The organism is Rhizobium sp. P2_G2, from assembly GCF_056403555.1.
This window is the reverse complement of the sequence record NZ_JBFUFF010000047.1, coordinates 1-47,445: the sequence shown is the minus strand read 5'-3', so window position 1 is coordinate 47,445 and position 47,445 is coordinate 1. Positions and strand designations below refer to the sequence as shown.

Here is a 47,445-nt window from a genome sequence, read left to right as displayed (position 1 = left end):
GGCGACGGCAGCGGCAAACCGGTTCATTTGCGTTTCAATTCAACCAGGGCCGAGCGTCTCGTGCTCTGGGATCCGGAATTCTATCTCGGCTACTGCTATGCCGAGGGCATKGTCGATATCATCCAGGGTGACGTCTATTCCCTGCTCGAAACGATTTTTGCCGGCAACCCGGGCGGCACCTACGAGAAAAAGTCGTGGATGAAGGCGATCGAAACGATTCGCTACAAGCTTCGGCATTTCACCGAGAACAATATCGCTTCCCGCTCGCGCAAGAACGTGCAGCACCATTATGATCTGACCGGCGCGCTCTATGATCTCTTCCTCGATGCCGACCGTCAGTATTCCTGCGCCTATTTCGAAACGCCGGACACGGATCTCGAACAGGCTCAGCTCGCCAAGAAGCGTCACATTGCGGCGAAGATGGTGATGAGCAGGCCAGGCCTTTCCGTGCTCGACATCGGCTGTGGCTGGGGCGGCATGGCGCTTTATCTCGCCCGTTTCCTCGGCGCCAAGGTCAAGGGCGTGACGCTTTCCGACGAGCAGCTCGGTATCGCCAAGCAACGCGCCGCCGATAGCGGCATGGCCGACCGGCTGCGCTTCGAACTGCAGGACTATCGGCATATCGAGGAAAAGTTCGACCGTATTGTCTCCGTCGGCATGTTTGAACATGTCGGCCGGCCGTTCTACGACGAATATTTCCGCAAGTCGGCGCAACTGCTCAAGAAGGACGGCGTGATGCTGCTGCACACGATCGGCCGTACGGATGTGCCTTCGACGACGAACGCCTTCATTGAGAAGTATATCTTCCCTGGCGGCTATATCCCGGCAATGTCGGAAGTGATGCCGTCCATCCAGCGCTCGGGCCTCAAGATCACCGATGTCGAAGTGCTGCGCTTGCACTATGCCGAGACGCTACGCGCCTGGCGCGAGCGCTTCATGGCCCGCCGCGAGGAAGCCAAGAAGCTTTATGACGAAAAATTCTGTCGCATCTGGGAATTCTACCTCGCCGGCTCAGAAAGCTCCTTCCGCTGGCAGAACATGGTGGTCTTCCAGTTCCAGCTTGCGCATGATCAGGAAGCCGTTCCGCTGACCCGCGACTATATCGGGACCGCAGAGGCCTGCCTGCGCAATCTCGAGCAGAAGCAGGGCGTGGGTGCGGCAACATTCCCGCAACAAGCAGCCGAATAGGCTATTTTACATCCAGTCTGGCCGTGGCCTGCACCTTTCGGTGCGGGCCTTTTTGTTCTATATATGTTCCCTATTCGAGTCGGTGTCACAGTCAATGATTTGATGCAGGATTCATTTTCTTGTCCACCGAATCCGAACTCCTGTGGACATCGGACACAAGTTAACGGATTGGCAAGATTCATCTGCATCTAGAGGCGCTCCGGTCTATAGGATCGACGCTTACGACAAAATGATGACGGGCAGGAACATGAAGGACGCAGCGCGCAGATTGGCCGCGATCAGCAATACCGAGGCCGCGCCGCACTATCGCGAGGCGCCGAACAATATCGAGGCGGAACAGGCGCTTCTGGGCGCAATCCTGGTCAACAATGACGCCTTCTACCGGGTGTCGGATTTTTTGAAGCCGGTCCACTGGCATGAGCCGCTGCACCGCCGCATCTTCGAGGTGGCGGGCGATATCATCCGCATGGGCAAGACGGCCAATCCGGTGACCATCAAAACCTTCCTGCCGGCCGACGACAAGGTGGGCGACCTGACCGTGGCACAGTATCTGGCGCGGCTTGCGGCCGACGCCGTGTCTATCATCAATGCCGAGGATTATGGCCGGGCGATCTATGATCTGGCGCTGCGCCGCTCGCTGATCACCATCGGCGAAGACATGGTCAACATCGCCTATGACGCGCCGCTCGACATGCCGCCGCAGACGCAGATCGAGGATACCGAACGGCGGCTGTTCGAACTCGCAGAGACCGGCCGCTATGACGGCGGCTTCCAATCCTTTGCCGATGCCGTGGCGCAGGCGATCGACATGGCGGGGGCGGCCTTCGAACGTGATGGCAATCTTTCCGGCATTTCCACCGGCATCATGGCGCTCGACGCCAGAATGGGCGGGCTGCAGAAGTCCGACTTGATCGTCCTGGCCGGTCGCCCCGGTATGGGCAAGACTTCGCTCGCCACCAACATCGCCTACAACATCGCTGCGGCCTATGAGCCTGAGGTGATGCCCGACGGTTCGTTCAAGGCGAAGAATGGCGGTGTGGTCGGCTTCTATTCGTTGGAAATGTCGTCCGAACAGCTCGCCACCCGCATCATCTCGGAGCAGACGGAAGTGTCGTCGTCAAAAATCCGCCGCGGCGACATCACCGAGGCCGATTTCGAAAAGCTCGTCGCCTGCTCGCAAATGATGCAGAAGATCCCGCTGTTCATCGACCAGACCGGCGGCATCTCGATCGCCCAGCTCGCCGCCCGCGCCCGCCGCCTCAAGCGCCAGCGCGGCCTTGACGTGCTGGTCATCGACTACATCCAGCTGATGACCGGCTCGAAAAAGTCGGGCGAAAACCGCGTGCAGGAAATCACCGAGATCACCACTGGCCTGAAAGCGCTCGGCAAGGAGCTCGGCGTGCCGATCATCGCCTTGTCGCAGCTCTCTCGCCAGGTGGAAAGCCGTGACGACAAGCGGCCTCAGCTCTCGGACTTGCGCGAATCCGGCTCGATCGAGCAGGACGCCGACGTCGTACTGTTCGTGTTCCGCGAGGAATATTACGTCAAGAACTCCGAGCCGCGCGATCCAGACGATCCGAAATATGCCGAGTGGGAGCAGCAGATGGACAAGGTCAAGGGCACGGCCGACGTCATCATCGCCAAGCAGCGCCACGGACCGACGGGGACGGTGAAGCTCGCGTTCCAGTCAGAGTTTACGCGGTTTACGGATCTGGCGGACCAGAGCTTTACGCAGTACGAGCATTGATCGAATATGGTTGAATGGTTGCCGGGGCGACTTAAATCGCCCCTGCTCAATTGCTAACGATAGACCTCTCTCCGATTTCCGATTTTGACAACGAGAATGATAAACCTATCGTCTTCGATCCGAGAGATGACGCGATAATCGCCAACCCGGTATTTCCAGAATTCTCCCAACTTGGAGCCCTTCAAGGCCTCGCCGATACTGCGCGGATCATCGAGTCTGGAAACACGATCGTAAAGAAAGCGCAGGATGCGTTTGGTATCGACGGAGCCGAGTTTATCAAGCTCCTTGGCAGCAGCCGGATCGAATTCAATCGTCCAAGCCATGTCGCTTCAACAGCTCTTCGAGGGGAATCGTCTTCGTCTTACCGCTTTGAATGTCGATCAGACGTTGCTCCGCCAAAAAGAGATCCTCAAGATCGCCAAGATGTTCGCGGATAGCCTCCGTGACATAAAAGGTTTTGCTGCGACCCGTGCGGTTGGCGAGATCGTCAAGCCGGGCCTCAATATCTGCCGGCAGGCGTATGGAAAGCGGCATTTGCCTCTCCTGCGATACAAGTATCGCACCTATATATCATCGGCGCGAGACTCGCAATACCGGTCTATAGCCCAGCCGCCCTCAGCGCCACCACGCTTGCCACCCCGATCACCACGCAGACCAGCAGCGGCAGGCGCATGGCCGCCAGTGCCGTGATCGCGCAGGCGATTGTTTCCGCCCAACCGGTTGCCAGCGCCGTCGGCGCAATCACCGCCATGAGGACGGCTGGCGGGATGGCATCGAGCACTTCGCGGGTCTGCTCGCCGATCGACAGATAACGCAGCAGAAAGACGCCGGAGACACGGGTCAATATCGTCGCTGCAGCCATGGCGAGAATGGCGAGGAACGTGTTGAGGTCAAGGCTCATTGCGCCACCGCCAATCTTCTGAACCGGCCGTCCATGAGCGCTGCCATCAGGCCGGCCGCGGCACCCGCGGCGATGTACCAGGCGCCGGGCACGAAATGATGAACCGCGATCGCAGCGACGGCGCTGGCGATCAGAACCAGGCCCGTCGCCGATCCCTTCCAGAAGCCGATCACCAGGACGATGAACACGGCCGGAAAGGCAAAATCGAGCCCGATGGCTGTGGGATCGCCGAGAAAGGCGCCAAGCAAGGCTCCGATCAGACTGCAGACCACCCAATTGAGATAAAAAGGCACCGCCAGGCCGGCATAATAAGCTGGGGTGAGTGTCGTCTTGCGCGCCCGCGCTTCCGACATTGCCCAATTCTCATCGGCCATGACTAGGACGCCGACATATTTCTGCAGGGGCGAAAAAGCCTGCAGTTTGCGGCCAAGCGACGCGCCCATCAGCACATGGCGGATATTGACCAGCAAGGCTGCGAAACCGAGCGCCGTCCAGGACGCCGGATGTGTCCAGATATTCATTGCCACGAATTGCGAGCCGCCGGCGAACACCATTGCGCTCATCAGCATCGCCTCCAGCGGCGAGAGCCCTTTGGACGCGGCCACGGCACCAAATACCAATCCGATCGGCACGGCCGCGACGATGATCGGGGCAATCGTGCGCATGCCGGCCAGAAACTCGCTTTTCCAGGTCATGATATCTCCTTAGATGGAGTGCCTGGATAGCGGCCGCGGCCGGACATGTCTTGAATGAAAGTGCGCGAGCGCAGCGTGTTTCAGCCGTTGCGGAACACCGCCGGCGTCACGCCGGTGCGCGCCTTGAAATGACGGGTAAAATGCGCCTGGTCGGCAAAACCGCATTCCACGGCGACATCCGAAAGAGCGCCGCCCGATCTCAGCAGCCGGCGCGCATGGCGGATGCGCATATCGGTTTGGAAGGCATGCGGTGTGATGTAATACTGCTTGCGGAAGGCGCGGATGAGATGCGCGCGGCTGAGGCCTGAAATGCGGACCAGATCTTCCAGCGCAATATCCGTGGCAAAATTCTCGGCAATGAAATCGCGGGCACGGCGCAGACCCGTACGGTCGTCGCCTTTCGGCGGCGCGATGATAATGCTGCCGTAGCGCGCGAACATTTCCGCCAATACGCCGAACATGCCCTCCTCGGCGGCAAGTTGATCCTTGCCTTCTTCCGTCAGCCGATGGGCGCGTTGGAAGGCAGCGGCAAGTTCCGGATCGGTCAGCAATTGCCGTGCAAAGCTCGGCGTGCCGTGAAAGGCGCGGCCGGTCACATCTTCGAGGATATCGGTCAGCAACCCGATCTCCGGATAGATCATCCGGTAGCGGTAGCCCTCGCGAATGCCCGGGGCGCCATCATGGATCTCGCCGGGATTGAGCAGATAGATGGCGCCGGGGCCGGTGAATTCGCGCTCGCCACGGATCTTGGCGATCTGGCAGCCGGCCTCGATCGCGCCGATCGAAAACGTGTCATGCGCATGCGGGGCGAATTCATGGGTGATGAAGGTCGCAGCCATGCACTCCATGTTCCGGAAGCGCCTGTCCCTCCAGAACCTGGTATTCTCCGATGCGGTGACCGGCATGGCTTCCGTCGCCTGCCGCTGCGAAACATTGTTCATCCCTGCGTGATAGCCGAAATTCCGCCATCGGTCTTGAACAAAAGTGCCCGGTGCCGGCAGCCTTGTTCGGTGACCGGTTTGCCGATAAGAGCGCATCATGAACGAAATGAAATCCTTCCTCCCCGCCGACGCCGCTTTCGACCATGCCAGCGCACGACTGACGGTCGATCTCGGTGCCATCGTCGCGAACTGGAAGGACCTTTGCCGGCTCTCGGGCAAGGCGCGCACGGCGGCGGTGATGAAGGCGGATGCCTATGGGCTGGGCGCGGCCGAAGTCGGGCTGGCGCTGGCTGCGGCAGGATGCCGGGATTTCTTTGTGGCAACGCCGGATGAAGGCAGCCGCCTGCGGCGCATGGCGCCCGAGGCCCGGATATTCGTGCTGAACGGCGTCTGGCGCGGCGTCGAGACACCGGTGCTGGCGGACGGTCTCATCCCGGTCGTGGGCTCGATGGAGCAATATGCTTTCCTGCGGACGGCCGCGCCGGATCACCCTTACGCACTCTATGTCGACACCGGCATGAACCGGCTGGGGCTCACTGTCGCGGCGGCTGCATCGCTGGCCGCGGATCCGGCGTTGAAGCCAGGTCTCGTGCTCAGCCATCTCGCCTGCTCGGATGAGCCACATCACCCGATGAACCAGCGGCAATGCGAGTCTTTCCGCGAGGTTACACGGCTTTTCAAAGGTATCGAATCCAGTCTTTGCAATTCAGGCGGCATCCTCCTCGGGCCAGATTACCATTTCGACCTGACCCGGCCGGGCATTTCGCTCTATGGCGGCGAGGCCGTGACGGGCATGCAAAATCCGATGCGGCCGGTCGTCACGGCGGAAGCGCGCATCCTGCAAATCCGCGACGTGCGGGCGGGCGAGGCCGCAAGCTACGGCGCCACGCATCGGTTCGAACGAGACAGCCGCATCGCGATCGTCGGCGCCGGCTATGCGGACGGCTGGCACCGGGCACTGTCCGGCGCGGGCACTGTTCTGCGCAAGCACGGTTCACCGGGCGCTTTCGGTTTCGTCGCAGGAGTGCGGGTGCCAATGGTTGGCCGAATCACCATGGACCTGGCGACATTCGACATCGGCGACATTGCGGAAGATCGTGTCCAGACAGGCGATTATGTGGAATTGTTCGGACCCAATATCAGCGTCGATGATGCCGCTCGCGCCGCAGGGACCATCGGCTATGAATTGCTGACGAGCCTGGGGCTGAGATACGCGCGACGATTTTTCTGAACGATCGTCACAAACTTAAATTTGCCCGGATTCGCTGTAGAACTGACCACAACAACCCGAGCATCGAATGCATGCAAATGCATGTCTGTCAGCCCAGTCATCGCACTGGGCGGGACTGGGATTTTGCGTGCACTTCTCTCAGATTGTTCTCAACTTTCTTTTTCAATCAACAACATATGAAAAACGGAGAATGCTCATGAGACTCTTATTGATGGCGCTGACCGCCACCTTGCTCGCCAGCTCCGCCCAAGCCGCCTACCTGGTTTCACCTGACGGCACCTATCTCGGCGAGTTGAATGATAACCAGTTCGATCCGAATTCCATTTCAAATCCGTATGGGAAATATGGCAGCCGCTACAGCGAGGATTCCGTCAACAACCCTTACGGCAAATATGGAAGCCCCTACTCGAACGAGTCACTCAAGAACCCCTACGCGACCAAGGCTCCGATTGTCATAAAACAGTAATGCGCTCTGCGACGGATCGACGGATGACATCCCTCAGCATCAGGCCTCGCAGCATAAACTGAGGCATAGCGCGAAGCGTTGATGTCTCAATTGTTGCCGGCATGCCGGGCAGAGCCTGACGTTGTGCCCTTCTGATCAGCCCTCGCTGCGGCGCAGGTCGCGGCCATCAATCTCGAACACGGTTGATGGCCGCGCCATTTCGCGCTAGGCCGTTTGGCGAAACAGGGAACCATCCGGACCATGAGCCTGGTTGACAGCATAAAGAACACGTTCGTCCCCATCCATCACGAGGGACATAAATTCATCGTCGCCTTCTTCGCGGTCTCCGTCATCCTTGGCTTCCTATGGCTGCCACTGTTTTGGCTGGGCCTCATCCTGACGGCCTGGTGTGTCTATTTCTTCCGAGACCCCGAGCGGCAGGTGCCACAGGACGAAGATTGGGCGCTCAGCCCTGCTGACGGGCAGGTTTCACTGATCACCATGGCGCCGCCGCCGCCCGAGCTTGGCCTGTCCGACGCACCGATGCTGAAGGTCTCGATCTTCATGAATGTCTTCAACTGCCATGTGAACCGCGCGCCGATGCGCGGCCGCGTCGAGCATATCGCCTATCGCGAGGGCAAGTTCCTGAGCGCCGATCTCGACAAAGCGAGTGACGACAACGAACGCAACGGCCTGATCCTCCACACCGTGCACGGCCAGATTGGCGTGGTGCAGGTTGCGGGCCTCGTGGCGCGGCGGATCGTCTGTTGGACGACGCCGAATTCGCCACTCGACGCCGGCGAGCGTTTCGGTCTCATCCGTTTCGGTTCGCGGCTTGATGTCTACCTGCCGGACGGGTTTACGCCGCGCGTTACCGTCGGGCAGAACGCCATTGCCGGCGAGACGGTGCTGGCGGAATTCGGCTCCGAAAAGGGGCCGGTGCTGGCGCGGAGGCTTTAGATGGACACCCCGATCGGCCATTCCGAAACCCACGAGACGAAAACGGATAATCCGCGCGGACCCCGTCTGCGCGAAATTCCGCTCAGGATGATGGTGCCGAACCTCATCACCGTGCTGGCGATCTGCGCCGGCCTGACCGGCATCCGGCTTGCCTTCGAGGGCCGCTTCGAACTCGCTGTCTCCATGGTGCTGCTTGCCGCCTTCCTTGACGGCATCGACGGACGCATCGCCCGGATGATGCATGCAACGTCGAATTTCGGCGTGCAGATGGATTCGCTTGCCGACATCGTCAATTTCGGCGTCGCGCCGGCGCTGGTCCTTTATGTCTATGTACTCGACCAGGCGAAGTCGCTCGGCTGGATCGCGGCGCTCATCTACGCCATCTCGGCCGGCCTCAGGCTGGCGCGCTTCAACGTCATGGCGGAGCGGCCGAACAAGCCGCAGTGGCTGTCGGAATATTTTGTCGGCGTACCGGCGCCCGCGGGCGCGTTCCTGGTATTGCTGCCGGTCTATCTGGGTTTCCTGGGCATCGAAGCGACAAAATACACGGCCTGGGCCGCAGCCGCCTATACGGTGGCGATCGGCTACCTCCTCGTCTCCCGCGTGCCCGTCTGGTCGGGCAAGTCGCAGCGCGTCATCCGCCGGGAGAATGCACTGCCCTTCATCCTGATCGTCGTGCTCTATGTCGCACTGTTGATGACCTATACCTGGGAAGTGCTGGCGGCGACGTCCATCCTTTATCTCTGCACCCTGCCTTTTGGGGCGAAGCAATGGCACAAGCATTATGGCTCACTGCCGGAACATGAAACGGCGATCGAGGAAGGTGTCGTCCCGGATGACAAGCCGCATCCGGAAACGAATGACACCCCGCACGAATGATGTGACTAGAGCGCTTTGTGTTCTGATGGAATCAAAACCGCGCTCTAAACTTTTGTTTTTTAGCATGTCTTTATCCTGAAGCCGGTTCCCACCTTCAGGCGACATGCTAGGTCTTGATCCGCGAAAGCGCCAACGCCTGGGTGCTCGGATAGTCGGTCTTGCCGCTACCGAGCAAGGGAATCGCCTCTATCGGGATGATGTCGTCAGGAAGCATGAGTTCCGGCGCACCGCTGCGTCTGGCATGGGTAATGAGATCATGCCTGTCGGCCGGATGCTGGGTGGTGACCAGCACGATGCGCTCGCCGCGCCGCGGATCTGGAATTGCCACGGCGGCGTGCTGGGCATCCGGCCAGAGTTGCTGCGCCAGCGCCTCCACGGCGCTGAGAGACACCATTTCGCCGGCAATCTTGGCAAAGCGCTTGGCGCGGCCCCTGATGGTGATGAAGCCGCGCATATCGATCGAAACGATGTCGCCGGTGTCGTACCACTTGCCGGGCAGCGGCTGCAGCACGCCCGGCTTGTCGGCAAGCAGATAGCCGAGCATCAGGTTCGGGCCCATGATCTGCAGCCGCCCCCCCTCTTCGATACCCTCGACCGGTTCCAGACGCATCTCCATGCCGGAGAGCAACCTGCCGACCGAGCCTTCCTTTAAGAAGTTCGCAGAATTGACGGCGACGACGGGCGAGGCCTCGGTCAGACCATAGCCCTCGACGATCAGTGCGCCAAAACGCTCGGCATAAACCTTGCGCGTGTCCGGCTTGACCGCTTCGGCGCCGGCGACGATCATACGCACGCTGTCGAAATCGCCATCCCGTGCCGCACGCGCGTAGCCGTGCAAGAAAGTGTCTGTGCCGAACATGACGGTTGGAGCAGTCTTTCGTGCCGTGGCCGGGATCATCTTGTAATGCAGCGGTGACGGATAGAGATAGAGCCGGATGCCGTAGAGCAGCGGCAGCACCATGCCCCCCAGAAGACCGAAGGAATGGAAGAGCGGCAGCACGTTGAACAGGCTATCGGCCGGTGAAATATCGACCCGGCAATCGGCCTGGGCGGCGTTGGCGACGAGATTGCGCGACGACAACGCCACCCCTTTCGGCACGCCCTCGGACCCTGAAGTGAAGAGAATGACAGCGACGTCCTCCGCGCGGGTCTTGCTCACGGCACGCCGGCAAGAGAGAAAGGCTTTGAATTTTTCCAGCGAGCCGATCTCCTTGCGGAGATCTTCGAGATAGACCACTGCCGTTCCGTTGGCGCGCATATGCGCCACGAGGTCCTGCAGATCGGCCTTTTCGATGAAAGCCCGCGACGACAGGACGGTACGGATCGCCGCGGTGTTGATTGCTGATGTGACTGCGGTCGGACCAGCCGTATAGTTCAGCACAGCGGCCGGGCGGCCGGCGGAAAAAAGCCCAGAAATCGCCAGCACCGCTCCGCTGGCATTGGGCAGCAGCACGCCGACTGGTTCGCGCGGACGTGTCATGGCCGCGAAACGGACGGCCAAGACCCGTGCGCCGATCAGCAATTGCCGATAAGTGAGACGCGCGCCGAGTGAATCTTCAAGGATCTTGCGGCCCAGTCCATTGACCCGGGCGGCCGTCGACAGGGACTGAAACAGCGTCTGCGACAGATTCACCGATCGGAATTTTGCCAGCATCAGGCCGTCCAGCAGATGGTCCGCCAAGATGGTGGTATCCGCCTCATTGGCGATCAATGGTGGAGCAGCGGTGACGACGATCTGCGGCAGAATGCTGCGCGGAGCCTGCTCCTCGGGCCAGAGCGACAGCAGCGAAAGCCGCGTGCCGCGAATGAAGATCGGCAGGATGCGCGCACCCGTTTCCCTTGCAAGGGCGCCGACCTGGTCGAGGCGGGCCATCGTCTCCGGACTGGCCTCGACTTCCTTCGGAACATGGAGGCAGATATGGCCCCGGCCGACCACAACCGAGCGCATCAATATCAAGAGCTGCTCGGCATCGCCAGAAAGATCCAAATGAAAGGTGCCTAGCGGAAGGCAGGCTTTCAACAGCGGACGGTCAAGTTTCGATTGCCGTGAAACGAGGTAAATGGTCGATCCCGTCAGGATCGTCCCCTGGTCGAAGCCCTCGAAGCGCATGCCGAAGGCGAATTTGAACAGCGTGCGCCAGAAGGATTGGCCATAAGTCAGACCCGTCCGCGCCTTCTCCCGCCAGGCCGAAATGGCCCAGGCGAGAATAGCGGCTCCGACAACAGCAATGACCGCGTGTAACACCAGATCCCCCAAGACTCCGTCTTACCAGTCTGGCAAAAAATTAGAGGAAATTGAAGGTCGTAGCGACGGGCTTTTAGGATATTCCCGGAAAGCATCTGGATGATAAACAGGCGCCTGCAGCAAATATGCCAGCACTACGGGTGGCGGCAGCCATCCAGATCAGACGCGACAAGACTTCACGATGGCGCAGCGACGTTCGTCGAAAAGAATATCACACCTGACCAGGCGCCGGCAGCAGAGCCGATTCGGCGCCGGTCGACGCGGTCGGCGCCGCGACGGTAAACGACCTGCGCTTCACTCAGGGAGCTTGTAGTCGGCGAAGCGTTTCTCGCGGACGATGTAGAGCTTGCCGGTCTCGGTCATGTCGGGGCCGGTCAAGCCGGCAATTTCGCGGGCAACTTCGCGCGGATGCGGCAATGTTTCCGGATCTTCGCCGGGATAGGCTTGCGCCCGCATGGCCGTCCGCGTGCCGCCCGGGTCAACGCTGATCACCCTCAGCGGCAGGCGTTCGCTCTCATAGGCCCAGGTGCGCGTCAGCGCCTCGACCGCAGCCTTCGAGGCCGAATAGGCGCCCCAGAAGGGTTTGCACTTGTGCGCCAGGCTGGAGGTCAGGATGAGCGCCCTGCCCTGGTCGGATTTCTGCATCAGCGGATCGACGGAACGGATCAACCGCCACGTCGCCGTGACATTCACCGTCATTACCTTCTCGAAGGTCTTGGCCTCGAAATGGCCGATCGGCGAAATGCCGCCGAGCACACCGGCATTGGCGACGAGGATATCGAGCTTGCCCCAGCGTTCGAAAATCGCGCCGCCGAGTGCGTCGATGGCCGCCATGTCGGCGAGGTCGAACGGTACCAGGGTGGCGCTGCCACCTTCGGCGCGGATGGCGTCATCGAGCTCTTCAAGACCGCCGACCGTGCGGGCGCAGGCGACGACATGCGCGCCCTTTTTCGCCAGTTCGAGCGCCGTAAAATAGCCGATGCCACGCGAGGCACCGGTGACCACCGCGATGCGGCCGGAAAGATCAGACATTCTTGTTATCCGTTATACGCCAGAAGATCGAGCGTGCGGATATTGTTCACGCCTTCCTGGTCGGTCAACTGGGTCGGATACTGGCTGGTGAAACAGGCGTCACAGAACTGGGGACAGCTGTTGTTGCGCGAAGGCTCCTTGACCGCACGGTAAAGGCCGTCGATCGACAGGAAGGAGAGCGAATCGACCTTGATATAGGCAGCCATTTCCTCGATCGACATGCGCGACGCAAGCAGCTTGGATTTTTCCGGCGTGTCGACGCCATAGAAGCAGGACGACATGGTCGGCGGCGAGGCGATGCGCATATGCACTTCCTTGGCGCCGCAATCGCGGACAAGCTGGACGATCTTCTGCGAGGTTGTTCCGCGGACGATCGAATCATCGACAAGGACGACGCGCTTACCCTCGATGGTGCGGCGGTTGGGATTGTGCTTGAGCTTGACGCCCATGTGGCGGATCGACGCCGTCGGCTGGATGAAGGTGCGACCAACATAATGGTTGCGAATGATGCCGAGCTCGAACGGAATGCCCGATTCCTGCGAGAAGCCGATCGCCGCCGGCACGCCGGAATCCGGTACCGGGATGACGATATCCGCATCTACCCCGGCCTCGCGGGCGAGTTCGATACCGATCTGCTTGCGCGCTTCATAGACATTGCGACCGTCGACGATCGAATCGGGACGGGCGAAATAGACATATTCGAAAATGCAGAAGCGCGGGCTTTGCTTGTCGAACGGAAACAGGCTTTCAATGCCTTTCTCGGTGACAATGACCACTTCGCCCGGCTTGATGTCGCGAACGTAGCGGGCACCGATAATGTCGAGCGCACAGGTCTCGGACGCCAGGATATAGGCGCCGTCGAGGTCACCCAGCACCAGCGGCCGGATGCCGAGCGGATCGCGCGCGCCGATCATCTTTTTCTGCGACAGGCCGACCAGCGAATAAGCACCTTCGAGCTGCGACAACGCATCAATGAAGCGCGCGACGAGATGATCCTGCTTGCTCATCGCGATCAGGTGCAGGATGGTCTCGGTGTCCGAGGTCGACTGGAAGATTGCCCCCTGCCGCTGCAGGTTTTTTTGCAGTGTCAGCGCATTGGTGATGTTGCCGTTATGGGCCACGGCGAAGCCGCCGCCGGCCAGTTCGGCGAAAAAGGGTTGGACGTTGCGCAAGCCCGCGCCGCCCGTCGTCGCATAGCGCACATGGCCGATGGAGCGAGAACCGGGCAAACGCTCCAGCACCGCCGAATTGGTGAAAGTGTCACCGACGAGGCCGACATGGCGCTCGATGCGGAACTGCTTGCCGTCGAAGGAAACAATACCTGCCGCTTCCTGGCCCCGGTGCTGCAGCGCATGCAGGCCGAGCGTCACGACGGCTGCCGCCTCGGGCTTGCCAAAAATGCCGAATACGCCGCATTCGTCATGAAATGCGTCGGCCTCGTTCTCGTCGATCAGAGAAACGTCTTCGTTCATCGATGTGCAGCCTTCGGCTCGTTGGGAGACAGGAGGGCAAAGCCCGTTCATTCATCCATTCGGCGAGATAGATCTCAACCTTGACAGAAGCCGGGAACATAAGAAAAAGCAAGGCAATTTCAAGTCGTCCCGGCCGATTGCGCGCCAGATTCTCGTGCTTTGCACCGCATGCTTAACGGCATGCCGTCACAATGTCGTTACTGCTGCGTCGTCGCCGGCTTGTTGGCATTGTCGTCGGCCGGCGCAGTGTCCGTGGCATTGTTGTCGTCCGCCGGCGCCGTGTCCGAATCCGCCGGTGCATTTGCATTGGCGGGCGTCTTGTCGCTGTTCATCTTCTCTTCGATCTTCTTGCGCAGCAGGGCCGCGATATCTTCCGGCAGCGCCGCCTTCAGCTTCTCGCCGAGATTATCGAGAAAGGGCTTGGACTTGGCATTGGCCACCCAGGCAGGATGCTTTTCCTTCGGCACCCATTCATTGAAGAACTGCACGGCGACAACAATGATCAGGATACCACGCGCGGCGCCAAAGATGAAGCCCAGCGTGCGGTCGAGCGCACCGATGCGGCTGTCGATGATCATATCGGCAATGCGCATGGTAATGAAGGAGATGACGATCAGCGCAACCAGGAAAATAATGGCGGCCGAGGCGATGATGGCGAACTTGTCCTCATGGATAAAGTTCTTCGCGTAAGGCACGCCGTAGGGATAGAGCTTATAGGCGGCGTAGGCCGAGCCGACCCAGCTCACCACAGAAAGCACTTCGCGCGAAAAGCCGCGCACCATGGCGAGCACGGCAGAAAACAGCGCCACACCGAGGACAATACCGTCAAAAGCTGTAATGGGCATAAAGTCTTCTCCAATACGGCGCGTATGTCCATTCAACGCCACTCGTCCCTCAAGGCACCTATAGCATCGGCGCGCGGAAACGAAAGCCTCAATCCTCTGCCGGGTCCTCCGGACCCACATGTTTCGATCCGGCGATCTTCACCACGAGGTCCATAAGACCTTCGATCGCGCTCCAGCCGCCGGCCGGCGATTTTGACAGCTCAGCCGAACCATCGGCAAGCACCGCCTTTTGAAAGCCGAGCTTTTCGGCTTCCTTAAGGCGCAACCCCGTGTGGCTCACCGGCCTGACCGCCCCCGAGAGGCTGATTTCGCCGAAATAGACGCAATCCTGCGGAAGAGCAAGACCGGCCAGCGACGAAACCAGGGCCGCGGCCACGGCGATGTCGGCGGCCGGTTCGGAAATGCGATAGCCGCCCGCAACATTGAGGTAGACGTCGTAATTGCCAAGCCGCACACGGCAATGCGCCTCGAGCACGGCGAGAATCATCGCCAGCCGGCTCTGGTCCCAGCCAACCACCGCACGGCGCGGTGTGCCCAGCGAGGTTGGCGCCACCAGCGCCTGCACTTCGACCAGCACCGGCCGCGTGCCTTCGATGCCCGCGAAGACCGCAGCCCCAGGCGCCTTGGCATTGCGTTCGCCGAGGAAAAGTTCCGACGGGTTGGAGACTTCGCGCAGGCCCTTGTCGGACATTTCGAAAACGCCGATCTCGTCGGTCGGCCCGAAGCGGTTCTTGACCGTACGCATAATGCGGTAGTGGTGACCTCGATCTCCCTCGAAATAAAGCACGGCGTCGACCATATGTTCAACGACACGCGGACCTGCGATCTGGCCGTCTTTCGTGACGTGGCCGACCAGCACGATTGCCGCTCCCGTCTGTTTGGCGAAACGGATCATCGCCTGGACGCCAACGCGTACCTGGGTCACCGTGCCGGGCGCAGCGTCGGCGACATCGCTCCACAGCGTCTGGATCGAATCAATGATGACGAGGTCGGGACGCGGGCCATCGGCGAGCGTGGCGAGAATATCCTCGACATTGGTTTCAGCGGCGAGCAGCACACCGGTGTCGGCGGCATCGAGCCGCTGGGCGCGTAGCCGGACCTGTGCCACCGCCTCTTCGCCCGAGACATAGATGACGCGGTTGCCGCGGCGGGCCAGAGCGGCGGCCGCCTGCATAAGCAGTGTCGACTTGCCGATACCGGGATCGCCGCCGATCAGCACCGCCGAGCCGCGCACGAAACCGCCACCGGTCACTCGGTCAAGTTCGGAAATGCCGCTTTCGATGCGAGGCGCATACTCGACTTCGCCCGAGAGCGTGGTCAGCGTCACCGCCCTACCCTTCTTCGGCGTCCTGGCTGGTCCGCCGCCGATACCGCCGGTCGGGTCTTCTTCGATGATCGTGTTCCAGGCGCCGCAACCGTCGCACTTACCCACCCAGCGGGAATGCACGGTGCCGCAATTCTGGCAGATGAACTGGGTTTTGGATTTGGCCATCAATCTTCAGCACCCGGAGCGAAAAGCTCTGAGTTCACTTCCTGTCTTCCGTGGAGAATTCTGATTATCTGCATGTCGCCGGCATCGACACGGAAGTAAATGCACCTATCTTTGAACGGGAACGCACGCAATCCCGGAGAAAGCCACTCGCGCGACACTCCGGTATTTCCGGACGAAGCGAGCGAAACAATCTTATTTTCGATGGCAGCTACCATATGCGTCGCGGCCGCTGGGTCCTTCTCTAAAAGATAGCAGTAGATACCAGCGAGATCGCGGAGTGCACGCTTCGAATAATGAAACTGCAGCTTCCGGATCACTTGAGCGCTTTGGCGTTTTCTACGATATAGCGCGTCAGGTCGCCGGGTTTATCGAAGGTCATATAGTCCCCACGTGCTATATCCGCATCCCCTTCGGCAATCAGCCTGCGAAGCTCTCGCAGCTTCGTTTCCCGCTCAAGTGCCTCGAGGCCGGCGCGAACGACCGCGTTCTCATCGGAAAAATTACCGGCGGCAATTTGCTCGGCAATGAACTCCTCTCGCTCGCTTGGAATTGAAACGCTGATTGTCCTATCGTCCATCGGCCACCTGCCATTGCTTCGGTTCCAACAAGCTAGCAAAACAAGAACAAAATAGCAACTTACTTACTGACAATTGTGCTGCAGGACATTCAATCATCCCGATCGTCGGTCGCGGCAGGACCGCCGAGGATCAGATCCTCGGCCTGCTCCCGGGTCATCGACAGGACTCGACGGCCGGTGTCGTAGCTGAACCCCGTGCGAGCGAGGGAGGCCATCTCCTTGACGAAGCGATCATTATCCGCGTCCTGCGGTCGGAACGGGCCTAGTCCGCGCTTGCGTGCATAGATGGCGGCTGAATAGAGATCGTCGGCATTCGCCACAGCCTGACGTGCGATATCTGAGCTTATGCCCTTGACCGATAATTTCTGCGCGATCGCTCGGCGCGACTTGCCGCCGCGCGACCCCGAACGCGTGCTGACCTCGGCAAATGTTTTGTCGTCGAGCGCCTGCAGCTCATAACCAAAGCGAACGGCCGCCTCGACGAGCGCGGCGACCTGCGATGCAGTAATGTCCTCGAACTTCTGTGCCGCCTTGCGGCGAATCGCATCGCGAAGCTGCTTTTCGCTCATCATCGCTTTCGAAAGCCGGTAGGCTGCCGAGTTGCGAGCCCATTTGAGCATCCGCGCCGTAGGCCCAGCCTCTGCCGGGTCTTCGTGATCAGATTCCAGGTTTTGCGACACCACGCGCTGCTATCACTCCGCCGCTGGTACGCGCCGCTCGACCACGCCGAGGTCATCTTCCTCGCGCACCTTCTTCAGGTGCTCCTCGGCTTCGGTGGCTTCAAGCTGGCGGTTCCACATCGAAGCGTAGAGACCGCCATGAGCCAGGAGTTCAGAATGCTTGCCGCGTTCGGCGATGCCGCCGTCCTTGAGCACGATGATCTCGTCGGCCTTGACCACTGTGGAAAGGCGGTGAGCGATCACCAGCGTCGTGCGATTCCTGGACACTTCATCCAATGCCGTCTGGATTTCTTGTTCAGTGCGCGTGTCGAGCGCCGAGGTCGCCTCGTCGAGAATGAGGATCGGTGGCGATTTGAGAACAGTGCGGGCGATCGCTACGCGCTGCTTTTCGCCGCCCGAGAGTTTCAGACCGCGCTCGCCGACCATGGACCTATAGCCTTCCGGCAGCGCCTTGATGAAGGTGCCGACCTGGGCGATGTCGGCGGCGCGCTCGATTTCCTCCTGCGTCGCCGAGGGACGGCCATAGCGGATGTTATAGGCAATGGTGTCGTTGAATAGCACCGTGTCCTGCGGCACCATGCCGATGGCCGCGCGCAGGCTTTTTTGCGTCAGGCCGCGCACGTCCTGGCCGTCGATCGTGATCGAGCCTTGCTGGACGTCGTAGAAGCGGTAGAGCAACCTGGAAATGGTCGACTTGCCGGCACCGGAAGGGCCGACGACAGCCACGGTGTTGCCGGCAGGAACGTCGAACGAGATACCCTTCAGGATCGGCCGGTTCGAATCATAGGCGAAGTGCACATTCTTGAAGGAGATCGCACCAGATTCGATCTCCAACTGCCTGGCGTCCGGCGCATCGACGATTTCGGGGCCGACACCGAGGAGATCGAACATCTGCTCGATGTCGGTCAAGCCCTGACGGATTTCACGATAGACGAAGCCGATGAAATTGAGTGGCACGGAAAGCTGCATCAGCATGACATTGATGAAGACGAAGTCGCCGATCGTCTGTTCGCCACGCTGCACGGCCAGCGCCGACATGACCATCATCGCCATGGTTCCAATGCCGAAGATCACGCCCTGGCCAAAATTCAGCCAGCCGAGCGAGGTCCAGACCTGCGTCGCCGTCTTTTCGTAGCGCGCCATCGAGACGTCGAAGCGCTTTGCTTCCATCTCCTCGTTGCCGAAATATTTCACAGTTTCGAAATTGAGCAGCGAGTCGATCGCCTTGGTATTGGCGTCGGTGTCGCTGTCGTTCATTTCCTTGCGGATGTTGATCCGCCAGTCGCTGGCGCGAATGGTGAACCAGATATAGATCCACACCGTCAGTGCCGTGACGAACAGATAGGAGAAGCCGTAGCCCCACCAGAAGATCACCGCCGTCAGGATGAATTCAATGATCGTCGGCACGGTATTGAGGATGGTGAAGCGGACAATCGTCTCGATGCCCTTGGTGCCGCGCTCGATAATGCGCGAGAGCCCGCCGGTGCGGCGTTCGAGATGGAAACGCAATGACAGCTGGTGCAGATGGACGAACGTCTTGTAAGCGAGCTGACGCACGGCATGTTGGCCAACGCTGGCGAACATCGCGTCACGCAACTGGTTGAGGCCCCATTGCACCAGGCGCGCAACGTTATAGGCGATCACCAGCATGATGGCGCCAAGCATGAAGGTCGGCATCCAGCCAAGGCCGGTGAATTTGCCATTCAGTGCATTGGTCGACCATTTGAAGAAATACGGGACGAGCAGCAGGACGGCCTTGGACACCAGGAGAATGACGGTTGCCCACACGACGCGGGCCTTCAGGTCCGGCCGTCCCGAGGGCCACATATAAGGCCACAGATTGACGATGGTCTGAAGCGTCTTGCCGGAATCGCCGGAGACCTTCTTGTCGTTGCCCGCCATGCCCACACCATGATCGATTACGATGACAGACAGCGGCGCCCCTTGCGGGACGCCGCGCCTGCAGGTCAAATAGGATCATGTGCGGTATTTGACAACCGCCCGGCGCGGGAATTTGGAAGTCGCCATCCAGATTTCTGGACAGCAGCGTCTCGCCAGACGTTGTTCAGCGTTTCCGCTGCTCCATGCGCTCGCGATGCAGTTCCTCGGAATTCGGCAGATATTTTTCCGGAACGCCGAAAATCTGGCCGGGCATGATCCGGTCAGGGTTGGCGATCTGATCCTGGTTGGCGAGATAGATCGTCGTATAGCGCACGCCGAGGCCATAGGCACGCCGCGAAATCTGCCAGAGCGTGTCGCCGCGGCGGATGATAACCGACGCCGAAGCGCTTGGCTTGAGAGGCGCCTGTTCGATGACCTTGGGCTGGTTCTGGTCGACCGCGGCGACTTCGGCGCTCTGCTTCGCCGGTTGCTGATTGGCGGGCTTCGTTTCGGTCGAAGCGCTTTGCTTGTCGACCGCCTTCGCCTCGGGCGTAGCCTTGTCTACCGCTTCCATGCTCTCGCTCGGCTTGGCAGCTTCGGCCTGTTCGTCCGTTACAGTCTTCGACGGCGCGGTCGCCCGGTCGGAGTTCTCCTTTGCCGCGACAGTCTTCTTGGATGCGGCAACTTCCATCACCGGCGCCACTGCCGAGGTCACAGCCGCGTCAATCGAATTGAGAGCCGTTTTCACGGCATTGGGATCCTGCGGCAGCGATTTCAGCAGCGCCAGCGCCTGGGCAGCCTTGCCGGCCGTCTTGTCGGCCATTTCCTTGGCCATCGGATCTTCGTCGGCGCCGATCTTGATCTGCGACAACGTCTTCAGCGCGATCTCGGTCGCCGAGCGCGCCGCAGCCAGTTCATCAAGCGTCGGCGTACGGCCGGAGACATAGAGCCCCTTGAGCAGCGCGATTGCCTTGCCGGCCTCTTCGCGCGCCTTGTCATATTCGCCGTCGGCGAGCGGCTGCATCTTGGCCTCGGCCGGCGCAGTGTCGCCGTTGACGGCGGCCAGTTGCTCGCCTTCGGGGCGGAAGAACGGCACCGAAGCGCGGAATTCGACGCGTTTGCCGTCCTTGCTCAGCACATCAGCACGGATCGTATGGGCGCCAACCGAAAGCGGCAGGCGATTGTCGGCGACGAAACGGCCATTGGCGTCGGTTGCGACTTCCGCCACCAGCTTGTCGTCGGCATAGACCCGCACGACCGATTTCGGACGTGCCGAACCCGCGACGAAGATCTTGTCGCCTTCGATTTCCACGGCGTTCACCAACACTTCCGGCGCATGCATCGTCTTTGCCGATGTGGATGCTTCGGTGGAAACGACCTTCACATCGTTGGTTGCCGGCTTGGTCTTGTCCGTATTCAGATCCGCAGTCTCGGTTTGGTTCACCGCAGCTTCCGGCGCCTTGGAGGCGTCTTTTGTCTCGGCGGAGTCAGCCGGCTTGGCCGTGTCTGCGGCAGATGCCGTATCAGTTGGTTTGGTTTGTGTCTCCGCCTTGGCAGTTTCGGTGGACTTCGCCTTGTCAGCCGGCTTTGCCTCTTCCGCCTTTGCCGTTTCGACGGGCTTCGCGGTCTCCTGGGCCTTGGCGTTTTCGGCAGACTTGGTCGCGTCGGCTGATTTTGCAGTCTCCGCCTTTGCTGTGTCCACCGGCTTCACCGTCGACGCCTGTTCGGTCTTGCTCTCGGCGCCAGTTGTCGTCTTCGCAGACTGGTCAGTTGTCTTCGTCTCTGCAGCGGGTTTGTTTTCCGTGTTCTGCGCGACAACGGTCTCCTGCTTGGCTGCCGGCTTGGCATCAGGCATTTCCATGATGCGCGACGGCTCACCCGGCTTGGTCACCATGGCGAGAAGTTGGCCCGACTTGTCGGCCGGAATGGAAACAGTGGCGACTTCTGCGGAGGCGACCTGCTTGCCATCCTTGCCGGTGAGCCGGATCACCAGTTGGTGATCACCCGCCTTGAGCGGATTGTCGAGCACGGCGACGAAATCACCCGTATTTCCCGCATCGGTGGACGCGATGACCGTGTTGCCGTCCAGGACGTCGACCTTCGAATTTGGTTTAGCCTTGCCGGCAATAAGCGTCGAGCCGTCCTTCTCGACACGCAGCACGTCGAAGGTGGGCAGCGACGTGTCCGCCGTCTGCTGCATTTGATCAGCCTTTGCCTGATCGGCAGGCTTGGCGTTGTTGTCAGCCTTGGCGACGTCTGATGTCGCGGCATCGCGGGCTGGCGCAGGCTTGCCTTCCAACGCCGCCATCATCGCCGTCTTCATATGGACGAAGCCTTTGCTGGCACTGTCGGGGTCGGTAGGCATTGCATCCAGCGTGTCGAGCGCGGTCTTCGCGCCGTTGGAGACATTGGCCACAATGGCTGCCGTCTGGGCATCCATGCCGTTGGCCGCCGTCATTTCGCTGGCATTCTTCAGCGCCGCGGCAAGTTTGGCGCGCGCGGCGGCAAGCTGTTCGGCAGTCGGCCGTTTGCCGTCGGCAAACAGAGCCTCGAATTCGGCGGCAGCCGTTTCGCCGTCGGTCTTGACGCGCGCCATCTTCTGCAACAGCACGGTCTTCGGGTCGTCCGCCTTCTGCGCGACCTCGGTCTTGGCCTTTTCCGTCGTTTGCTGTGCTTGTCCGGCAACCTGGTCGATGGTCTTCTGCACCGTGTCCGAAGCCTTATCCATCGTCTCGCCGGCCTGCTTGGCGAGTTGGTCGATAGCCTTCTTGCCACCGGATTGCGGCAGCACCACGAAATACATCACCGCGGCGGCGACAGCTACGACAACCAGAGCGACCCAGACGGCGCCGTTTCTCTTCATCTCTATCTCCGGGCGGCCAAATTCCGCCATCTTCCTGATGAAACTGCTAGCGTTTTCATATTCTATTCTCAAGCATTTCCGGGTCTTACGCACGGAGTATAGCAGCTTTTCCGTCATTTTTCTTGACTGCACCGGCCGCTCATAGTCATTTCGGCGATATGAACGCGAAAAATGTGCCGATTCGATCCGTCTGCGTCTATTGTGGCTCACAGCCCGGCCGCAATCCACTCTATATCGAGGCAGGCCGCGCGCTCGGCAGGTCGATTGCCGAACATGGTCTTCGTCTCGTCTATGGCGGCGGCACCCGCGGCATCATGGGCGCGGTAGCCTCGGGTGTCATGTCGAATGGCGGCCAGGTGCTCGGCATCATCCCCGAATTCCTGATGGACAAGGAAGCATCGAAGCATTCGCTGGGCGCGCTCACCGAGGTCGTCGTGACCGAGAACATGCATCAGCGCAAGCATCRCATGTTCGAGGAGGCCGATGCCTTCGTCACGCTGCCGGGCGGCATCGGCACGCTCGAGGAAATCGTCGAGATCATGACCTGGGGCCAGCTCGGCCGCCATCGCAAGCCGATGGTTTTCGCCAATATCAACAAGTTCTGGGAGCCGATGCTGCAGCTCGTGGACCATATGGCCAGCGAAGGCTTCATCCATACCGCTCATCTCGTCAAGCCGATGATAATCGACAATGTTGATGACATCGTGCCGGCGATCCTTGCCGCCGGCGGCTCCGAGGTCGGCAGGTCCGACGTTTTGGCGCGGATGTAAGCGGCGCTAGCTGCGCTGGCGTGCCCTGAACATCGAATAGGTGTAGACGATCAGCGCCGCCCAGATAAAGACGAAGGCGATCAGCTTGCCGGTGTCGAACGGCTCGTGGAACAGGAAGATGGCCATCAGGAAGACGATCGTCGGCGCGATATATTGCATGATCGCGATGGTCGAGAGTTTCAGGAGTTTGGCGCCATTGGCGTAGATCATCAGCGGCACCGCGGTGATCACGCCGGCCAGCATCAGGAGCGCGGTGTGGCGAGAACTGCCGCCGCTGAGGAAGTGACCGCTTCCGATCGCTTCAAGATAGGTGATGTAGGCTAAGGCAGGTCCGACGAGCAGCAGAACTTCGAGGAAGAAGCCCTGATTGGGGCCAAGCGGCAGGCGCCGCTTGAAGAAGGCATAGAAGCCCCAGGTCAGCGCCAATACCAGTGATATCCATGGAAGGCCGCCGGCGTCATAAGCCAGGATGGCAACGGCGATCGCCGCAAGGCCCACTGCGACGAGCTTCAGGCCGGACAGCCTCTCGCCCAGCAAGACTGCGGCAATAATGATCGAGACCAGCGGATTGATGTAATAACCCAGCGCCGCCTCAAGTGTATGGCCCGAACCGATAGCATAGACATAGGTCAGCCAGTTGACGCTGACGAAAGCCGCCGGGATCATTGCCATGCCGATCATCCGCGGCTGTCGCAGCAGGGCTCCGACATCGCCGATACGGCCGCGGAAAGCGAGTATGGCACCGGCGATCGGCAGCGACCAGAGGACGCGATGCGCGACCACTTCGAGTGGCGGGATGGCCTCGACCGCCTTGATATAGATTGGCAGCACGCCCCAGAGGAGATAGGCCGTCAGCGCATAAAGGAAGCCCGGCAGCGTGTCCTCGCCTGCGGCCGCTGAAGTCGAATCCGTGCTTGCCATCGCTTGTCCTCTTTCAGCCGGATTTAGGAGACGACAACGGCAAGCACCAATTCATTCGGTTGATGATCGGATCAATTCTTCGAAAGTGACGGCTAACGAAGACAACCAGGGGCGTTTGTTATCCACCCTTCGCGAACGCTACGCCGATATCGAATTGCTCCCTATTCCGCCGCGATCTGGCCGGCCTGGTCGCGATTCTTCATCAGCTTGTAGATGATCGAGTCCATCAGCGCCTGGAAGGAGGCGTCGATGACGTTGTCGGAAACACCCACAGTCCACCAGCGGGCATCGGTCGCGTCGGTGGATTCGATCAGCACGCGGGTAATGGCTTCCGTGCCGCCGTTGAGGATACGGACCTTGAAGTCGGCGAGCACGAGATCGGCGATCTCGTCCTGGAACTTGCCGAGATCCTTGCGCAGCGCGAGGTCGAGTGCGTTGACGGGGCCGTGAATGCTTTCGGCCACCGACATGCGGCTCTCGCCGTCGACAGTGATTTTCACCACCGCTTCCGACACGGTCTTCAAATTTCCGTTGGCGTCGAAGCGGCGCTCGACCATGACCCGGAAACCCTCGACCTTGAAGAAATCCGGCACCGAGCCGAGGATGCGGCGGGCGAGCATTTCGAAGCTCGCGTCGGCTCCCTCATAGGCATAGCCGGAGGCTTCGCGTTCCTTGACCACACCGATCAGCTGGTCGAGGCGCGGATCATCCTTGCCGACAATGATGCCGCGACGCTTGAGCGCATTAATGAAATTGGACTTTCCGCCCTGGTCGGAGACCATGACCTTGCGCAGGTTACCGACCGTTTCGGGCGGCACATGCTCATAGGTGCGTGGGTCTTTGAGCAAAGCCGAAGCATGGATGCCGGCCTTGGTGGCAAAAGCCGAGGCGCCGACATAGGGCGACTGATGATCCGGCGAGCGGTTCAGCATTTCGTCGAAGGCGTGGCTGAGGCCGGTCAGCCCCTGCAGCTTTTCCGCATCGATGCCGGTCTCAAAGCGTTCGTTGTAGACAGGTTTGAGCACCAAAGTCGGGATCAAGGTCACCAGATTGGTGTTGCCGCAACGTTCGCCGATGCCGTTAAGCGTGCCCTGCACCTGCCGCACGCCGGCTTCGACGGCGGCGAGCGCATTGGCGACGGCCTGGCCGGTGTCGTTGTGCGGGTGGATGCCGAGATGGTCGCCGGGCACGCCCGACGCGATGACATCGGCAACGATATCGCGGATTTCCTGCGGCTGCGTGCCGCCATTGGTGTCGCAGAGCACCACCCAGCGGGCGCCAGCGCCGAAAGCGGTCTTTGCACAGGCCAACGCATAGTCGCGATTGGCCTTGTAGCCGTCGAAGAAATGCTCGCAATCGATCATCGCTTCCTTGCCGGCGGCGACCGCAGCCTTCACCGACTGCTCGATCGATTCCAGGTTTTCTTCGTTCGTACAGCCGAGTGCCACCTTGACGTGATAGTCCCAACTCTTGGCAACGAAACAGATGGCATCCGATTTGGCCTGCAGCAGCACTGCCATGCCCGGATCGTTGGAGACCGAGATGCCGGCGCGCTTGGTCATGCCGAAGGCGACGAAGGAGGCGCCCGTCGTGCGCTTCTTCTCGAAGAATTTCGTGTCGGTCGGATTGGCGCCGGGATAGCCGCCCTCGACATAATCGAGGCCGAAATTGTCGAGCATGGTCGCAATGGCGATCTTGTCCTCGACCGAGAAATCGATGCCCGGCGTCTGCTGGCCGTCCCGCAAAGTGGTGTCGAAGAGATAGATGCGTTCCTTGGACATGTCGCTATTCCTGAGATCAATAAACGTCCGGACCGTCAGAATCCGGAAAACCCGTTACTCCGGCCGATGGCAGACGGCTTCGATATTGTTGCCATCGGGATCGCGCACGAAGGCGCCATAATAATTCGCATGGTAGTGCGGGCGCAGGCCGGGGCCGCCGTTGTCGATGCCGCCGGCCGCCATCGCCGCCATATAGAAGGCGTCCACTTCCGCGCGCGAATTGGCGGAGAAAGCCATATGCACCGACGGCACCTGCTTTTCGCCTTCATGCAGCCAGAAGGTCGGACGCTCGCGGCCATAGCCGGCGACATGCACGCCATTGGTATATTCCATCGGCGCCTTCATCAGCATCGAAGCGCCGAGCGGTGCCAGCGCTGCGTCATAGAATGCCTTGGCGGTGTCGAAATTCGAAACACTCAATCCGGTATGGTCTATCATGTCATCGCTCCCATCATGCACCGAAAGAGATCAGCCCTGTTTTCCGGCATATTTGTCGGTCGCCCGGATCAACTGGTCGAGAATGCCGGGCTCGGAATAGGCGTGTCCCGCCCCCTCGATCAGGTGAAAATCGGCTTGCGGCCAGGCCTTGTGCAGCGCCCAGGCGTATTTTGCCGGGCACGGCATGTCGTAGCGGCCGTGGATGATCGTGCCGGGAATGTCGGCGAGCCGATGCGCATCGCGCAGCAATTGCCCTTCTTCCAGCCAGCAGGCATTGACGAAATAATGGTTCTCCAAACGGGCGAAAGCCAGGGCATAGTCCGCATCCAGGAAGGTATCGGCCGTCGACGGCTCCGGCAGCAAGGTAATCACCTCGCCCTCGAAAATGCTCCAGGCCTTGGCCGCTTCGATCTGCTTGGTGCGGTCACTGCCCATCAGCAGGCGATTGTAAGCGGCCATCATATCGTGGCGTTCGTCTTCCGGGATCGGCGCAACGAAACGCTCCCACTTGTCGGGAAACATTTCCGAGACGCCGAATTGGTAGAACCATTCGAGCTCGGGTCGCGTGCACATATAAATGCCGCGGACGACAAGCTCGGTCACCCGTTCCGGATATTTTTCCGCATAGGCGAGCGCCAAAGTCGAGCCCCAGGAGCCGCCGAAGACCAGCCACTTGTCGACGCCGGTTTTTTGGCGCAGCCGCTCGATGTCGGCCACCAGATGCCAGGTCGTGTTGTTGTCGATCGAGGCATGCGGGGTGGACCTGCCGCAGCCGCGCTGGTCGAACAGCATCACGTCGTAAAGTCTTGGGTCGAACAGCCGGCGGTGATGGGCGGAAATGCCGCCGCCAGGTCCGCCATGCAGGAACACGGCCGGCTTGGCGCCCCTGGTGCCAGAGCGCTCGTAGTAAACCCGGTGGCCGTCGCCAGCATCGAGATAGCCGGTCTCATAGGCCTCGATCTCGGGATAGAGCGTGCGCAATGTCATCGGCTGTTCCTTTGCGGCCATGTCTCGGTGTCATGGTCGGGATGCTGGCGATTGGTGTTGGCTATGGCCGCGTAACGCTCCGTCTCATCCGCTGGCGTCTCATCGCCGGCGCTTTCGGGGAGCCTATCGAGGCCGGCAAACCAGCACGGCTTGGCATAGATGTCGGATTGCCATTCCGGCGGCACGGCAGTGGGATGATCAAGCGTGCCGAGCAGCAAGGCGATATGGCTGCCGCCCACCTCCTGATAGAAGAGCGGCGTGCCACACTGGCTGCAGAAGCCGCGGCGGACGAGATCGGACGAATTGAACCAGGATGGTTCGCCGCGCGTCAGCACCAGATCTTCATTGGAAACGCCGCCAAGTGCGGCAAAATAATTGCCTACGGCCTTCTGGCACATGCGGCAGAAGCACAGATGCGGGCTTGCCGGCCGCGCCATCGCCCGATAGCGCACCGCTCCGCATTGGCATCCGCCGCTGAACGTGCCGGTCATACGCCCTCCTCGCGCGGCCGCCAATGATCGACATTGTCGGCTGTGCGTGCTCTCCAATCAGTCGTGTCGCGATCGGGGTGCTGATAGTTGACGATGTCGGCGAGATAGGGCGCGTTGGCGAGATCGGCTTGCGTCTCCTCCTCGGGCAATTCATGCAGATGGTCGACATAGCCAATCTTGGCTTCGACGCCGAATTGCACGACGGGCTTTACCCGGCCCGGCTCGTCGAAGGCGCCGATCGCCAGGCCAACGCCGTCGGGCGCTTCGAAGCAAAGCGGCGTGCCGCAGTTCTCACAGAAACCGCGCTTCACATGGTTCGAGGATTGGAAATATTTTGGCTTTCCGCGGGTCCAGGTCAGTACTGCTCTGCCGGTGCCGACCAGAGGCGCATAATAATTGCCGAACGCCTTCTGGCACATACGACAATGGCAGATCGACGCCTCGCCGAGCTTGCCACCGACATTGAAACGCACTGCGCCGCACTGGCAGCCACCGCTATAATCCTCGTCCGTCATTTGTCCTCCTCGGGCCAGTGGTCCGTATCGTGATCGGGATGCTGCCAACTTTCGATCGCGGCATGCATGGCCTCGACCTCGGGATTGTCGAGAACTGGCTGCTGGAACAGATGGTCGATCCAGGGAAGCCGCTTCTTGTGATTGACCTGAATCTGCGGCTCCAGCAATTCAGGATGGTCGAAGGCGCCGATGGCGATCTCGATGCCTTCCTTCAGATGATAGGTCAGCGGCGTGCCGCATTTGTTGCAGAAGCCGCGCCGGACTTTTGCGGAAGAGCGAAACAGGGTCGGCGCGCCGCGTGTCCACTCGAGATGCGCGTGGTCGGCCGTCACCAGCGGGCCGAAGAAGCTGCCAAACGCCTTCTGGCACATGCGGCAATGACAGATCGAAGGACGGCCGAGCTTGCCGGCGCGGAAACGGACCGCGCCGCATTGGCAGCCGCCGGACATTGGTTGATCGCTCACCGCTTCACCTCCCAGGTCGTCACACGTTCGCCGGTCGCCGCATCCTTGCCGTCCTTGAGCTGGATGCCCTTGGCGAGAAGGTCGTTGCGGATCTTGTCGGCTTCAGCGAAGTTCTTGGCCTTCAACATCTCCAGACGGAGTTGAATGATCGATTCAACGCTCTCCGCCAAGGCCGTTGAAATCTCCGGCTTTTTCAGCGCAATGCCCAGCAGTGCCGCGCTCGCGGCAAATTCCGGAGCGTCCGTGAGTGCATGCAAGGCTTGAACGGCAGCAACCGTGTTCAAGTCGTCGGCAAGGGCGGCCAGGACGCTTTCATGCGGCGCAGCGCTCGCATCGCCATCGACAGGCCATTTGGCCAGGAGGCGTTCGGCCTCCTCCAGCCGCTTGACGCTGAAATCGATCGGCTCGCGATAGTGCGTCATCAGCATGGCCAGCCTGAGCACCTCGCCCGGCCATTTCCGATCGCCGAACTTCTCCATCTCCAGCAATTCGTGGATCGTGACGAAATTGCCTTCCGACTTCGACATCTTGCGGCCTTCCACCTGCACAAAGCCATTGTGCATCCAGACATTGGCCATGACCGCCGTGCCATGGGCGCAGCGCGACTGGGCGATCTCGTTTTCATGATGCGGGAAGATCAGATCGAGGCCGCCACCATGAATGTCGAAAACCTCGCCCAGGAAGGCTTCCGACATGGCCGAGCATTCGATATGCCAGCCGGGGCGGCCGAAAATCGTCGCCTTTTCGCCGGCAGCCGCAAACTCACCGTTCCAGCCGGGCTGATCGGCGGCGGATTCCTTCCAGAGGACGAAATCGGCCGGGTTCTTCTTGTGTGCCTCGACGGCGACGCGGGCGCCGGCCTGCTGGTCCTCGAGCTTGCGCTTCGACAGCTGGCCATAGTCCGGCATGGAGCCGGTCGAAAACAGCACCTCCCTGCCCTCGGCGCCGGTGGCGATATAGGCATGGCCGCGGTCGAGAAGCTGCTGAATGATTTTCACCATGCCGGCGATGTGCTCGGTGGCGCGTGGTTCCCGGGTTGGCTGCAGGCAGCCCAGCGCCGTCACATCCTTCTCGTACTGGTTCTTGGTCTTTTCCGTCACCTGGCGGATCGCGGCATTGAGGTCCATGCCGGGAAAGTCGCGTAGCGCCCGGGCATTGATCTTGTCATCGACGTCGGTGATGTTGCGCACATATTTGACGTTGCTCTCGCCATAGACATGCCGGAGCAGCCGGAAGAGCACGTCGAAGACGATGGCCGGGCGGGCATTGCCGATATGGGCGAAATCATAGACCGTCGGGCCGCAGACATACATGCGCACATTGGCCGGATCGATCGGCTGGAAGGGCGCCTTTTCCCGCGTCAGCGTGTTGTAGAGCTTCAATGTCGGCTGCTCGGCCATTCCTGTCTCCCGTTCGAGCATATGCACCATAGCCGGCTGGCTGGGGCGTTTTGAGCTCTTGGGGTGTCAGGAGACGAAAACGGCCGGGCCAGCGTTCAGGCTAGCGAATAATAATCCGGCAAATGCAGAGGCGCGTTTTCATGGCGTCCTTATCGCGCGTTCAACGACTTCGGTCAAGGGCGTTGTTGGCGGGGGAGAAAGGCAAAATGTGTTACTTTAGTAACAGCTTACCATAGTAAGGCCGCTATGATGCGCTATGTCCATTTCTGTTCGCTCAACCGCCATGCTTTTGTCCAAATCGACAGGGCATAGAAGGATCAGCAAACATCAGAAAACACATGAGGCTTATCATGCAAAAGACTGAAAATAGTAAACAATCTCTTAACGAACTTCTGAGCAACTACGGCCCGGTCGGTCCCCGCCATCTGCTTGCCGCCGCGATGCTGATGCGTCCGCGCGCCGAGGAGAAGAAAGGCGACAAGCAACCGGAGAAGAAGTCCGACAAGGCCGCAGCCTGAGGCTTAACGGAAGAGACTGAAAACGAGGCTTATGGCGAGGGTCGCCATCACGATGCCGATAATGACATCGAGTACCCGCCAAGCGGCGGGTCTGGCGAAGATTGGTTGCAGCAGCCGGGCGCCATAGCCCAGCCCGAAGAACCAGATGAAGGATGCGAGCGCCGCACCAATGCCGTATCCAAGTCGCGCATAGCCCGAAAATTGCGCCGACAGGCTGCCCAGCAGCACCACTGTATCCAGATAGACATGCGGGTTGAGAAAGGTGAAGGCCAGGCACGCCGCCACCGCCGCGCCAAGGTTCGCCGCATCGCCCTCGGCTGCCTTCATCACTTCAGTATGCAGCGCCCGCCGGAAGGCAATCACCGAATAGGCCGCCAGGAACAAAGCACCGAAAATCGTCACCGCCTTGATCAGCACCGGCGCCTGCGCCACCAGCGTGCCGAGCCCGCCGACACCGAGCGCGATCAGCACCGCATCTGCCAGCGCGCAGATCAGGCAGAGGATGAACATGTGCTGCCGCAGCAGCCCCTGCCGGAGGATGAAGGCGTTCTGGGCGCCGATGGCGATAATGAGGGAGGCTCCGAGCAGGAAGCCGGAGAGTGCGGCATGGAGGATGGGCATGAAGGCTAGCTATTCTCGTGTTTCAACCAATCTTCCGGCCTTCTCCTTTGATGGGCGACGGCAGCGACGGAGAGGCCGTATTCGGAAGGTTCGTAGATGATCACATACCTGCGTTCCACTAGAATTCTGGCGTTCGGACCAAGATTTGGACGCCAAGCACCGTGTCGCCGGCGACAACGGCCAGGTGGGCACGGACGATAAGCGTCCCGATCATGACAATTTCCCCCGCTGATCCCTTATGCTTTCGTCATAGACCTTCCGTCGATTTCATAACGTTTGCAACGTGCCCCAAACGCTGCTCACCGTGGCATGAAATGATGGGTTCAGCTAAAAGTGAAAATCGTCAGCTTCAATACTTTTCTGTGCAACGTCATCCAGCAGAATAGTATCGTTCTTATTCAAAATCGCATAATGGCTGGTGGAATCGATGACGGCTGTTCCAATTGGATCGGAATAGTCGAGCCCATAGATTACTGCAATCGTGCGCCATCTGCTACAGGCGACAATGGACAATACACTACATCGTTAGCGTCTGTGGCGCATCTCCAGCGCCGTTTTGTGCTGAAACAATTGAAACAACTTGGTCAGCTTGTGAAATCATCCCGAAACAGACGGGGCAGAAAACCTCTCCACCAACAAGGAGAAGTCCAATGATCATCAAAGAAATACCCACACAGACGACCGAGTTCGACATCAACAATTCCGACGAAAAGTGGATCCTGAAATCAGGCTCCACGCTCGAAAGCCAGACCCGCGGCATCGACGAGAACCAAGTCTGGCACGACAACATCATCGCCGTGAACGGCCACATCACCGCCAGCGAGCTCGGATACGCTGGTATCTTCTCCGAAGGCACCAACACATCGGTGACAATCGGGAAATCTGGTGGCGTCGATGGCTACTATGGCGTTGACGGCTATGGCGAGAGCTTCAATCTGGTCAATCGCGGTACGATCCACGGCCAGGCCACCGCCGCTGCTATCACGGGAGACGGCAGCAGAATCGTCAATTTCGGTGGCATCAGTGGCACGAAACTCGAAATGTACGGCGACAACGAATATCTTATCAATCATGGAGCAATCCAGACGCAGATCACTGCAATTGACGCCGACAAGCTCAGCATCGTTCTGGATAAGGGCAGCGACCTGGTCCATTCGGGGGCGACCATGGATATTTCCAGCCTCGCCGGCGAGACGGCCCATATCGTCAACAAGGGCATCATCGACGCGACCACCTGGGCTTTGCATAGCACCGACGGCGATGAAACCGTGATCAACCGGGGCACGATGAAGGGCAAGATTGCGCTGGGCGACGGCAATGACGTGTTTGATAATCGCGGTGGCAAGATCGACCATGCGATTCACGGCGAGGCCGGCAGCGATACATTCATCATCGACAGCAAGACCAGGATCATCGAAGATGTCGGCGGCGGCGGCAGTGACAGCATCAAGTCGACCATCTCCGTCTCGCTGTCGTCGGGACTCTATGGTGGCCAGGAAATCGAAAACGTTTTCCTTCTCGGATCCAAGAACCTGCATGCCACCGGCAACGGCCTGCACAACTATCTTGAGGGCAATGCAGGCGACAATGTTCTGTCCGGCATGGCCGGGCAGGATGTCCTTTGGGGCGGCCACGGTAACGATCGGCTGACCGGCGGCGCCGACGACGACTTCTTCTATTTCAAGCCGCATAGCGACCGGGAGGTCATCACCGACTTTGAGGATGGCCACGACAAGCTCCTGTTTGTGGCGGGCACGGACATCACCAGCGTCAAGGATCTGCTCCAGCATCACACGCATCAAGTCGGTGGGGATCTGGTGATTTCTGGCGATGGCACTGAAATGGTGCTTCAGGGCATCCACAGGGCCGATTTCGATAGTGCCGATTTCCTGTGAGGTGGCATTGATTCTTGAATAGCGGCCGGCATGGCAGACCCATTCCGGCCGCGGGTATGAAGGGGCGAGCCAATATGCCGGCGACCACGATGGCGGTGCGAACGCTCCCGGCAATGACAAGCTGGATGGCAAGGGCGGCAATGACATCCTGATCGGCGGCTTCCAATCCTTCAGCACGGCGCCGCGAACGATTGCCGGGTTCAAAGCGACGCTATGGCTGAGGAAGGGTTCGGATTCACTGGTGATTGGGCCGTCAACGACCAGAACAATCTGCTCGCATGCCTCTGCCGCTCCATCTGGTCGGCGGGAAGGGTGATGACGAGTGAGTTGGGGTCGGCGTGTTTCATGGATCCAATCCAACATTCGATTTCCAGCGTTTCGACGCTCGACCGCGTCCGCTCTTCCCAGGGTCTCGCTTTGCGCAGACGTCCACGCGGTTCGAATATCTGTGGCTGGAGCCATGCCTTGGGTCTAATCTCTCGATCTACTAAGTTAGCAATATGGGAATATCATATTCTACCGGCATAATATTGCGCACGACCTCGCGTCCTCAAGTATACATATAGGATATACACAAATATACTATCAAACAACACACAAGAAATTCGTATCTTCCTCCGGTCTTGCCTAGCTAAATCTTGGCTTTAACGCTGATATGCTTGCTACTTTTGGTATGCGCTCCAATGTTTGTGGCTCAATAAATTCACCGTTTACATGCAGTTAACGCAGTCATGTTAATTCTAACTATGAGTGCAGCAGCCTAGATTTCCCACACCAACCTAAAACCAGCTCSGACTTGCCAGAATGACGCGTTTCCTGATTTCAGCTTCCGTCTGCGCGCTGCTGGCTGCCCAGCCCAGCGCCGCTGCCGATCTTTCCGCCTATAAACGCCCGCTGACCATCCCTTTCCAGGGCGTGACGACCTATTCGCCGCAGTTGGCGACGCTCGGCAAGATGCTGTTCTTCGATCCGCGGCTGTCCGGCAACAAGAACATGACCTGCGCAACCTGTCATAATCCGTCCTTTGGCTTCGAGACGCCGGTGACAACACCGATCGGCGCGGCCAATGTGGCGCTGGCGCGCCAGGCGCCGACCGTTCTCAATGTCGCCTGGGTCAATCCCTTCTTCTGGGATGGCCGCGCACCGAGCCTAGAGGCGCAGGCGGCAGGGCCAATCGGTGCGGCAAAAGAAATGAACGGCAATGTCGACGACGCCGTTGTCGAGTTGCGGAAAATCCCGGACTACAAGAAATGGTTCGACGAGGTTTTCCCTGACAAAGGCATCACCAAGGACACATTGCTGACTGCGATCGCCACCTATGAGCGGACGGTGGTCTCCAACTGGTCGCCCTTCGACCGCTGGGTGGATGGGGATCAATCTGCCGTCTCCGACAGCGCCAAGCATGGTTTCGAACTGTTTACCGGCAAGGCGGGCTGTTCCTCCTGCCATACGGGCTGGAATTTTTCCGACAACAAGTTCCACGATATCGGCCTGCCCGGCGATGACATCGGACGCTACAAGATCGATGCGAGCAGTCCTGCCAACAAATATGCCTTCAAGACGCCGGGCTTGCGCAACACGCTTTATCGCGGCCCCTATATGCATGACGGCAGCCTGAAGAGCATGGGCGAGGTGATCGACCATTACGAGAGCGGCGGCGTTGCCCGTCCGTCGCTCGATCCGGCGATGACGCCGTTTTTCCTGAGCGAGGACGAACGGAAGGACCTGATCGCCTTCCTGGGGTCCCTGACCGCCGAGAAGCAGGATATTCCCCTGCCGACGCTGCCGAACTGAGGAGCGCGAGATGAAACTCTCCATACGCATGCAAATTCTCGTGCCCATGGTCGCCACCGTCGTCGTCGGCTTCGGCAGCGCATTGCTCGTCGGCTATCAAGCGATCGTCGGCCAGGACCGGGTGGAAACGGTCGTTCAGCAAGCCGTTAGCGCCAAAATGCTGTCGGCGCATATCGAGCGGCAGTTCAAGGATGCGACCGGGGTCGTCGACCGCGTGCTTTCGATGACGAACTTCGTCTCCGCCGCCGAGGTGAAAGCCGCGTTCGACAAGAGCAACGACGCGCTGATGCAATCGCTCGACAAGCTCAGTCATGTCGATCTCGCCGATTCCTTGACGAAGAGCGTGCAATCGCTGCGGCAAGCGCACGATGCCTGGGAAAAGGACGTGAAGGTCAGCCTCGGCCTTGAGCAGTCCACCGAGGTCCCGACGACTGAAAAACTTGCCCGGTCTCAGCAGGCGATCCTGGCCGATATCCACGACGTCAACGAGATCGTCGACAAGGTCGCGACGGAGAGCGTGGCGACCGCCGGCAGCGCGCTCGCCTCGAAGATCGAGACGGAACTGGCGCTGGCGGTGATTGCCGCCGTCGTCGGCCTCGGCATCCTCATCGCCATCGCCCGGCATGTCTCCCGCCCAATCCAGCGCATCACGCAGTCCATGCAGACGCTTGCCGCGGGCGAGACGGACAAGTCGATCCCCTATGCCGGCCGCAGCGACGAGATCGGCCTGATGGCCGGCTCGGTCGAGGTCTTCAGGCAGAATGCCATCGCCCGGGCCAAGTTGGAAGCCGAGGCCGAGGGGAACCGGAGCCAGGCGGAGGCCAATCGGCTGGCGGATCAGGAACAGGCGGAGAGAAGTGCTGCCCAGCGGCTGACGATCGCAACGTCGGGGCTTGCCGCCGGGCTGAAGCGGCTTGCGGGTGGCGATTTGGCCTTCAACCTGACGGACCAGTTCGCGCCGGAATTCGAACCGCTGAGGCATGATTTCAACGCCTCGGTGGAACAGCTCGCCGATACCCTGCTCTCCGTCTCGGAAAGCGTGTCGATCATCAGCTCCGGCACCCGCGAGATCAGCCATGGCTCCAACGAGCTTTCCGGCCGCACCGAACGCCAGGCAGCAACGCTCGAAGAGACTGCTGCGGCATTGAGCGCCGTGACCGCCAAAGTCGTCGAATCCTCGAAGATCGCCGAAGAGGCCCGCGGCGTCGCCGACAGCGCCAACCGCAGTGCCGTGACCTCCGGCAAGGTGGTGGCGCAAACGGTCGACGCCATGGGGCAGATCGAGGAATCCTCCAAGCAGATCAACAATATCATCAGCGTCATCGACCAGATCGCCTTCCAGACCAACCTGCTGGCGCTCAATGCTGGCGTCGAGGCTGCCCGCGCCGGCGAAGCCGGCAAGGGCTTTGCCGTCGTCGCCCAGGAAGTGCGCGAACTGGCGCAGCGCTCGGCGCAGGCCGCCAAGGAGATCAAAGAGCTGATCGGCCGCTCGTCCGCCAAGGTCACCAGCGGTGTCGAACTGGTTAACCAGACTGGCGCTGCGCTCAACGACATCGGCCGCTACATCGTCGACATCAACAGGTTCATGGAAGCGCTGGCCGCCTCGGCGCGCGAGCAGACGACCAATCTTTCGGAGGTCAACTCTGCCATGCACCAGCTCGACCAGGTGACACAGCAGAACGCGGCGATGGTGGAGGAAACCACCGCCGCCAGTGTCACGCTCGCAAGCGAGGCGGAGCGGCTGCGCGAACTGGTGACGCAGTTCGAATTGGAAACGGCAGCCACGGGTGCACGGGCCTATCGCGACGCGGCTTGACCGGCAGGCTTATCGATCCCTTCATGTCGCCGGCAACCTGTAGGTCGAGAAGCGCTCAGAACAGGCTCATCTGGCCACTGTCCGGTGGCGGGGTTTTCTTCGGCGGCAGTTTCGCCTGCCGGACGATATCGACGCGCGCCTGGATTTCCGGGCCGACATTGGCGACCTTGTTGACGAGATTCGAGACGGGTATCGCCTCGAACGTGTCTTCCTCGGGCGTGCGCATCAGGTCGATCACGTCACGCGGCTCCTGCGTTTTGCAGTCGAGCCAGCGTTCAAAGTCCTCGGGCGCGATCACGATCGGCATGCGGTCATGAATTGGGGCAAAGGACGGATTGGCCGCGGCCGTCAGGATTGCGCCGGTGTCGACCTCCGAACCGTCGGCCGACGACCAGGTTTCCATCAACCCGGCAAAGGCGACGATGCCGCCCCGCTTCGGCCGCACCCAATAGGCCTGCGGTCTCTCGCCGCTTTCCTTGGGCGGCCGATGCCATTCGTAGAAACCGGAGGCCGGGATCAGCACGCGCCGATGTCGCATCGCCGCCTTGAAGGAGGCTTTCTCGATCGCCGTCTCGGAACGGGCATTGATCAGCAGGGTGAAATTGGCGGGGTCCTTGACCCAGGAAGGCCATAGGCCCCAGCGCACCAGCACAGCCTGCCGGCTTGGCCGGTTGGAGCCGCGCGGCCCTTTCTCTCCTTCGACCACCACCATGATCGGCTGGGTCGGAGCAATATTATAGCGCGCGGCAAACTCTTCAAGGCTCTCGATGCCGAGCCTATCCGCCACGTCCTTCATCGCCGCTGTTAATGCAAAACGTCCACACATGGAAATGATTTGGCATTCCATGGCCTGTCCGTCAATGTTGAGACATTGATTCAGGGTGCACGCATGAACGTCGAAGCCGCCTCCTCCGCCATCCTTGTCCGCGATGGCCGCTTGTTGCTCATCCGCCGCAAGAACCCTCCGTCTTATGACATGTTCGCCTTTCCTGGCGGCCGCGCGGAGCCTGGCGAGACACCTGACATGACTGCGCTCCGGGAATTCGAGGAGGAGACCGGCATTGCCGCCCACAGCCCACGGCTCTTCGCCACCTATGATCTCGTCTCCGAAAATCCCGGCCGGCATTTCTTCCTCAGCGTCTTTCTGGTGGAGGCGGGTGCGGAGGAAATCGCCGAGGCGCGCGACGATGCGGCCGATGCCGGCTGGTACACGCCCACCGAAATCCGTAGGCTCAACGCGCCGCCCAGCGTCATCGAATGCTCCGACCGGGTCGAACTGGAATTGCTTGGCGCTTCGGGCCGGGGATGATAGACCGACAGCCATGACAGAACGCTGGTCCATCCTCATTTCGGTCACACTTGTGGCAGCGCTTATCTGCGGAACCGCAGCGCATGCGGCCAAGAAGCCGGAGAAGAAGGACGAGCCGCCCGCGGACACGCCGCAGGTCGAGGAAAAACCTGCGCCTTATGACGACCGGCTGTTGCGCATGGCGGAAATCCTTGGTTCCGTTCACTATTTGCGCAATCTCTGCAATGGCCGTGAGGACGAATGGCGGCAGATGATGGCGGAATTCCTCGCCACCGAGACCAAGAACGAGCCGCAGCGGGCGGCAAAACTGACGGCCGGCTTCAATCGCGGCTACCGCGCCTTTGCCGCGACCTATACGAAATGTACGCCGCAGGCGGTCGCCGCCGAGGAGAAGTACCGTGCCGAAGGTGCAACACTCGCCACAGAAATTACCGCGCGCTTTGGAAATTAGGGGTTTATTTACCTCTTTTCATTGCATCCCGTGTCGTTTTGAGAAAACCTTGCTATGAGTATTAACGGACCGGTAATGAATGCCTGCCCGCGAAGGAAAGATGCGATGGAAGCCAATCTCAAAGAAATCGACGAGATGATCGTCCATGAGAAGATGCAGGCGGCCTGGGAAAGCCAGACCGAAGCCTGGGCCGAAAGTCGCGCTGACGGCATCGAGCCCGAGATCATCGCAGAAGCCGCGATCTGCTTTGCGATGCAGGAGACGATTCGCCTGCACGGCGAGCAAGGCGCGGAAGCGCTGCTTGAATCGCTGCGCGAACGCATCGTTTCCGGCGAGTTTTCGCCGAACAGGACCATTCAGTAAGGATTCTTTGAAATGCCCGGCAAGGGGTTCCTGACGTCATTCCGGTATCCGGCTATGGCCGTGTTTTGTGCGTTTATGCTGGCGATCTCGCTGGCCGGCGTACGGCAGGCCTATGCTTTGACCGATCTCGATCGCCCCGGAGTGCCCCCCGTCAACAAGGACGCGACCGACAGCCAGAAGAAGGCCCCCGACGACGGCGACGACCAGGAAGACCTCGACAGCGGCAATTCGGGCATGCCGATGCCGGACCCGCTGATCAAGAAGCCGGGCAAGGACACCAAGAAAGACGACAACCAGGACAAGGCCGACGAGCCGCAGATCCCGGTCGAAATCATTCGCGACATGGACAAGCTGCCTGCACCGGTGCAGAAGCTGCGTTTTGCCATTGTCGAGGCCGCAGCTTCCGGCGACATCGAGCGCCTCAGGCCGCTGCTCGGTACCGGCCCCGATGCCACGCAGGTCGCGGTCGGCGACACGCCCGAAGACCCGATTGCGGCGCTGAAGAGCCTTTCGGGCGACAAGGAAGGCCGCGAGGTGCTCGGCATCCTGCTCGACGTCATTTCGACCGGTGCAGCGATTGTCGACAAGGGCACGCCGAACGAAACCTATGTCTGGCCCTATTTCGCCGAAAAGCCGCTCAATTCTCTGACGCCGCCGGAAATCGTCGAACTCTACCGCATCGTCACGGCCGCGGATGTCGAGGATATGAAGCAGTTCGGCAGCTATAATTTCTACCGCATCGGCATCTCGCCCGACGGCAAGTGGAAGTTCTTCGTCGCCGGCGACTGATCGAGGCTCTTGCTCTCTTCGCACGCGACGATTACCTGATGGTCAAACATCGGGATTCTATGCCATGCCTGCCGTTACCCTCGACAATCGAAGCCTGATTTCCGTCACCGGCGACGATGCCGGCGATTTCTTGCAGAACATCATCACCACCGACCTGACCGGCCTGCCGAGCGGCGAAGCCTGGCCCGGCGCGCTGCTGACGCCGCAGGGCAAGATTCTGTTCGAATTCCTGGTCGGACGCATCGAAGGCGGCTTCCTGCTGGAGACCGGAGCCGCCGAAGCCGACGCGCTGATCAAGCGGCTGATGCTCTATAGGCTCAGAGCGAAAGTCACATTGGAAAAGCATGCGGATGGTGCAGTGACCGTCGTCTGGGACCAGGATCTGCCAGATGCCGGGTTCAGGGACCTGCGTTTCGCCCGCGCCGGCGTGACGCTCGGCCGCGTCCCGGGTTTTGGCGGCAGCGATGCCGTCTCGCTCTACCGGACGCTGCGCTTCACGCACGGCATTTCCGGCGGCGGCGAGGACGGGGGGCTGACGGACTATTTCCCCCACGATCTGCTGATGGACAAGAACAGCGGCGTCGGCTTCAAAAAGGGCTGCTATATCGGCCAGGAAGTCGTCTCGCGTATGCAGCACCGCTCGACCGCCCGGCGGCGGATCGTCAGTGTCGCCGCCGATTACGGCCTTGGCGATGTCGGCACATCCGTGCTCGCCGGCAGCCGCGAGATCGGCACGCTGATCGCAGCCGAGGGAGACAAGGGTCTCGCCGTGGTGAGGATCGACAAAGCAGGAGCTGCACTGGCCGGCGGCGAGCCGATCAGCATAGGCGAACAGGCCGTGGCCTTGACACTTCCCGACTGGACCGGGCTCACCTTCCCCACCCAAGCCGACGAAGCCGCTTCATGAGCAATACGACGCCTGTTTCCGCCCGCGCCTGGCAGCGCATGCTGTCCGGCCGACGGCTCGACCTCCTGGACCCCTCGCCGCTCGACATCGAATTGTCCGACATCGCCCACGGGCTCGCCCGCGTCGCCCGCTGGAATGGCCAGACATATGGCGACCATGCCTTCTCCGTCGCTCAGCACTGCCTGATCGTCGAGCAGATCTTTCGCCTGCAGAAGCTGGATGCGACAGCGGCGGAATGCCAGATGACTCTGCTGCACGACGCGCCCGAATACGTGATCGGCGACATGATCTCGCCATTCAAGGCCGTGGTCGGCGGCGGCTATAAATCGGTGGAGAAACGGCTTGAGGCGGCAATCCATGTCCGCTTCGGCCTGCCGCCGCATCCGTCGGCGGCGCTGAAGAGTGTGATCAAGAAGGCCGACCAGATCGCAGCCTATTTCGAGGCGACGGAATTGGCGGGCTTTACCGCCGCAGAGGCACGCAAATTCTTCGGCCAACCGCGCGCGGTGACGGTGGAGATGCTGGAGATTGCGCCGATGCCGGCCACCGAGGCGCAGAAGAAATTTGCCGCGCGGTTTCATGAGATCGAGGCGTGGAGGGGCAACAAGTGAGCGCATCATTTGCGGGACCAAATCCCTAATGCCCACCATCCTAGTCTCCCCGCTCAAAACCATCGCCGAAATGGCCGTCCGCCACGGTGCGCGCGAAATGATCAGCCTGATCGCCGAGCGTCATGATTTCCACCGCCCCGGCGTCATCGATCCGGCGCGTCATCTGACGGTAGCCGTCAACGATATCGCCTTTGCCGGTCGGGACGGGCTTGTCGCACCGGAGGAAAGCCATGTCGAGGCCATCATCGCCTTCGCGCGCGGCTGGGACCAGGCTTCGCCTTTACTGGTACATTGCTGGATGGGGGTGTCGCGTTCGCCGGCGGCGGCATTGATCGCGGCCCTGGCCGTGGCGTCGCATCTCGAGGATGTCGAACTCGTTTGGAAATTGCGTGATGCCTCGCCGCAGGCAACACCGAATGCACGACTGGTGGAGATTGGTGACCGGATGCTCGGCCGCGAAGGCCGGCTCGTCGCCGCGGTCAAGGCGATCGGTCGCGGCGCCGATTACAGCGGCGACGCGCCCTTTCTCATCGGCTGGACGCTCTGAGCCTCATCTTCGTAGCGCTGCTGCAGCGTCTTGCCGTAATCCTGCATCATCATCGTCAGTTCCGCCTGGATGATGGCCAGGACGATGGCCCGGTTGAGCGTCTCGTCCTCGTCGTCGTCGACGCCATCGCAGGCCGTCAGTTCGATGACCCAGCGCAGTTCATCCGACATGCCGTCGATCCTGCGGATCATCGCCAGCCGGAGGAAATCGGAAATGATCCGGTTGCGTACGGGGCCGCCATTGCGGAACGTGCTGTGACAAAATGAATCCCAGGCGCTGATCTCGCGGCCGAGCACCAGAAATGTCATCTGCGAAAACTTCTTCTCGGCAGCGCGAAAAACCTTTTCGGCCGCGTTGCGGACCGCAATCCGCGCGAGATCGTCGGCGGCTTCCCCGCCATTGCCGACAACCTTTGCGCCATCCTTCAGGAATATTCCCGACATGCCGCCCTCGCATCTCAGAGCCAAGAATCCCATAGCGAATCCTCCTGATAGTGTTGCAGTGTTAGCCGGATGATTCCATTGTGAGAATCCATCCTTGCATGCACGTACTCCTAGCAACCTTCGCGCAAGCCGGCATTGAGGAATGTCAAATTTTTCGAGAAGGTTGTCTATGCCCTAGGGAACACCCAGAGCATGTCGCACCTATTTGGAGCCATTCTGTTGGCTGAAGCGGGTCGTCTGTTGGGCCGGCAGGCGCGCGTCGTACAAAGACGTACGGCCAAGCCGGCCGGCCCAACAGGCGGCCCGCTTCAACCAACCCTCCGGGCTGGGCGTCTTTCCGCCAGTTCCTGCGGCGATGACCTCGACGGTACATCTGTGTACCGCCGCTCGGCCATCGCCTTGGCCCTGACGCAAATCCGTCCCGGTAGAATGGCTCCAAATAGGTGCGACATGCTCTAGGCCGTCAGGACGGCATCAGAGATGTTTTCATCGAAATCGCCGCAGATATCTCACCGGTTGCGGTTTGATGCAGCATCCGCCCGTGCTCCAGCGCGAGCAACTTGATCTCCGCCTGGACCAGCGTGAGAACGGCTTCGCGGTCAAGCACTGTGCGCTCATCGATCTCTTCCATGCGGCACGCCGATATTTCGATCAGCCGACGGTTCTCTTCCGGCAGCGATTCAACGCGCTTTATCAGCGACACGCGGATGAAATCCGAAACGAACTTATCGCGGAAAGCCGTATTGCCCTTGTAGAGACCGTAGCAATAGTAATCCCAAGCGCTGACCTCGCGCTCCTGGACCTTGATGATGAGTTTCGAGAATTTCTTGCGCGCGCCTTTGAACACTTTCAGCGCCAGGCTCTTCACCGCGTTGCGAGCATAGTCTTCAACCAAACCGCGGTAGACGCAGGCGACAAACTCCGCATTCCTTAGCACCAAGGCTGATACGTTTTCACCCATCTGCACGTCTTCGAATCCCATTGGCACAATGTGTCAGTTTTTTGACGTGGCCGCCAGTATCAGAAATCACCCCTGCACAGCTATGTGGTACGCAATCTTCGCACAGGTTGCATTTGACGAATGGCAGTTCCTGAGGCGGGGCGATATCGGAACCATTGAGCAGGCTTCGGGTTTTTCCCACAGCAGTCGAAAGGGAGATCCATCATGAGCAGCATCGAACGCGCCAAGACCGATCCGATTTCACAACTCTGGGACGAATTTGACAACGCACATGTCGTCATGCTCGGCAGCCCCGACCATGCCCAACACATGCAGCCCATGGCACCGCAGAGCGCACGCGAGGAAAGGGCCATCTGGTTCTATACGCGCATCACGTCGGATATCGCCAGGGCGGCCGCCAATGGTGGCATGGTGCATATGTGCATGGTCAAAGACGACTACCAGGCGTGCCTCGACGGCAATCTCACCGCCACTTATTCTCGCGATCATATCGAGCGCTATTGGTCCTCGCTCGTCGAAGCTTGGTATCCGGGCGGGAAGGACGACGCGGAACTGACCATGCTATGCTTCAAACCGCGCAGTGCGCAGATTTGGGCCAGCACTGGCTCGAAGCTGATCCTCGGCTGGGAGATCGCCAAGGCGATCACCGGCGGCCATGAACCGGATGTCGGCCACACGGCGAGAATAACCTTCTGATCCTGCCAATTTCTGGCAGCGTGCTGCGCTATCCTCGGAACATTCCAAATTGCCGGGGATACGCCATGACCAGATTGCTTGCTCTGCTGACACCGAACTATGCCGACTGGGAATTCGGCATGGTTGCCGCGGCCGCGCGCGGCTATTGCGAAATCGATGTGCTGACCGCGTCTCCCGATGGCGGCTGGGTGGAATCGATGGGCGGCCTGAAGGCTGTCCCCGACATGGCATTCAACGATATCGATCTCGGCCGCTTCCGCGCCGTGCTGGTCATCGGCGGGGCGATCTGGGAGACCGAGGAGGCGCCCGATATCAGCGAACTCCTGCGCGCCGCCAACTGGGACCAGCGCCTGATCGGCGCGATCTGCGGCGGCACGCGCGCGCTGGCCGCCGCCGGCCTGCTCGATCGCGTCCAGCACACCAGCAATTCCGCCGACTATCTCGCCGGCGTTCCCAGCTATCGCGGCAAGGATTTCTATCGCGACACCCCGACTGCGCTCAGGGCCGGCAATATCATAACCGCGCCGGGCACGGCGCCGGTCAGCTTCATGAAGACGATCATGGAAGCCTTCGGTCGCGGCGGCGCGAATCTCGACTTCTATGCGGGGCTGTTCGGGGCGGAGCATATGGCGCTTGGCAAGCGGGCGGCGTGAGGGCAGCGCCCCAAGGGGTAGAACTCAGGAATTAGATGTGAGCATATCGCACCTGTTTGGAGCTATTCTGTCGGCTCAAACGGGTCGCCCCTTGGGCTGGCTGGGGCGCGAATGCTCCTCACACATCCTTGCTGTGCGCAGAAACTCGCGACAGCGGAATTGGCCGGAAAATGCTCGCGTCCACAAGGCAGTCAGATCCGCTTGAGCGATGTCGGTTGCGCGGCTGTCAGAAGGCCAGTGTCGGCAGGATACGCGACCCAAAATCAATCGACGCGGGCACGTCTTCTCAGTTCGTCACGGAATATCGTGCGCACGTCAGCCAAGCTTGATTTTCCAAGCAACTTCACGAATCTCGCCACAGTTGCTGCAGGAACGTTCGCATGTGCTGCAACTTTCACGGCAGGCTCAAAGGCTAGCAATTCCGGACGGGCAAGGCAGGCCGCCGCAAGTTTTCTTACCTGCGGCGGGAATGTCAGTTCACGCCTGAGGATGCGCTCCCGGAGATCGCGGAAAGCCATTTCTCCCATTGCGCTATCATCCGACATTGACATAGCGCGTCTCGCTTGGCCGGCTTAGAGGATGCTGGCCAGCTTGACCGCCTCGCCGGACTTTGCCGACCGCGTTGCGGCCTCGGCAACCGCGAGCGCGCTGACACCATCGTCGAGCGTGACCGGCAAAGCAGATCCAGCGTTGACCGCGTCGACAAAAGCCGCCCACTCCGCCGAATAGGCGCGCATATAGCGTTCGAGGAAGAAGAATTCCGGCTTGGCGCCAACCACGCCGGCCTTCGTGCTTTTCGAAACAGTGTTTTCCAGAACGTTGCCTGCTGACAGCAATCCTTCCGAGCCGAGCAGTTCCACGCGCTGGTCGTAGCCATAGACGGCGCGGCGGCTGTTCTTGATCACTGCGATACGTCCATCGGCGAAATGGAGCGTGACGACGGCCGTATCGACATCGCCTGCAGCGCCAATTTCCGGGTCAACGATCGAGCTGCCGACCGCCATCACCTTTTCCGGCAGGCCGCCCATGATCCAGAGGGCCATGTCGAAATCGTGGATCATCATGTCGCGGAAGAGACCACCCGAGACCTTGACATAGGAAACCGGCGGCGGCGCCGGATCGAACGAGGTTACCGACAAGAGTTCGCTCTTGCCTATCTCGCCACGGTCCACAGCCGCTTTCAGCGCTGCGAAGTTCGGGTCGAAGCGGCGGTTGAAACCGATCATGACGGGACGGCCGGTGGCCGCCGCAGCCTTCTGGCATGCGCGTGCCCGTTCGAGGCTCAGATCCACAGGCTTTTCGCACAGCACGGCCTTGCCGGCTTTCGTTGCTGCCTCGATCAGATCGGAATGGGTGTCGGTCGAGGTGGCGATGAGCACGGCATCAATCGAAGCATCATTGATCACCTGATCGGTCGTTGCCGGCTGCGCACCATATTGACCAGCGAGTTTCTGCGCCGCTTCCATATTGACGTCCGACACAGCCACCAACTGGCTGCCGGAATGGGAAGAGATCGCCTTGGCGTGCACGTTGCCGATGCGGCCGGCGCCGAGAAGACCAACTTTAAGCATATTCGTTCCTTTCTGACGGCCGAAGAATTTCGGCCCCTGCTATGGATGATTGAGCGATTGCCCTTACGCCTTGATGCGTGCTGTGAACGTTTCGAATTCGGCATCGGTAATCGGCACCGCATGCTGTAGTGCCGGATAGGCTCCCGTGTTCACATCGGCGATGAATTCCTTGAACGCGGCGACCCGCTCCTGCTGAAGCCGTTCGAGTTCCTTGGCAAAATTGCGGTAGGTCTTGGCGTGGCGTGGCTTGTGACCTGCCGTGTAGCCGAGCACGTCCTCGGCAAACAGATATTGGGCATCTGCGCCTGGGCCAGCGCCCATGCCGAGCATGATCATAGACGTGTTCTTCGAAATCATTTCGCCGACGCGGTCGGGCACGACTTCGAGCTCCGCACCGAAGCAACCAATGGCTTCGAGTTGCTTGACCTGCTTCCAGAGCCGGATGGCTTCATCCGCGGTTTTGCCGACGGCGCGGAAGCCGGTCCAGGTGATGTAGGAAGGGATGAGGCCGACATGCGCGACAATCGGAATGTGGTTGTCGCAAAGGGTTTTCTGGATGTCGTAGGCGGCAGCACAATAGAAGCAGTCGCCTCCCATGGCGGCAAAGTGGAAGGCGGCACGCAAATAGTCTTCGGCTGTCGCCAGAGGGCGGCCCTGAAAGCTTCCCCAGCCACCATAGGGAAGACCGACCTGAACGAAGCATCGCCCGGCCGCCTCGCGCATCTCCGGGCTGAAGAAGCGGCCTTCGATGGAGAGCATGTGGATGCCGGCGGCATCGGCCGCGGCAGCTTCCTCCAACGTCGTGACATAGAGCATGGAGAGCTTCTCACCTCGCGCTTTCATAACGCGGATGTCGGCGACAGTGGGGCGAGTGTTCTTGCTAACCATGGGCTTACACCGAAAAAGCGTTGCTGAAGGCTTCGAGTGCGGCCTCGGGATTGCCAGAGGCAAAGGCTTCCATGCCGACCGGTCCGGAATAACCCATAGCCTTCAGTGCTTTGGCGATGCCATGCCAGTTCACCTCGCCTGTTCCGGGCTCACAGCGGCCGGGCACATCGGCGACCTGGATTTCGCCGATCCATGGAAGCGATTTGCGGCAGAGTTCGATCAGATTCCCCTCACCGATCTGGGCATGGTAGAGATCGAGGTTGAGGCGCAGGCGCGGATGATCCACGCCGGAGACCAGCGCCAATGTATCTTCGGCGCGGCCGAAAGGCACGCCTGGATGGTCGACGGGAAGGTTGAGGTTTTCGAGCGTGAAGATCACGCCTTCCTCCTCGGCCATTTCCACGATCCGAAACAGCGTGTCACGTGCTTTCAGCCACATCGCACCCGTTATGACTTCGATCGGCTGGATGGGCAGACCGCCCTCCCCGAGCCCGGTGCCATGCAGGTTGAGACGCTGCACACCTAGTACCTCTGCACAGAGATTATGACTCTTTGGCGATTGGGTTTGGGTATGCTTTGGCAAGTTTGGCGCGGGCTTGCTCGGTTGAGAACATCCATTTGATGCGGGCTCCACTTTGATTGCGTCGGTGTTCCCAAGCGGCGACTTCGGCGATGAGGCGATCGTGGCTTTCGATGCGGCGGTTAAGACATTGGCCGCGCAACACGCCGATTTCGATCTCGACCATGTTGAGCCAACTGGCATGCTTGGGC

The 47,445-nt window shown here is 60.3% G+C and carries 50 protein-coding genes and 3 pseudogenes; 21 read left to right on the top strand and 32 right to left on the bottom strand.

Going from position 1 to position 47,445, the window contains the following annotated elements:
- Together AC1D06_RS26100 and AC1D06_RS26095 are read left to right on the top strand one after the other, a co-directional pair.
- Positions 1 to 1,188: class I SAM-dependent methyltransferase (locus tag AC1D06_RS26100; RefSeq protein WP_477988694.1), on the top strand; the 1,188-nt coding region annotated here is incomplete at its 5' end.
- A gap of 247 nt (positions 1,189 to 1,435) precedes the next feature.
- Positions 1,436 to 2,935 (top strand): replicative DNA helicase, encoded by a 1,500-nt coding sequence (locus AC1D06_RS26095; protein ID WP_477988693.1) that lies wholly within the window; start codon positions 1,436 to 1,438, stop codon positions 2,933 to 2,935.
- Positions 2,936 to 2,988: 53 nt separating this feature from the next.
- Here AC1D06_RS26095 and AC1D06_RS26090 read toward each other — a convergent pair whose 3' ends face one another.
- The 5 genes from AC1D06_RS26090 to AC1D06_RS26070 all read right to left on the bottom strand — a co-directional run bounded on the left by AC1D06_RS26090 (position 2,989) and on the right by AC1D06_RS26070 (position 5,472).
- Positions 2,989 to 3,258: a type II toxin-antitoxin system RelE family toxin gene (locus AC1D06_RS26090; RefSeq protein WP_477988692.1), complete on the bottom strand. Its 270-nt coding sequence runs from the start codon at positions 3,256 to 3,258 to the stop codon at positions 2,989 to 2,991.
- Positions 3,242 to 3,469 (bottom strand): type II toxin-antitoxin system RelB family antitoxin, encoded by a 228-nt coding sequence (gene relB / locus AC1D06_RS26085; protein ID WP_477876452.1) that lies wholly within the window; start codon positions 3,467 to 3,469, stop codon positions 3,242 to 3,244. Before relB ends, AC1D06_RS26090 begins: the two co-directional genes overlap by 17 nt.
- Before the next feature lie 64 nt (positions 3,470 to 3,533).
- A complete protein-coding gene (locus AC1D06_RS26080) occupies positions 3,534 to 3,836 on the bottom strand; it encodes an AzlD family protein (protein ID WP_477988691.1) in 303 nt (100 codons plus the stop codon).
- Positions 3,833 to 4,531, bottom strand: coding sequence for an AzlC family ABC transporter permease (locus AC1D06_RS26075; protein WP_477988690.1), 699 nt, complete (start codon positions 4,529 to 4,531; stop codon positions 3,833 to 3,835). The genes AC1D06_RS26080 and AC1D06_RS26075 overlap by 4 nt, the downstream gene beginning before the upstream one ends.
- 80 nt (positions 4,532 to 4,611) lie before the next feature.
- A complete protein-coding gene (locus AC1D06_RS26070; protein ID WP_477988689.1) occupies positions 4,612 to 5,472 on the bottom strand; it encodes an AraC family ligand binding domain-containing protein in 861 nt (286 codons plus the stop codon).
- 106 nt (positions 5,473 to 5,578) lie between these two features.
- Between AC1D06_RS26070 and alr the strand changes: the two genes are divergently transcribed.
- The 4 genes from alr to pssA all read left to right on the top strand — a co-directional run bounded on the left by alr (position 5,579) and on the right by pssA (position 8,987).
- A complete protein-coding gene (gene alr / locus AC1D06_RS26065; RefSeq protein WP_477988695.1) occupies positions 5,579 to 6,703 on the top strand; it encodes an alanine racemase in 1,125 nt (374 codons plus the stop codon).
- A 196-nt stretch (positions 6,704 to 6,899) separates the two neighbouring features.
- Positions 6,900 to 7,169, top strand: coding sequence for a hypothetical protein (locus tag AC1D06_RS26060; RefSeq protein WP_477876447.1), 270 nt, complete (start codon positions 6,900 to 6,902; stop codon positions 7,167 to 7,169).
- A 240-nt stretch (positions 7,170 to 7,409) separates the two neighbouring features.
- Positions 7,410 to 8,108, top strand: coding sequence for a phosphatidylserine decarboxylase (locus tag AC1D06_RS26055; RefSeq protein WP_477988687.1), 699 nt, complete (start codon positions 7,410 to 7,412; stop codon positions 8,106 to 8,108).
- A complete protein-coding gene (gene pssA / locus AC1D06_RS26050; RefSeq protein ID WP_477988686.1) occupies positions 8,109 to 8,987 on the top strand; it encodes a CDP-diacylglycerol--serine O-phosphatidyltransferase in 879 nt (292 codons plus the stop codon).
- Positions 8,988 to 9,093: 106 nt separating this feature from the next.
- On the opposite strand, the gene AC1D06_RS26045 is transcribed toward pssA, so the two are convergent.
- From AC1D06_RS26045 to AC1D06_RS26000, 10 genes are all read right to left on the bottom strand, one after another.
- Positions 9,094 to 11,232 carry an AMP-binding protein gene (locus AC1D06_RS26045; protein ID WP_477988685.1) on the bottom strand — a complete coding sequence of 713 codons (2,139 nt, stop codon included), beginning with the start codon at positions 11,230 to 11,232 and terminating at the stop codon, positions 9,094 to 9,096.
- Positions 11,233 to 11,526: 294 nt separating this feature from the next.
- Positions 11,527 to 12,264 carry an SDR family NAD(P)-dependent oxidoreductase gene (locus AC1D06_RS26040; protein ID WP_477876443.1) on the bottom strand — a complete coding sequence of 246 codons (738 nt, stop codon included), beginning with the start codon at positions 12,262 to 12,264 and terminating at the stop codon, positions 11,527 to 11,529.
- A 5-nt stretch (positions 12,265 to 12,269) separates the two neighbouring features.
- Positions 12,270 to 13,736, bottom strand: a complete 1,467-nt coding sequence (gene purF / locus AC1D06_RS26035; RefSeq protein ID WP_477876442.1) for an amidophosphoribosyltransferase — start codon at positions 13,734 to 13,736, stop codon at positions 12,270 to 12,272.
- A 197-nt stretch (positions 13,737 to 13,933) separates the two neighbouring features.
- A complete protein-coding gene (locus AC1D06_RS26030) occupies positions 13,934 to 14,581 on the bottom strand; it encodes a CvpA family protein (protein ID WP_477876441.1) in 648 nt (215 codons plus the stop codon).
- Between the two features lie 88 nt (positions 14,582 to 14,669).
- Entirely contained in the window at positions 14,670 to 16,073 is a 1,404-nt protein-coding gene (gene radA / locus AC1D06_RS26025) for a DNA repair protein RadA (RefSeq protein ID WP_477988684.1), read from the bottom strand.
- Complete coding sequence (locus AC1D06_RS26020) at positions 16,073 to 16,390, bottom strand: type II toxin-antitoxin system RelE/ParE family toxin (protein ID WP_477876439.1); 318 nt, start codon at positions 16,388 to 16,390, stop codon at positions 16,073 to 16,075. The genes radA and AC1D06_RS26020 overlap by 1 nt, the downstream gene beginning before the upstream one ends.
- Entirely contained in the window at positions 16,387 to 16,650 is a 264-nt protein-coding gene (locus AC1D06_RS26015; RefSeq protein WP_477876438.1) for a type II toxin-antitoxin system ParD family antitoxin, read from the bottom strand. The genes AC1D06_RS26020 and AC1D06_RS26015 overlap by 4 nt, the downstream gene beginning before the upstream one ends.
- Before the next feature lie 89 nt (positions 16,651 to 16,739).
- On the bottom strand, positions 16,740 to 17,270 hold the full coding sequence (locus tag AC1D06_RS26010) for a regulatory protein RecX (protein ID WP_477876574.1): 531 nt from the start codon (positions 17,268 to 17,270) through the stop codon (positions 16,740 to 16,742).
- Positions 17,271 to 17,342: 72 nt separating this feature from the next.
- On the bottom strand, positions 17,343 to 19,232 hold the full coding sequence (locus AC1D06_RS26005; RefSeq protein ID WP_477876437.1) for an ABCB family ABC transporter ATP-binding protein/permease: 1,890 nt from the start codon (positions 19,230 to 19,232) through the stop codon (positions 17,343 to 17,345).
- A gap of 163 nt (positions 19,233 to 19,395) precedes the next feature.
- Positions 19,396 to 22,074, bottom strand: coding sequence for a LysM peptidoglycan-binding domain-containing protein (locus tag AC1D06_RS26000; protein ID WP_477988681.1), 2,679 nt, complete (start codon positions 22,072 to 22,074; stop codon positions 19,396 to 19,398).
- A 158-nt stretch (positions 22,075 to 22,232) separates the two neighbouring features.
- On the opposite strand from AC1D06_RS26000, the gene AC1D06_RS25995 reads away from it, so the two are divergent.
- The gene (locus AC1D06_RS25995) at positions 22,233 to 22,844 is read left to right on the top strand and encodes an LOG family protein (protein WP_477988679.1); all 612 of its coding nucleotides are present in this window, start codon (positions 22,233 to 22,235) and stop codon (positions 22,842 to 22,844) included.
- A gap of 6 nt (positions 22,845 to 22,850) precedes the next feature.
- Here AC1D06_RS25995 and rarD read toward each other — a convergent pair whose 3' ends face one another.
- The 8 genes from rarD to cysS all read right to left on the bottom strand — a co-directional run bounded on the left by rarD (position 22,851) and on the right by cysS (position 29,841).
- A complete protein-coding gene (rarD, locus tag AC1D06_RS25990) occupies positions 22,851 to 23,765 on the bottom strand; it encodes an EamA family transporter RarD (RefSeq protein WP_477876434.1) in 915 nt (304 codons plus the stop codon).
- Between the two features lie 161 nt (positions 23,766 to 23,926).
- Complete coding sequence (gene cimA, locus AC1D06_RS25985) at positions 23,927 to 25,546, bottom strand: citramalate synthase (RefSeq protein ID WP_477876433.1); 1,620 nt, start codon at positions 25,544 to 25,546, stop codon at positions 23,927 to 23,929.
- A gap of 54 nt (positions 25,547 to 25,600) precedes the next feature.
- Positions 25,601 to 25,984 carry a VOC family protein gene (locus tag AC1D06_RS25980; RefSeq protein WP_477988677.1) on the bottom strand — a complete coding sequence of 128 codons (384 nt, stop codon included), beginning with the start codon at positions 25,982 to 25,984 and terminating at the stop codon, positions 25,601 to 25,603.
- Between the two features lie 30 nt (positions 25,985 to 26,014).
- The gene (pip, locus tag AC1D06_RS25975; RefSeq protein WP_477876431.1) at positions 26,015 to 26,971 is read right to left on the bottom strand and encodes a prolyl aminopeptidase; all 957 of its coding nucleotides are present in this window, start codon (positions 26,969 to 26,971) and stop codon (positions 26,015 to 26,017) included.
- Positions 26,968 to 27,462 (bottom strand): GFA family protein, encoded by a 495-nt coding sequence (locus tag AC1D06_RS25970; RefSeq protein WP_477876430.1) that lies wholly within the window; start codon positions 27,460 to 27,462, stop codon positions 26,968 to 26,970. Before AC1D06_RS25970 ends, pip begins: the two co-directional genes overlap by 4 nt.
- Entirely contained in the window at positions 27,459 to 27,977 is a 519-nt protein-coding gene (locus AC1D06_RS25965; protein WP_477876429.1) for a GFA family protein, read from the bottom strand. The genes AC1D06_RS25970 and AC1D06_RS25965 overlap by 4 nt, the downstream gene beginning before the upstream one ends.
- Complete coding sequence (locus tag AC1D06_RS25960; protein ID WP_477876428.1) at positions 27,974 to 28,441, bottom strand: GFA family protein; 468 nt, start codon at positions 28,439 to 28,441, stop codon at positions 27,974 to 27,976. The genes AC1D06_RS25965 and AC1D06_RS25960 overlap by 4 nt, the downstream gene beginning before the upstream one ends.
- The gene (gene cysS, locus AC1D06_RS25955) at positions 28,438 to 29,841 is read right to left on the bottom strand and encodes a cysteine--tRNA ligase (protein WP_477988674.1); all 1,404 of its coding nucleotides are present in this window, start codon (positions 29,839 to 29,841) and stop codon (positions 28,438 to 28,440) included. Before cysS ends, AC1D06_RS25960 begins: the two co-directional genes overlap by 4 nt.
- 350 nt (positions 29,842 to 30,191) lie before the next feature.
- Here cysS and AC1D06_RS25950 point away from each other — a divergent pair, with 350 nt between their 5' ends.
- Positions 30,192 to 30,359, top strand: coding sequence for a hypothetical protein (locus AC1D06_RS25950; RefSeq protein ID WP_477876426.1), 168 nt, complete (start codon positions 30,192 to 30,194; stop codon positions 30,357 to 30,359).
- Between the two features lie 3 nt (positions 30,360 to 30,362).
- Here AC1D06_RS25950 and AC1D06_RS25945 read toward each other — a convergent pair whose 3' ends face one another.
- On the bottom strand, positions 30,363 to 30,974 hold the full coding sequence (locus AC1D06_RS25945; RefSeq protein ID WP_477876573.1) for a LysE/ArgO family amino acid transporter: 612 nt from the start codon (positions 30,972 to 30,974) through the stop codon (positions 30,363 to 30,365).
- Positions 30,975 to 31,630: 656 nt separating this feature from the next.
- On the opposite strand from AC1D06_RS25945, the gene AC1D06_RS25940 reads away from it, so the two are divergent.
- From AC1D06_RS25940 to AC1D06_RS25925, 4 genes and pseudogenes are all read left to right on the top strand, one after another.
- On the top strand, positions 31,631 to 32,875 hold the full coding sequence (locus tag AC1D06_RS25940) for a calcium-binding protein (protein WP_477988673.1): 1,245 nt from the start codon (positions 31,631 to 31,633) through the stop codon (positions 32,873 to 32,875).
- Positions 32,876 to 33,026: 151 nt separating this feature from the next.
- Positions 33,027 to 33,160, top strand: a pseudogene (locus AC1D06_RS25935) (IS6 family transposase); the annotation flags it as partial.
- A gap of 519 nt (positions 33,161 to 33,679) precedes the next feature.
- The gene (locus tag AC1D06_RS25930) at positions 33,680 to 34,669 is read left to right on the top strand and encodes a cytochrome-c peroxidase (RefSeq protein ID WP_477876424.1); all 990 of its coding nucleotides are present in this window, start codon (positions 33,680 to 33,682) and stop codon (positions 34,667 to 34,669) included.
- 10 nt (positions 34,670 to 34,679) lie between these two features.
- A complete protein-coding gene (locus tag AC1D06_RS25925; RefSeq protein ID WP_477988672.1) occupies positions 34,680 to 36,485 on the top strand; it encodes a methyl-accepting chemotaxis protein in 1,806 nt (601 codons plus the stop codon).
- 55 nt (positions 36,486 to 36,540) lie between these two features.
- Here AC1D06_RS25925 and AC1D06_RS25920 read toward each other — a convergent pair whose 3' ends face one another.
- Positions 36,541 to 37,311, bottom strand: coding sequence for an SOS response-associated peptidase (locus AC1D06_RS25920; RefSeq protein ID WP_477876572.1), 771 nt, complete (start codon positions 37,309 to 37,311; stop codon positions 36,541 to 36,543).
- 63 nt (positions 37,312 to 37,374) lie between these two features.
- Between AC1D06_RS25920 and AC1D06_RS25915 the strand changes: the two genes are divergently transcribed.
- The 7 genes from AC1D06_RS25915 (at position 37,375) to AC1D06_RS25885 (ending at position 41,462) form a co-directional block, all read left to right on the top strand.
- Positions 37,375 to 37,794 carry an NUDIX domain-containing protein gene (locus AC1D06_RS25915; protein WP_477988671.1) on the top strand — a complete coding sequence of 140 codons (420 nt, stop codon included), beginning with the start codon at positions 37,375 to 37,377 and terminating at the stop codon, positions 37,792 to 37,794.
- 13 nt (positions 37,795 to 37,807) lie between these two features.
- Positions 37,808 to 38,245 carry a TIGR02301 family protein gene (locus AC1D06_RS25910; protein ID WP_477876421.1) on the top strand — a complete coding sequence of 146 codons (438 nt, stop codon included), beginning with the start codon at positions 37,808 to 37,810 and terminating at the stop codon, positions 38,243 to 38,245.
- Positions 38,246 to 38,350: 105 nt separating this feature from the next.
- Positions 38,351 to 38,608, top strand: coding sequence for a hypothetical protein (locus AC1D06_RS25905; RefSeq protein ID WP_477876420.1), 258 nt, complete (start codon positions 38,351 to 38,353; stop codon positions 38,606 to 38,608).
- A gap of 12 nt (positions 38,609 to 38,620) precedes the next feature.
- Positions 38,621 to 39,397, top strand: coding sequence for a hypothetical protein (locus AC1D06_RS25900; RefSeq protein WP_477876419.1), 777 nt, complete (start codon positions 38,621 to 38,623; stop codon positions 39,395 to 39,397).
- A gap of 64 nt (positions 39,398 to 39,461) precedes the next feature.
- Entirely contained in the window at positions 39,462 to 40,304 is an 843-nt protein-coding gene (gene ygfZ, locus AC1D06_RS25895) for a CAF17-like 4Fe-4S cluster assembly/insertion protein YgfZ (RefSeq protein WP_477988670.1), read from the top strand.
- On the top strand, positions 40,301 to 40,915 hold the full coding sequence (locus AC1D06_RS25890; protein ID WP_477876417.1) for a YfbR-like 5'-deoxynucleotidase: 615 nt from the start codon (positions 40,301 to 40,303) through the stop codon (positions 40,913 to 40,915). Before ygfZ ends, AC1D06_RS25890 begins: the two co-directional genes overlap by 4 nt.
- A gap of 28 nt (positions 40,916 to 40,943) precedes the next feature.
- Positions 40,944 to 41,462 (top strand): tyrosine phosphatase family protein, encoded by a 519-nt coding sequence (locus AC1D06_RS25885; protein WP_477876416.1) that lies wholly within the window; start codon positions 40,944 to 40,946, stop codon positions 41,460 to 41,462.
- On the opposite strand, the gene AC1D06_RS25880 is transcribed toward AC1D06_RS25885, so the two are convergent.
- Together AC1D06_RS25880 and AC1D06_RS25875 are read right to left on the bottom strand one after the other, a co-directional pair.
- Positions 41,420 to 41,905 (bottom strand): hypothetical protein, encoded by a 486-nt coding sequence (locus tag AC1D06_RS25880; RefSeq protein WP_477876415.1) that lies wholly within the window; start codon positions 41,903 to 41,905, stop codon positions 41,420 to 41,422. The genes AC1D06_RS25885 and AC1D06_RS25880 overlap by 43 nt on opposite strands.
- 463 nt (positions 41,906 to 42,368) lie before the next feature.
- Positions 42,369 to 42,866, bottom strand: coding sequence for a hypothetical protein (locus AC1D06_RS25875; protein ID WP_477988669.1), 498 nt, complete (start codon positions 42,864 to 42,866; stop codon positions 42,369 to 42,371).
- A 204-nt stretch (positions 42,867 to 43,070) separates the two neighbouring features.
- Here AC1D06_RS25875 and AC1D06_RS25870 point away from each other — a divergent pair, with 204 nt between their 5' ends.
- Both AC1D06_RS25870 and AC1D06_RS25865 read left to right on the top strand, forming a co-directional pair.
- Positions 43,071 to 43,562 carry a pyridoxamine 5'-phosphate oxidase family protein gene (locus AC1D06_RS25870; protein WP_477988668.1) on the top strand — a complete coding sequence of 164 codons (492 nt, stop codon included), beginning with the start codon at positions 43,071 to 43,073 and terminating at the stop codon, positions 43,560 to 43,562.
- A 65-nt stretch (positions 43,563 to 43,627) separates the two neighbouring features.
- Positions 43,628 to 44,215 (top strand): DJ-1/PfpI family protein, encoded by a 588-nt coding sequence (locus tag AC1D06_RS25865; protein WP_477988667.1) that lies wholly within the window; start codon positions 43,628 to 43,630, stop codon positions 44,213 to 44,215.
- A gap of 263 nt (positions 44,216 to 44,478) precedes the next feature.
- Here the strand turns inward: AC1D06_RS25865 and AC1D06_RS25860 are convergent, their stop codons facing one another.
- From AC1D06_RS25860 to AC1D06_RS25840, 5 genes and pseudogenes are all read right to left on the bottom strand, one after another.
- Positions 44,479 to 44,766, bottom strand: a complete 288-nt coding sequence (locus AC1D06_RS25860) for a transcriptional regulator (protein ID WP_477876411.1) — start codon at positions 44,764 to 44,766, stop codon at positions 44,479 to 44,481.
- Positions 44,767 to 44,787: 21 nt separating this feature from the next.
- Positions 44,788 to 45,786: an inositol 2-dehydrogenase gene (gene iolG, locus AC1D06_RS25855; protein WP_477988666.1), complete on the bottom strand. Its 999-nt coding sequence runs from the start codon at positions 45,784 to 45,786 to the stop codon at positions 44,788 to 44,790.
- A gap of 63 nt (positions 45,787 to 45,849) precedes the next feature.
- Complete coding sequence (locus tag AC1D06_RS25850) at positions 45,850 to 46,674, bottom strand: 3-methyl-2-oxobutanoate hydroxymethyltransferase (protein ID WP_477988664.1); 825 nt, start codon at positions 46,672 to 46,674, stop codon at positions 45,850 to 45,852.
- A 4-nt stretch (positions 46,675 to 46,678) separates the two neighbouring features.
- Positions 46,679 to 47,200: pseudogene (locus tag AC1D06_RS25845) on the bottom strand (TIM barrel protein); the annotation flags it as partial.
- Between the two features lie 16 nt (positions 47,201 to 47,216).
- Positions 47,217 to 47,445, bottom strand: a pseudogene (locus AC1D06_RS25840) (IS630 family transposase); the annotation flags it as partial.

What these genes read in the sequence shown, in the direction of transcription:
- AC1D06_RS26095 (WP_477988693.1), top strand. Translation starts at nt 1,436, where the DNA reads ATGAAGGACGCAGCGCGCAGATTGGCCGCGATCAGCAATACCGAGGCC.
- AC1D06_RS26090 (WP_477988692.1), bottom strand. Translation starts at nt 3,258, where the DNA reads ATGGCTTGGACGATTGAATTCGATCCGGCTGCTGCCAAGGAGCTTGAT.
- relB (WP_477876452.1), bottom strand. Translation starts at nt 3,469, where the DNA reads ATGCCGCTTTCCATACGCCTGCCGGCAGATATTGAGGCCCGGCTTGAC.
- AC1D06_RS26080 (WP_477988691.1), bottom strand. Translation starts at nt 3,836, where the DNA reads ATGAGCCTTGACCTCAACACGTTCCTCGCCATTCTCGCCATGGCTGCA.
- AC1D06_RS26075 (WP_477988690.1), bottom strand. Translation starts at nt 4,531, where the DNA reads ATGACCTGGAAAAGCGAGTTTCTGGCCGGCATGCGCACGATTGCCCCG.
- AC1D06_RS26070 (WP_477988689.1), bottom strand. Translation starts at nt 5,472, where the DNA reads ATGAACAATGTTTCGCAGCGGCAGGCGACGGAAGCCATGCCGGTCACC.
- alr (WP_477988695.1), top strand. Translation starts at nt 5,579, where the DNA reads ATGAAATCCTTCCTCCCCGCCGACGCCGCTTTCGACCATGCCAGCGCA.
- AC1D06_RS26060 (WP_477876447.1), top strand. Translation starts at nt 6,900, where the DNA reads ATGAGACTCTTATTGATGGCGCTGACCGCCACCTTGCTCGCCAGCTCC.
- AC1D06_RS26055 (WP_477988687.1), top strand. Translation starts at nt 7,410, where the DNA reads ATGAGCCTGGTTGACAGCATAAAGAACACGTTCGTCCCCATCCATCAC.
- pssA (WP_477988686.1), top strand. Translation starts at nt 8,109, where the DNA reads ATGGACACCCCGATCGGCCATTCCGAAACCCACGAGACGAAAACGGAT.
- AC1D06_RS26040 (WP_477876443.1), bottom strand. Translation starts at nt 12,264, where the DNA reads ATGTCTGATCTTTCCGGCCGCATCGCGGTGGTCACCGGTGCCTCGCGT.
- purF (WP_477876442.1), bottom strand. Translation starts at nt 13,736, where the DNA reads ATGAACGAAGACGTTTCTCTGATCGACGAGAACGAGGCCGACGCATTT.
- AC1D06_RS26030 (WP_477876441.1), bottom strand. Translation starts at nt 14,581, where the DNA reads ATGCCCATTACAGCTTTTGACGGTATTGTCCTCGGTGTGGCGCTGTTT.
- radA (WP_477988684.1), bottom strand. Translation starts at nt 16,073, where the DNA reads ATGGCCAAATCCAAAACCCAGTTCATCTGCCAGAATTGCGGCACCGTG.
- AC1D06_RS26015 (WP_477876438.1), bottom strand. Translation starts at nt 16,650, where the DNA reads ATGGACGATAGGACAATCAGCGTTTCAATTCCAAGCGAGCGAGAGGAG.
- AC1D06_RS26010 (WP_477876574.1), bottom strand. Translation starts at nt 17,270, where the DNA reads ATGCTCAAATGGGCTCGCAACTCGGCAGCCTACCGGCTTTCGAAAGCG.
- AC1D06_RS26005 (WP_477876437.1), bottom strand. Translation starts at nt 19,232, where the DNA reads ATGGCGGGCAACGACAAGAAGGTCTCCGGCGATTCCGGCAAGACGCTT.
- AC1D06_RS26000 (WP_477988681.1), bottom strand. Translation starts at nt 22,074, where the DNA reads ATGAAGAGAAACGGCGCCGTCTGGGTCGCTCTGGTTGTCGTAGCTGTC.
- rarD (WP_477876434.1), bottom strand. Translation starts at nt 23,765, where the DNA reads ATGGCAAGCACGGATTCGACTTCAGCGGCCGCAGGCGAGGACACGCTG.
- cimA (WP_477876433.1), bottom strand. Translation starts at nt 25,546, where the DNA reads ATGTCCAAGGAACGCATCTATCTCTTCGACACCACTTTGCGGGACGGC.
- AC1D06_RS25980 (WP_477988677.1), bottom strand. Translation starts at nt 25,984, where the DNA reads ATGATAGACCATACCGGATTGAGTGTTTCGAATTTCGACACCGCCAAG.
- pip (WP_477876431.1), bottom strand. Translation starts at nt 26,971, where the DNA reads ATGACATTGCGCACGCTCTATCCCGAGATCGAGGCCTATGAGACCGGC.
- AC1D06_RS25970 (WP_477876430.1), bottom strand. Translation starts at nt 27,462, where the DNA reads ATGACCGGCACGTTCAGCGGCGGATGCCAATGCGGAGCGGTGCGCTAT.
- AC1D06_RS25965 (WP_477876429.1), bottom strand. Translation starts at nt 27,977, where the DNA reads ATGACGGACGAGGATTATAGCGGTGGCTGCCAGTGCGGCGCAGTGCGT.
- cysS (WP_477988674.1), bottom strand. Translation starts at nt 29,841, where the DNA reads ATGGCCGAGCAGCCGACATTGAAGCTCTACAACACGCTGACGCGGGAA.
- AC1D06_RS25950 (WP_477876426.1), top strand. Translation starts at nt 30,192, where the DNA reads ATGCAAAAGACTGAAAATAGTAAACAATCTCTTAACGAACTTCTGAGC.
- AC1D06_RS25940 (WP_477988673.1), top strand. Translation starts at nt 31,631, where the DNA reads ATGATCATCAAAGAAATACCCACACAGACGACCGAGTTCGACATCAAC.
- AC1D06_RS25930 (WP_477876424.1), top strand. Translation starts at nt 33,680, where the DNA reads ATGACGCGTTTCCTGATTTCAGCTTCCGTCTGCGCGCTGCTGGCTGCC.
- AC1D06_RS25925 (WP_477988672.1), top strand. Translation starts at nt 34,680, where the DNA reads ATGAAACTCTCCATACGCATGCAAATTCTCGTGCCCATGGTCGCCACC.
- AC1D06_RS25920 (WP_477876572.1), bottom strand. Translation starts at nt 37,311, where the DNA reads ATGTGTGGACGTTTTGCATTAACAGCGGCGATGAAGGACGTGGCGGAT.
- AC1D06_RS25915 (WP_477988671.1), top strand. Translation starts at nt 37,375, where the DNA reads ATGAACGTCGAAGCCGCCTCCTCCGCCATCCTTGTCCGCGATGGCCGC.
- AC1D06_RS25910 (WP_477876421.1), top strand. Translation starts at nt 37,808, where the DNA reads ATGACAGAACGCTGGTCCATCCTCATTTCGGTCACACTTGTGGCAGCG.
- AC1D06_RS25905 (WP_477876420.1), top strand. Translation starts at nt 38,351, where the DNA reads ATGGAAGCCAATCTCAAAGAAATCGACGAGATGATCGTCCATGAGAAG.
- AC1D06_RS25900 (WP_477876419.1), top strand. Translation starts at nt 38,621, where the DNA reads ATGCCCGGCAAGGGGTTCCTGACGTCATTCCGGTATCCGGCTATGGCC.
- ygfZ (WP_477988670.1), top strand. Translation starts at nt 39,462, where the DNA reads ATGCCTGCCGTTACCCTCGACAATCGAAGCCTGATTTCCGTCACCGGC.
- AC1D06_RS25890 (WP_477876417.1), top strand. Translation starts at nt 40,301, where the DNA reads ATGAGCAATACGACGCCTGTTTCCGCCCGCGCCTGGCAGCGCATGCTG.
- AC1D06_RS25885 (WP_477876416.1), top strand. Translation starts at nt 40,944, where the DNA reads ATGCCCACCATCCTAGTCTCCCCGCTCAAAACCATCGCCGAAATGGCC.
- AC1D06_RS25880 (WP_477876415.1), bottom strand. Translation starts at nt 41,905, where the DNA reads ATGTCGGGAATATTCCTGAAGGATGGCGCAAAGGTTGTCGGCAATGGC.
- AC1D06_RS25875 (WP_477988669.1), bottom strand. Translation starts at nt 42,866, where the DNA reads ATGGGTGAAAACGTATCAGCCTTGGTGCTAAGGAATGCGGAGTTTGTC.
- AC1D06_RS25870 (WP_477988668.1), top strand. Translation starts at nt 43,071, where the DNA reads ATGAGCAGCATCGAACGCGCCAAGACCGATCCGATTTCACAACTCTGG.
- AC1D06_RS25865 (WP_477988667.1), top strand. Translation starts at nt 43,628, where the DNA reads ATGACCAGATTGCTTGCTCTGCTGACACCGAACTATGCCGACTGGGAA.
- AC1D06_RS25860 (WP_477876411.1), bottom strand. Translation starts at nt 44,766, where the DNA reads ATGTCAATGTCGGATGATAGCGCAATGGGAGAAATGGCTTTCCGCGAT.
- iolG (WP_477988666.1), bottom strand. Translation starts at nt 45,786, where the DNA reads ATGCTTAAAGTTGGTCTTCTCGGCGCCGGCCGCATCGGCAACGTGCAC.
- AC1D06_RS25850 (WP_477988664.1), bottom strand. Translation starts at nt 46,674, where the DNA reads ATGGTTAGCAAGAACACTCGCCCCACTGTCGCCGACATCCGCGTTATG.